Here is a 44,887-nt window from a genome sequence, read left to right as displayed (position 1 = left end):
GCGCTATATGCTGTTGATGCGGCTTTTTGTCTTCACTCCCAGGCTGGGGCGGTAGTGTTGCCCTTAAGCATAGGCGATTTCCTCTTTGGCGCACCTGCACGCCGATATTTGCCGCTTTGAGTTCGGCGTTGATCTCTGCCAATCGATCCTTCTGTGCCACTTAAGTGTCCTAAAGTTGATCTAATTCTGTAGGGCTATTAGGGCTTGATTAAAGTCCTATAGAGTTGCGAAAAACATAGAATTATTCTACCCAAAGGCTTAAGGAGCGGGGGTTGGAAAGATCTAAAAGAAGGGCGAACGATGGGACTCGAACCCACGAATGGTGGAACCACAAAGGTGAACTCGCTGTCTCAATGCCCTTGTATGTAGGCTCTTTCAATTTTGAAGCCAATTTTTTCCCTAAATTTGACCTAATTTCTCACCGGGACAACTAAGGTAAAAAATTGTTACAAGTGCAAGCTCTATGGTCGCGGTCAAGCTGCTGCCTTCACAGCGTTTAGTGGTTGGTACATCGCACCCAAGAACGGGCGCTCCTCCTGCGGCATCTGTACTGTCATGTGGCAGAGCAAGCGGAACTGGAGTGGTGCAGGAGGCATATTGATGCGCTCAACTTCCACATCCATTAAAGAGGGAGATTGACCCGACACCTCAAAGCCAACATCGGACAAATACCGGGGACAATAGCCTACTAAATCATCATCTTCAGTACACAACATCAAGGCACGGCGGTCATACGGATTTTCAGGGTCGCCAACTATACGCAACAACTCGCCCATCTGTAAGCGGCTAATTCGACTAGCACTTAATGGTGGCAAATTAAGCAGTTCTTGAGCAAAGAAGTGGAAGTGGTAGAATCCATTCTCATCTAGCTCTGGACAGGGGAAGACAAACAAGGTGTCTGTAGCCCGTTGCCCTCCGCTTTTCGCTAGCATTGCCATTGGGTCGTCTCGATCGGTTGGGATGTTCAACCACCGCAAGAAATCTGCGTAGTCGGGTCGGCTGCGACGCAAGAGACGATTGGCGAATAATGGAAACAGTTCTGGCGATTGATAAACTAAGTCTAATTCTGGGAACGACGGCAACGACCTGAAGCCGTATTGCTGTTGTGCTGCTAGTATGCCTTGGATATAAAGGAATTGATAGGTAGTGCCGTCAAAGGTTAACCGCCCAATCGGAAACCAAGTGCGATCCAGTGGGTTTTGCCAAGCTAGAAATATTGTCTTCATGGTAGTTCTTTTTGCAGGTCAAGCAGTCGTTGTTGGTTGATTTCTAAGATTTTTTGAGCAAAGGCGATCGCTACTTCTGAAATGAACTCGTTGGGAATTCGGTTAAACAGCGCCTGTGTGTCTCTCATAGATACGCCAGCTAGGTGTTCTAGCCATACCCTAGCAGCAAGAGGATAACGTTGTGCAGCTAATCGAAAGGCATCCAAAGGTTTGAGGGCATTTCTGTCTCCTACTTGAATATATAGTGCGGATCTGCATTTTTCTGCGTAGGCTAAGACGGAACGATTGTTAAGCTTTTCTTGCCGCTTGACATCCAACAATTCCCGCCCCAAGCTGGAGGCGTGGTCGTAGGTGGGGGCTAAATTTAGCGTTGCTGGCGATGTGGATGAGGTTATAGGGGTTTCAATAAATGCCCAGTTTTCATGATGGCGATCGCTATTACCAATCCAAGCATCCAATAGTAAGTAACCGACGAAGGTTTCCACTGCTGTTGTGATGCCCTGTGGAGGTATCCAGGAAAGGGGCAGTTGCACCACCTTATTGCTGATGGCTGTTAGCACGATATCGAGGGTATGTTGCGACACATTAAAGGTTTGGAATTGTGGGTAGTCTGGCACCATTGGGCCAAGAATCTCATTTCCCTGAATCAGAGTGCCAGCATCGGGTACAAAGGAAGGGGAAACCGTGCCGCGATTGTGATTCCAGGTGGCTAGTTCAATTCGGGCATGAGGCAGTCCGAGTAACTCGCACAACTGGGAAGCTATCTTTTCTGCCCAATCTTCCCCGGTGTTTGGTCGGGCTTGTTTGTATAGGCAATAGCCCAATTCCGGGTGGTGGAACCAGAATTTGAATTTGGTTCCCATCGCCTCGGTGGCAACGGCTGCATCTGTTGGAACTACGATAATCGGAAAAGGTGGACTCATGAGGTCATCTGTTCGCTGAAAGCTTGCGCTCCCCTGCTACAACGTTAAAAAATTCAATCTGCCTGTGTCAGTCGATGGTTAAAAATCCGCCTTGTCAGGCGGATTTTTGCACAAACTTTTCCTACTTCGCTGCCACAAGAGCCAATGCAGTGTGTCGTTTTTAATTCACCAGCTGGCGATCGCGACGAAATACAAACAGATTCCCTGTTGCTCCTCGCCCAATTCTAATTTCTGCATCCAAGTAGGAAGTTGTCCACAAAGCTTCTTTTCGGAGGAATTCCAATACTGGGATTTTTAATGACGGTAAATTCCAGCTAGAGGAACCAAAAGGTTTGGTGGCTCGGATTGAAAATGTGCCAAAAGTCACCTTTGCCACCTGCTCATCTTGTCCCCAATCCCAAGTTCCGTAAGCCTGCAACTGCCACTCACCTAGCAAGGGTAAGTTAAGAAAAGCACCGTTAGCAGCTGAAATTTTCCCAGTATTACCTGCAACCAACTTTTGCCACACCCGTTCGAGTTGGATTCCTCCCCAAATATTTGGCATCGATGCGATCGTTCGCGTGACGACCGTTCCCCTGGAGGCGTAGACTAATTGCCAGTCACCAAGTAGAGAAGGGAGATGGTTAGGACTTAGCGGGCGTGGAATGGGATTAAGACTCTCTAACTGTTGGACAATTTGATCGATTGGCGGTGCTGGTGATGGAAATAGGGCATGATTTGTGCCTAATGCTTCCACTCGTTGCAACAGTTCAGTTTTCAAGGCTAATCTGGTTGTTTCATCCCCGATCGTGTTTTGCTTTTCCACTTGTATGCTTTGAAATGACTAAATCTGTTTGTCAACAGCAGGAACCGACATGTTTTGACATACTCCCCGGCGTGAACGCACGGGGATTCTAAGCTCAAACAGCAATTGCAGGCGGAGCCTGTCTTACATCGCCTAACTTAGCGGTTGATGCCCCAACCGCACAAATATTTTTAGCTGCGTTCTCGTCTCTACCGTTCACGGTCTGACACGACGGACAACGCCACTCACGCACCGATAGATCAAGGCTTTCTAGCACATGACCACAATGCGAACAGGTTTTAGAGGACGGATACCACCGATCAATAAAAACGACTTGCTTGCCTTTCTTGGTGGCAACCCATTCGAGAATTTGCAAAAATTCCCCAAACGCCAGATCTGAGATCTTACGTCCCCATAATCGCTGCATTCCTTTCAGGTTCAGCGTCTCAAAACAAAGCACATCGAATCGATTTGTCAACTCATGCGCGAGTTTCCAGAACCAATCTGAGCGACGATTCACCACGTCCTCATGCTGGCGAACCAAATTCTTTCTGGCTCGTTCCCGATTGACTGAACCTTTCTTTTTCTTGGAATGGGTGCGACTAGCTTTCTTGATGGCATTGATGGAGTGTTTCAGGAATTGCGGCGATTCAATTTTCGTTCCGTCTGAGCAAGTGAGAAACGTCTTGAGTCCAAAATCAAATCCAGCGATTTTACCCGTCTCGAATTTGGTTTCTCTTTCTTCAACAATGTCAACAACTACAACCATAAACAACTCTCCTAGTGGAGTCCGCTTAACGGTTAATGTCTTGACCGTTCCCTCTACTTCTCTGGAATTCCAATACTGATAAACGCGACTTCCAATCTTGATCCGATTGCCAAAGAGAAACTTATATCCTGCTTGCTTCAGGGTGAACGATTTGTAAGCTCTAACTTTCTTGAATGATGGCGGTCTAACTCCTTTTTTGTGATGCTTGAAGAAAAATTGATAGGCTTTCTCGATGCGTTGACAGATATCCTGTACTGCCTGAGAGCCAACCTGTTGCCAGAATGGTTTACGTTTTCGCAGCTTGGCAATATGACTCTGAAGCTGGTTGCAATTCAAATGCTTTCCCCACATCCGGTAGTACCGTTTGTGGAGTGCGATGCAATGGTTATAAATCACCCCGGCAGCATTGATAGACCGCTTGAGGTGCTTATTGCGATGCGATTCGTATAGCTTGAACTTCAGAGTTTTCATGGCACAAGTATATCATTCCGATATACTTGTGCCATGAAAAAAAGTGTATTTTTTAGGCTAACCGATGAAGAATTTCAGCAGCTAGAAACGTATTGCGAATTTACCGGAAGATCGCGCATCAGATGTTTTAAGGGAACTCATTAGAAGCCTTAAGATAAAGAAAAAGCCGTCCTAGAAGGACGGGGCTTTATACCCATTTCTTTGGTAATCTATAATCGACGCTGCCAACAAGCTGGGAGAGCATCAAATGCCAATTCCCAACCTCAACGAAGCCACGATTCGCCACCACGCCACAAGCCAATCCTTTGAGCGCGGTGAAGCTTACTACCGCTCCCATGCTGTTGCCACCCTAACTCAGCGCGGCAACACATTACAAGCTGAAGTAGAAGGCAGCGAAGTTCACCCCTATCGCGTCACCTTCCAATTCGACAGTGCAGGATTCACCTTCGCTGACTGCACCTGCGCCTACAATTATGGAGGATGGTGCAAGCATATTGTCGCTGCCGCACTCGTCTGTCTGCATCAGCCAGAAAAAATCGAGCAGCGTCTTCCTCTAGAAAGGTTGTTAGATCGTCTAGATCATCTGCAAACTCAACGGTTAGTGCAAAATTTAGTAGAGGATTACCCAGAACTAATTGAAACTATCGAGCGCTACGTTAACCTAATTGCAACTCCTACCCCTTCAAAAGGGCCTTCCCCATCGTCCAATCGCACAACGATCGATCCAACTCCCTTCCGACGCCAAGTGCAGCAGATTTTACGGGATAGCGTGCGTCGTTTAGAGGAAGGATGGGAAGAAGACCCAATTACAGATGATATTTTGCCATTAATCCAGCAAGCAGAAGAATTGATCGAACGGGGAGATAGTTATAATGCCTTGGTGGTGTTACAAGCGATCGCATCTAGTTGTGTGGATTCTTGGGATGAGGTTGCAGATTATGGTGCGGACAATGATGCGATCGCACAAGAATTAGATGCCGCCATTACCGAAGCCATTCTCTGTGCAGATTTAACACCCCAAGAACAGGTTGACCTCCAAATAAATCTAGAAGCATTGCAGGATGAGTGGAATGTAGATTTTGGCATGAGTTTGGAGGCATTGCGCCAAGGTTGGGATGACCCGCAACTTCAGCGCATTCTCCAGGGAGAGACACAGTTGGAGTTATGGGAAAATTATCCACCCATCTATGCCGATGATTTAATTTTGACGCGCCTGTTTATTCTCGCTCGTCAAGAGCGCTATCAGGAATATTTGTACCTCGCGCAAGCCACCGGACAAACGCAACCCTATATAACCATGTTGGCTCGCTTGGGTCGCATTTCAGAAGCGATGGATGCTGCCCAAAATCAAATGGAGACAAAGGAGGAAGCCTTTGCTTTAGCCCAAATGTTGAGGCAACAAGAGGCCATTCAGGAAGCTCTAGAAATTGCTCAAAACGGGCTGGATTTACCGGGTAATTGTCAGTACGATCTGGCAAATTGGACGAGCGAATTAGCACAAAGTTTGGGCGATCGCGAAACTACATTTAATACCAGAATCCTCGCCTTTCAAGCCAGACCTTCCTTTGAAGATTACACCAAAGTGGAAGAATTGGCTCTTCAAGCTTGGTCAAATATCAAGACAGATTTATTAAACCATCTGCGGAGTCAGACTGGATGGGCAACTCAGAGGGCGAAGGTGGATATCTTTTTGCATGAAGGGTTGATTGATGAAGCGATCGCTACCGTCAACGAGGCTTATTTTGACCATAAATTGGTTCATCGGGTTATGAAGGCAGCCGTTGCTCAACGTCCGGATTGGGTCATAAAAAATGCTCGCGATCGCGCTGAGGAAATTATAGAGAGAGGCAAGGCAGATGCTTATCATTATGCAGTAGAGTGGCTTCAGTATGTCCGTGCTGCCTACATGCAATCGGGACGCCAATCTGAGTGGTCGGTTTATAAGAATCAGTTAATGCAAATTCACGCTCGTAAATACAAACTAATAGGATTGCTCAAAGTGAGGGATTTGGAATAAGGAAACTTCAATTTTTTCATTCTTTCAGGCAAAATGTTCTAAATGGTAGAGAAGAGAATCACTCCCTGTACAGTCCAGAATTATGTCAAACGGCTGCAAATAAGACTTCTGTTCTTCTCCAATCCAAGCGAATTCACAGCTGTAGGTATTTGGGAGGAATACTTGATGAGTTACCCAATACAGCTATCTTGGTAAAATAATTTAATCGATTGTTGCCAAAGATAGCTCAGTTATTAGATTTGGGGTAACTAATTTCAGTCTTCAGCTTCCGAGTTTTTGGTTGATTGATACCGCCTCATGCACGATATTCATCCACTCTTGTTCGACTTGCCTGCGTTCTTCTAACTCCTGAAGTTCAGTTCACACTTGGGTTTGGTTAAACTCTTGTCTTAACTGATTTCGCAGTCCCTCAATACTGTTATAAAGGTCTTCCATAAAAAAGACAGATTATGCACTTGTCGTCTAGTTTGCTATTTACTTCTGCTTATGTCCCATAGTTCCGTAGACTCTTGGAAAATTAGAGGGTATGGTGGTATAATAATACCTTTTCTAATTAATCGACGTGGTATCGGCCCTGCTATTATTGGCTCTTGATTAGGAATTTGGGCGCGTTGGAATATGTAAGACATCCACGCTGTTTTATGGGTAAGTATCAACAAATTAAAAGGTCGCAAATCGTCATTTTTTAGCCATAAAATTCCGGCTTTCTTAACTCGTTTATGAAATTCATCAACATCGCTCAAATCTTGAGGTAACAATAAAGGTGATTGCCAGATGTAATGCTTGGGTAGAGAGTAGTTTGCTGATACATCTGCCATATATAATTCATTTGCTAGAGTTTTCGATAGTAATTCACTCATTTACTAACTCCGGTTAATTCAGCTATTTTAGCAATGTCTTGAGCCATTTTATGACTAATTTTGTGATGTTCTCTTTCATAACAAATACTTTGAACATCTAAACAAGCGATCGCATTTGTAATATCGAATAATGTCTGTGCTGATATATCGTCACCATGACTATCTCGATAATAATTGAAATCCGAATTATACTCATAGCCACCGACATGACAGCGTAGTTCAGGCACCCCTTTTAATAAATCTATCCAATCTGTTAAACCTGTAAATTCATTGTATTCTGCAACTCTCGCATTAGAAATATCAAATAAAACTCCGCATCCTGTCTTAGTCAACATCGTCTGGAAAAATTCTATTTGTTTGTAACCCTCAGATGTCATCGAAGCAAAGTTTTCTAAAAGAACTTGTCTGCCTATAGAATTTTGATAACGCTCGATTCTGCGCCAAACTTCTTCTTGATTTTCATAGTTAAATTCTAAGGCTGATTTGACATATACGTTTCCTTGATGGAAAGTACAGACGCGATCCGAGACATAGAGAGGTTGAACTTCATCAACATGAAATTTCAGTCTTTGCAGAAATTCAGTAAATTCGTCGTCAGTGCGATCGAGAAATCTTGACCACATGATATGAAAAGCAATGCGAGCGCTAAAACTAGATAAATATTCTACTAATTTATCTGGAGATAAGTGACAATAATTATCCCAGAGTATTTCGACAAAAGGTAATTTACCTTGATGTCGAATAGCCTGACTAGCCTCCTCATATATAGAAAACTCTGTAAGATTATTAACGCTTAAACTCAGTTCAATAGCCATTGGCGAAACCCTGATTTTTAATATTCACATTAGCACTCATTACCCAGTCATCCAAAAGCCCCGATTTCTTAAAGAAACCGGGGAGTTTATTAGGGACTGCAACCATTGGTACTGTAGCTGCAAGTATTAAAAGAGCCATCACAGGTTCCAGAGTTGGGGTCCCAGAAAAGTACCTTGGGTTCACCCTGTTCGTTAAACAGACTCCAATCATAGGTTCCATCTTCTTTCAGATAGTATCCACCTAGTAAACGGGGAGGATACTCCTCTCCAGCAAATACATAATCTTTCATAAATTCATACTTTTCTGGGTTGTAAAACTGGAGCTTTTCGGGATCGCCAATGTAGGTCATATAAGTATCAGCAAAATCCTCATACTGGTTTGTGCGTGCGTATTCTGTGACAAACCCAAAACCATCTTGCTGATAGGTTGCTAAACTTTCTTGGTGTAAATTTGACCACTTCTCGGCAAGTTCGGGATTGTTAGCGATAATATTTTCATGCACAGGCCGACTTCGTGAGTCAGAGTTGCAATGAGTTCTTGGGGGCCAGCAAATTGTTCACCCCAAATACAAATTTGATGGGGATCTCGTTCAAAAGTGCCTTTAGCATTCGGATAGAGTTCGTTAGGTACGGGTTCATAACGAATAGCTGGACAGTTTTCTAAATGAGATAAGGGTATAGTTTCGCTAATATAGTCAGCGATGTCTTCAGTCGCTGCTATATTACTCAGTTCAAATTTACTAATCTCTGTCTGATTAATGATTTCAGGTGAAATTACTTCGCCTGTCTCAAGCTTTTGAGAAAAAGATTCTAAGTTACTCATGGTTATTAGCTCCTCGCGTTAATTTTTTAGAAACTTTTAGTAGTCTCTAGGGAGAATTCATAAATTATCCCTACCTAAGCTATTTAGTTTGGCTGAATTAAACCAAAAACTCTCTGAACCCCAAATTTTAATTGTCCGATCGCTTGCGACAAAGCTTCCAAAAACATTTCATGATCTGGGCCAATGGTGATTTGTTCATCTACCATTAAATTGGCTTGAGGTTGACCACCTTGACGGTAGGGAATACCCCTTTGTTTAGCTTGAACCAGAAGTGCATTGAGATCGGTTTCACTTTTAGGGTCAAAGACTTCAACGGTCAACTGGTTAGGAGATTCCCAACCAATCGAGGCGATCGCTTGTTTTTGAGAATTAACAATTTTTAGTGTTTTCATGGTTTTTTCTCCTAATCTTTCACTTGTATCCAAGCAGCAGCATCGTCTAAGTCACCATAAGCGATCGCTTGTCCCGGCCTTAATCTATTAATCATCGCAGACTGTTCGGGATTTAACCCCATACAATCCCCCATTGTTTGCCGATCGTCGGCTGCTACCAAGCGATGCACTATTTTCAAATTCGTATTTTTAATCGCATCAGGTATCAGCCGAGATGGAACTTGATCGACCACTAATAAACCTTGTCCATAAGCTCTAATTTCTGAGAGAATATTAGAAAACATTTCAGCGACTTTAGCTTGAGGATTAGCTTGTTCCATTGTCGCTTGACCTGTACGCAACATGATTCTATGTGCTTCCTCAATAATCAGTAAATGAGATAGCGCTCCTGCTGATGTTTTCGGAACTCTGGGAGAATCTCGTTGTGCTTGCCGATATTCATACAGAAATTGCAGAATTAAAGCCATTATAAACGATTTATCTGCATCATCCCCTAGATAGGAAATGTTGATTACCGCCGGAGGATCGAATAAATTTGACCAAGGAGTTGATTGAGATTGGTCAAATAACTTTTTCTTCCACCCCTGACGCAAACTTTGAATTCGCGTGGTTAAAGCCGCGATTAAATTATCGGCAATTTTTTCTTCATAACCTTTTCCCTTAATTACAGGTCTAATTTTATCCAACATCTGCGTCAGAGTGGGGCGGGGGGTACTAAAATCCGGTAAAGGATCGCCAAGCCAATCAAAGGGTTTTCTATAAGTAGCAAACAGAACTTCCTCCAATAACACTGGTAAAACCTCCTGCATGGGGAAGGAAGCATTAAATATGGATTTTAATCGATCTATATGAGCTAAAACTTGAGGGATTTCTTCCGTACCCAACCAGATGATATCAAAAGGATTGAGAATTAGTGGATCTAATTCTTTCATTCTCTGAGCAGAATGTTCACCAGGCATATAGATGGCGATTCTGTCAGGACTTTCTGGAGGTAATTTTTGATTGTGCGCGAGCGCCCACTCTACATACTCAGTCTTAGCAGGTTCAATCACTAAAAAAGGTATATTCAATCTTAGCATTTCGCGGATAATTTTTAAACAAGTAGTAGATTTACCACTTCCGTTAATACCCGTCACCAAAGTATGCTTTGTCAAGGTTTTCAAAGATAACTTGTATTTTAAAGGTGTCGGTTCTCCTCCATCTAATAAATCTCCTAATTGAATTTCTGCCGCATCTGAAGTAACAGGAGGATTGAGGCTAAAACTAGCTGTTGGCATTACCCGCACTCCGGGTATTTCTTGACGGGGGAGATTCACTAACAATGCTAATTCTTCCGTATTTAAAGGAGTTGTCAAGCCATTAAATAAATTTCCCAAAGGATGTTGTACATCTTTTCCCTGTTGGAGATTAACCACAGATATTTCTATCTCTGATTGTCTCAAGTCGCTGAGAGCAACTTGTACACCATTTGCCCAAACTGGATTAAGGTCATGCAGTCGCATTGGCTCAAAGCAACTTTTTTCACCATTCAAGAGAGATGTTAATTGAGTTGCTCCTTGTTGGGCTGTTATTGGGTCTTGAGCTAGTAAGTAAACACCTACATTCCAGCAGCCCATATTTCCCGACTGTTCAAAACGAGTTGTATATCTTTGTAATTGAGCTTCTACTGCTTGAGCGTGGGCGTTAATATACTCTTTGCCGATTGTGCGGGACAGACTAAAATTTTTACTAAAGCTATTGCCCCAATTAATATTTTCACTGTCCGATTGTGTTTGTTGCCAGCCTAATTTAGAGCTTAAAAAAGGTAAACCCACTGACGCAAAAGCTGCTAATAATCCAGCCGGAGGAAAGATATCAGCTAATCCGTTGGCTCCCAGCAATAAGCTGGTAGTAAAATCTGTATTGATGCCACTGATACTTTTACCTTTACTGCCACCAGAATTAGTACTTTCACTGGTTCCCTCTGTCTCTGCTAAGGAAAGGTTCATTTTAGTCAGAGAATGTACCAAACTCAATAAATTGCGGCATTGATAAATTACCCCATCAACTTCGGTTCTCTTAACAGGTTCAGCAATGACAACATAGGCATATTTTTTGCCTCTCATTCCCCGCATTAGACGATCTAAAGTTTGTGGGTAGCCTTGTCCATCGCCAGGTTTGAGAGAAGGTACACCTGTGAGCGCAACAGCATAATCCATATTATGCAAACTGGTAACAAGTGGTGATTCTTGATTATTACACCGTTTCAGCCTAGTTCCTGACCAGTTTCCTTGGATAAAATTTCCCAGGTTTTCTACAAATTGATAGGAATTGTTAATGGAACTATGACCGCGAACCCCAAAATATATGCGATTTTGCACGCCGTCACTGGTGACAATAAAAATTAGGGAATATTGTTTAGGTGCATGACAAGCTGATAAAGCAGTTTGCAAGGCTGTTAACGGTTGTTGGGTGGCAATAGCTACAGGATTACCTACCTGTTCCAACAACAGAAAGTGTGGTGTTTCTAAGAGGGTTGTTGGTGTATTGATATTCCAGATCGGATTACTTTTATCAAAAGGAATATCTAAGTAATAGCGTCCTAAACTAAACAGCAATGACAGAGACATAACATCGGCTTGTTGAATAGCCTCTGACACGGGGTGAGTGTTGTGTAATTCTATAGAATTGGGATATAGCATCGGTTTATTGAATTATTTTCGATTGTTTATGTGAGAGTTAATTAAAGATTCTAGAGCTTCTATTCTGGGTGGTTGCCTAATTCCTCTAGCGAGGGGTGCTGAAGCTCCAAATACTACTTTGTGAGAGGGTATCCATTGGCTGACTTGGTTTCTAATTAAATTAGCTTCCTGCTGAATAGTTTTGCTATCCATAGTAAATTGCTTGACATCTTCCCTATTCACATAAAGTGCTAATTGGCGATGTCCAATTGTCTCAGAATCTTTATCCCACTGGATCTGACTTTCGCGGATGCGTTGGACAATTTCTAATTCTTGCCGATAAAGTTGACCATCTCCGGTTACATAGATGACTAATTCACTATCTTGGATAGCTTCCCAAACAACTCCATTGAAGTTAGTATCATCCATTAACCCCGGTGTATCTCTGAGCGAATAACCTCTGATGTAATCTTTTTGGTTGACTTGTGTTGTTGTCCCATGTTCAGCGCCAACAGAGAAAGCTTCATAACCTAATAAAGCATTAGCTGTGCTAGATTTACCTGCGCTTGTAGCTCCTACTAAAGTAATGATTTACTTAGGGGGTTTAATTTCGACAATTTCAATTGTCTGGGTTTTAAATGTAACTGTGGAAGTTGGGGAAAACTGGGCATCTTTATTTTCGTAATAGCTAATAATTGCCTCTCCTAATGCTTTGATGATGCCACCTGCGATCGCGCCTTTAGCAGCCCATCCCGCCCAAGGTACTAAGGTTAATGCTTCCAAGGCGACGATTTGACCTGCTACGGCTGCTAAACCGACACTTGCAGCGATCGCGCCTGCTTCTTTCATCGAAAAGTCATCACCGCGATAAATTCTGCCGATGTGAAAGCACATTGTCGCTTCTATCGCCATCAAAGCAACCGAAGTAGATCCAGGAACAATTGCTGCAACGACTATTCCTGTTCCTGTTATCGCATAGTTATTGACCCATTCTCTGGCGCGCTCTTGTTTAGACATCATCAGTACCTCATCACTAATTGAATCGAGCGTGTGATTACTTATTTTTCTTTTGAATACTGAAGTAATGCTGTGAAGCAATTTCTTTACAACGTCGGATTGTGGCTCCCTTATCACCCACCCATTGGAAGTCATTACGAGCATATTCAATGGCAACTTCACCTAGAATCACAGAGCGACGATAGTGAAAAGCTGACTAGAATTAATTCGTGCTTGTTGACTCAGATTCTCCTTAAACTTGCGACCATAATAGCGTAATTGTCTATCTAATGATAGTTGTTGCGAGCTATCTAAATTTAACCTCTCAGCGATAGAGTCTGCAATTACCCGATCGAAATGATTCCCCCCATAAGCTGCACCGAAATAGCGAATATCCTGCAAACCTTCAGCCGTCAAATTTCCCGCTACCAGATCGGTAGTGCCACCACCAATATCAACAATCAGAGTATATCCTGTTGCTAATTCTTGTAATTGGTTAGTCTGAAATAAACTAATCAAAGCTGCCTCTGGTTCCGCTACAAAATGGATATTGTCGTGCAATCTAGCGGGAAAATAAGCTCTAATTGTTACAGCAAAATCATTGAGGATTTCTCCTTCAATTTCACCATTACTTTTTGTTTTACCCCAATGTACGGGGTGAGTAAAAATAAACTGGTTATTAGTTGCTAAACAGTTGGGTTTTTCCTCTTGGAGTCGCTCTACTACTTTTGAGAGCAGTTTTCCTGTATAGCTTAATGCTTCTTGGTGAGTGTAACGTCTATTCGGGTCAGATGCTACAACCGTTTGAGTGTTACCCAAACATAATTTAAAAGCATCTAGCAAATTTACGCCTATAGACGATTCATGGTGAGCTATTTCTTCATAGGCTCTTTCTCCACAAGCTAAAATTTTGCTACCTTTATCCAGCAATAAAGCAGCAGATAAGTAATGTCGGGCTGGATCGCAAATTGTTAGAGATAAAGGTTGTGGAGCTTGAGATTTGTCTGACGCATTGAACTGGAAAAAGCGCCAGTGAGTTGTACCCAAATCAATACCATAATTATTGCGATAATTCAAGAGGTTACCTCACTTTGAATTAGGTTTTTTACAGAACTAATTTGAGATAGAGAAATCCTTCAGCCAAAGCACTTAAAGTAAAATGCTTAGTGCGTTGGCTCTTAGTGGATTGTCTCTCTCAGCTTTCCTGCTACTCCTATATCGGGCTAGGTTTGGAGAAATATGCAGGACAGCTAAAAAAATTTTTCGTTAGGCCGCAAAATCTTCTGTATGGCTAGCATTCCCCGCAGCGACTTTGACACTGAAGCGCTCTTCGGCGAATTAGATCCTTGAGTCGGCATAAGTTTGTATTTCTCCTGTATTTCAAACTAAAGTTGGCACAGGAAGCTAATTTCTGTATGTATCCTGACTTTCCCACAGAAGTAGTCGTGTCTATCAGCTTGCCTGTTATCTATGTATCGGATCGGGTTTGGAGAAATATGCAGCCTCAATCAAAAAAATTTTTGGCCTTAACTCACAAAGTCCTCTGTGTAGCTAGCGTCCCCTAACGCAACTTTGACACTGAAGCGATCGCCAACTTCGACGCTAAACTCTAATTAAATCCAGTTATCAGCACTTCTAGCCTGTGCGCGATCAAAAACTTCTCCTGATTCATCCAGTTATCTTGCTCCGGGCGTAAAAAGTCGAGTAAAGGAAGAATAGCTATTGATTTGTTAAAAACATGCGGGATGATTCAACAGCCTAAATAATGGCTCGATTTTATCATAAAATGCTCGAAGAAAAATTGCCACCCGCAGCAGCGCTGAGAGCGGCACAAATATCGATGTGGCAGGAGAAACGCCAAGCTTATTCTTGGGTGGCTTTTATTCTTCAGGGCGAGTAGAAATACGAGGGTTTTTCAAATTACTACTACGTCCTGATTGCAATATCTACACTCGTCTGACACTGGTTACTGCTGCTGATTGGCCTGTGCGTTCATTGATGATAGTAATCCACTTATCGTCTTTGTCGATAATTACAGTTACCGTGTCACCAACTTCCGCACCAATACGACCTGCATAGTAAACATCATAGACATTGCCCGTAGCAGAACTCTTGATGTAAATTGAGTCACTCCAAGTTTTTGTGACAGTGAAGGATCGGCGGGATTGGGCAATTAGGAATGTAGGTGTATTTTGCCGGAAGGCTTCTGTTGTGCGATCGCGAGAAATTTCACCGTAATTAGCCAGTGCAGGCAAAGTAACTAAAGAAGTAGAAACGCTGGTTGCCAACAGAGCAGAAATAGCCACAAATTTGGTGTTTAACATGGGATAATTTACTCCTTTTTGGAGTGCAATCAAGTTGTTTCTACTTTTTTATCGGGATAGGTTGAATAGATTATGCAGTATATAGGAAAATTTTTATCCTATAGCTGTTCTGCACAGCCCAGAATCGGAAATAGCGCATCTATGACAGCTAGAGATGCGCTCAATCCAATATTTATCCGGCAGCAAGTCAGTTTTGCAAATCCACGCCGACACCCACCGCCAGCGGGCACAAAAACGAAGCCCACGAAGGCGGGCTAAAGCTTTTAAAGCCTGCGAAGGCAGGCTTTGTCTGTGTAGCGACACCCTTTAGGGTGTCCGCTACTCTATGAGACAATGTTCATGAGTTTCTCAACCAGGTGCTTCTGCAAGTTTGAGAAAGTCTCGAAATCCCTCTCCAGTTGCTTAATTCTGAGTTCCCTTATCTTATCGTTCGATATTGTCGCTGCTGCCTCCAATTTTTTTCGCACAATAGTTTCAATCAAATCCTCAAAGGTTCTGTCAATTTGCTCTTGCGCTGCTTTTGCTCTGCTCATCTTGGATTCTAGAGCTTTTGTATCTCTATCCTCCTTCGATCTCTGGCGATAATTCTCACAGTAGTCAGCAAGATCCTGAAGTTGCGTTTTTCTGACAAGAGTTAATGCCGATCTGAGGAAGTCGAGTTCAACTTGTACAGAATTGGCATCCCCGATAGCGATCGCACGTTTCACAGACGCAGGAAGTGACATATTTCCGTAGCTTAAAGAGCCACTTCTACGAGGTATAATCTGGCTGGCATACTCTACAGCCCTGTCAACTGCGGATGAGTTGTTTGCGTTTAAGTCGCGGATTATGCTTGAGTTTTCCCGATCTAAATTGTTGTCGTTCATGGTTATATTTCTCCATTAAATTAATCAATACTTAAAACATTGAATTGAATTGACTGAAGTCTAGGAGACTTCATGTTCTTTTATTCCAAATTTACCATTTTCCGGCTTTTCCTCCTGTTTAAAATCATTAACCTGCTGGGTGAAGTCATCAATACCTTTGCGTACATCTTCAAATTGTGCGTCAGTTCTAGAATTCCTAAGCTGATCGGACAAAATTTCATCTTGTATGCCCTCTTGAAATTGCTTAATTTTTTCTTGTATCTCTCGACCTGAAATACTTATCTCATGAGAGTAGTTAGACAATACATTCTCAATTTGTTTCTCGACTCGAGCGAGGACTTTTTCCCTAATAGACTTCAAGCTTTCGCTTTTCTCCGACAAAAGTTCTTGTAACATCAGGTTAAACCGATCCAAAATAATCTGGGTGACCTGTCCGCGCATTTCTAGGTATACAATCTTTTTCTTCTCAGCTTCAAAGTCTTTGATTTCCTTCATGATGCGGAAATTAGCCTCAACTTCATAGTCAATCAATTCCAAATCTTTCTCAGTGGATTTCCCATAACGGTGAATCGAACTTTTTTCATGACTTTCCATTGCTGCATCATAAATCCCATAGGGAGACATGATTTTGACAAGGATTGGCGAAGTCTCAATCATTAGGAAAATCAAGGTTACAAAGAGGTTAATGTTAGCAATGTTTGGGTCTTTTTTACCGAGACTTTCAAGAGTCTTGAGTCGCATCAATAGGCCATCCGATTTTTGTTGTTTCGCTGCAATTTCTGCTAGGTTTTTCTGGATATCTTGCTCAACTTTATCGATCTCAGCTTGGATATCTGCCACCTCTTTATCAAGCTTTGCATTCTCAGCCGAAATTTCTGTTTCAATTTTGTATAAGTTTCTTTCTAGCCCTTGTGCAATGGCACCAATTCCCTGCTTTCCTGAAGTTCCAAGTTGCTGACACTTTTGTGAAGAACTACCGGAAATTTCACAGTTATAGGCTTGACGAGCTTGTGCAATTCGTTCGTTATTCCGCTCTTTTTCTTGATTTTTCCGCTCTAGGGCAGCGTGGAGTTCTGCTAGCCGCGAATTCTTGCCAATTTCTCTCTCCTTTTCTCCAAAAATTAAGGCATTGTTATTGGCAATTTCTGAATCAATTTCTTTCTCAAAAAACTTTATTTACAGAGGCTTAGTAATCACTAGGGCTAGTATTATAGCAAGACCTAAGCGAGGTACAGCAGTTGTTAGGATATCTACCAAGCCCAGGATATTCCTCCAGCCTTTTCGTTGTTTCTTTTTAAGATTGATGATGAAAAGCCGATCGAGGTTACCGATTATTCCTAAACCCCAAAACGCACCAAACATTGCTGAAAACAACAAAGAACGAAACACTGTAAAGAAGGCATAGCCGCCTGAAAAAGATGCTAAAATTGCGGTGAATAATACTGTCAAACCAAATGAAGCATTGATAACGGCGTTTTGACTTCCGCAGAAGTGCAGATACCGATTTATCGTTTACCCAGGCAGCAAGGGGTTTTGCAGGTTATCCCATTTATTGATTTCGGCATGGCTTGGAATAGTTCCGGCAGACAGAATCCAGACTCCAACACCCTGCTGGGTGTCGGACTTGGGGTACAGTGGCGACAGAGCGATCGCTTTATTGCCCGATTTGAGTATGGCATTCCTCTAATTGAAGTTGATTCAAGCGACAGAACGTTGCAAGAAAAAGGTTTATATTTCTCCGTACAATACAGTCCCTTTTGAGGCCAGAGGTAAGATGCGACAACTACTAGGTAGCGGACAGGGGGGCAACATTGATATTAAGGCGCGATCGCTCTCAGTCACCAATGGTGCTTTTTTAGGCACTAGCACTGTGGGAAAAGGAGACGCAGGAGATATCACGATTCAGACTGAAGATAAAGTATCTTTTGATGGATTAGTATTTATTAATGACATACCTGCTGTTAGTGGAGCATTTACTGAAGTTGAGAGAAGTAGCGGTTTAGCAGAGGAATTAGTCGGTACTGGTAAAGGAGGTGATATCAGAATTACGGTTACGGCTGGTTCACTTTCACTTACCAATGGCGCTCAATTAGCGACCGCTACAGCCGGAAAAATAGGTGAACGAGGGTCAGCTGATGCTGGAAATATTGATATTGATGTTTCAGATACTCTGTTAGTTAGCGATGGCTCAGTGCTGCGCTCTAATACTACGGGAGAAGGAAGAGCAGGAAGAATAACCATTCAAGCCGAAAAAGGTGTAAACATTTTTGGTGTAGGTATGACTGAACTGCCTAGAATCGGTGCAACAAACGGAGTTTCCAGCGGTCTATACACAACTACCGAAGCCGATGCTATTGGTCAGGGTGGTGAAATTAAAGTGACTACAAATACATTTCGCCTTGCTGATGCAGCCGTTTTGAGCGCACGCACCAGAAGTTCTTTTAGAGGCGGTGATATTACAGTTAATGCCAATAACCTTGAGCTAACAGGTGGCGGACAAATTTTGGCAACTACTTTCAGTAGTGGAGATGCAGGGAGCATCAACCTCAATGTTGACGATAACATAACAATTGCTGGCAGCGATCCTAGCTTCTCTCAAAGAATAGAAACATTCGGTCAGCAAATAGTTGCCAATGATAGCTCAGCTAGTGGCTTGTTTGTTCGTTCTCAACTCAACATGCAAGCGCAAAAGCCAGGAAATGCAGGTCAAATCAATGTTACAGTTCCTTCTTTAAATTTAGAAAACCAAGGAATTATTTCCGCTGCCACTGCATCAGGCCAAGGTGGGAATATCAACTTGCAAGTACAAGACATATTGGTATTGCGTCGTGGTAGTCAAATAACTACCACCGCAGGCACCGCACAAGCAGGTGGAGATGGCGGTAATATTACTATCAACACAGATGTTTTAGTTGGACTTAATAATAGCGATATTACAGCCAATGCCTTCGGTGGGTTAGGAGGTAAAATAGAAATCACAGCTCAAGGCATTTTTGGAATACAACAACGTACAAGAGAAGAATTACAAACTCAATTAGGGATCGACGACCCTGTAAAATTAGACCCCACTCAGCTGTCTAGCAGCGACATCACTGCTATTTCGCAAACCAATCCTGCACTCAACGGTCAGATTATCTTCAATACCCCCGATGTTGACCCCAGTTCTGGATTAATCGAATTACCACAAACCATTGTAGACCCAGATGCTCTCATCGCCCAAAACCCCTGTACCTTGGGCAGAGGCAGTGAATTTATTGTCACAGGTCGCGGCGGACTTCCCCCCAGTCCTGGCGAAGCTCTTTCCAGTAGAACCGTGAGGGTAAGTTTAGTCGAACCAACTCAACCTAGCACAACTGGCTCAAACATAGACATGACCGTGCGATCGCCCCGTTCTGCTTCTCTCCCCATCGTCCCTGCACAAGGTTGGATACTGAACGAGAAAGGTCAAGTAGTTTTCACAGCTTACGATCCAACCGGCACCGCAAGCAACCGAATGAGACAAAATCCTCCTACCTGTCCGGCACGTTGAATCAGAACAAATTAACGACATTTTTCCGATTTTTTTTAACAGGAGGAAGAGCAAGTGAAAAATAATCACCCTGACCTTGATAGGAAATTAAAAAATAATAAACCAACAGGTTGGCTGAAGGCTGTCAAAAGATTATACAGACGGCGATCGCTAATTATAGCAGCATTATTATTTGTTCTTTCACTTGGTTTACCATCTGTTGTTGCCCAAGTTTCTGCACAAATACCAATAGTCGAAACTCAGCCATCGGGATTACAACTGGTACAACAGGCTAAACGCAGCTACGAAACAAAAAACTTTGCCGAAGCAGCGCGTATTTGGCAGCAGGCAGCTTCTACTTTTGCCGCAGCAGGCGATGTGTTGAACCAGGCAATGGCATTAAGCAATTTATCTTTAACATATCAGCAACTAGCAGAATGGGATAAAGCAGAGCAAGCGATCGCCCAAAGCCTTAACCTCCTGCAAACACAACAAACGACACCAGAAAAATTAAGAATCCTTGCTCAATCCCTCGATATTCAAGGACAATTACAACTAACAACCGGACAGACAGAAACAGCCCTAGAAACTTGGCAACAAGCTGCTAACACTTATGAGCAAGTTAACGACGAAGGCAGAATGGCGCAAAGCTTACTCAACCTTGCCCAAGCTCAACAAGACTTAGGTCTTTACCCTCGTTCTTGCAAAACTTTAATACAAGCTTTAGCGGTTGAAAATATAGCCTGCGAAACCTTGTCTAAAGCTACCAAATCCACCCCAGAAAAACCAGATTCTTTACTCTCCACTTTTGAAGCCTTACCAGATTCACCTATAAAAGCAACAGGGTTACGTTTACTAGGTGATTTTCTGCGCGTATCTGGTAATTTAGACCGCTCTCAAAAAGTATTACAGCTAAGTTTAGAGGTAGCACAAAGATTGCCATCTCCTATTGATGAGAATGAAGCACATATAAGTTTAGGAAATACTGCCCGCGCCCAGCGAAATACCGAGCAGGCATTAACACATTATAAACGGGCAGCTACCTCTACCTTTCCTATAATTAAAGTTCAAGCACAGCTGAATGAACTGAGTTGGCGAATTGAGAACAGAGAGCAGTTATCTGAAGCACAAGCTTTGTGGCCTCAAATCGAATCCGAACTTACTAAATTACCTGCTAGTAGAGAAGCTATCTATGCGCGAATCAACTTGGCTCAAAGTCTAATTTGCCTACAACAGCAAGCAGTTGAAAACGAAACTACAGAATCGTCATCTCCCATTATTCAGCAGTGTAATTCATTGCATAAACAAGTCCAAAAAACCAAATAATTGCCGCTATCAAATACTCCTTCAAGGTCAAAAATTGATGAAATTTTAGATAAAATTTTAATTGATGCCTTTGAACAGGCTCAAAATTTAAAAGATCGACGCGCTTCTGCTTATGCTCTTGGATATCGCGGTGCGGTATACCAACAGAGAGGAGATTTGCCTAAAGCTGAAGAATTCACAAGACAAGCTTTGAGCCTAACTTCGTCAATTAAAGCCCCTGACATTGCCTATCGCTGGCAATGGCAGTTAGGACGCCTCCGTAGAACTGAGGGAGACCCAAATGGTGCGATCGCTGCTTACACTTCAGCCTTTAAAAACCTTCAGTCATTACGAGGAGATTTAGTTAGCATTAATCCAGAAGTCCAATTTAATTTTAGGGATGGTGTGGAACCCGTTTACCGTGAGTTAGTCGATCTACTACTACAAGGTGAGGAACCTAGTCAAATTAACCTCAAGCAAGCTCGTGAGACAATTGAAGCACTCCAGTTAGCTGAATTAGATAACTTTTTCCGTGAAGCTTGCGTAAATGCAAAACCACAACAAATCGATTTATTAGTTGACTCATCACAACCTTTAACAGCTGTTTTTTATGCCATTTTTTTGAAAAACCGTTTAGAGATAATTGTTAAGTTACCTGGCAAAGATAAACCACTACAGCACTATACCACTTTTGTTAGTCAAGAAAAAGCCGAAAGCATTCTGCGAGAATTGCAGCAAGCACTCCCACAAGTTGATCGAGCTAAAGATGTTCGTAATTTATCGCAACAAGTTTACCAATGGTTAATTCAACCTGCCGAAGCAGAACTCGCGAAAAGTAACGTAAAAACCTTAGTATTTGTGCTGGATGGCTTGTTACGAAATATTCCAATGGCTGTTCTCTATAATGGGAAACAGTATCTCATTGAAAAATATGCAGTAGCACTTACTCCTGGGTTGCAGCTATTAACCCCTCGGTCTTTAGCACAAATTAAGTTAAATGCTTTGACGGCTGGAATTAGTGAAGAACTTGAAATTGAAGGAAAGGAATTTAGTAAACTGGAAAACGTCGAGTCAGAGTTAAAAGGGGTTCAGTCATCAGTATCTAGTAGTGATGAACTTGTAAATCAAAAATTTACGAACTCAGAATTCCAAAATAAACTCAACGAAGCTACTTTCTCTATAGTTCACTTGGCTACGCATGGGCAATTTAGTTCTAACCCAGAAGAAACTTTTATTCTCCTCTGGGATAGACTTCTCAAAGTTAGGGATTTAGATAACTTAGTCCGGATTAGCAACCAAAGCGGACGTCGAAATATCGAATTACTCGTACTTAGTGCTTGCCAAACTGCTGAGGGAGATAATCGAGCAGTTTTGGGACTAGCAGGAGTGGCTGTCCGTGCAGGGGCGCGCAGTACCTTGGCAACTTTATGGCCGGTGGACGATCCTTTTACTACCTTTTTTATGAGTCAATTCTACCAACAGTTAACCAAGCCAAATGTCACTAAAGCTGAAGCACTTCAAAGGGCACAGATATCTCTTTTAGCAAAGGAAAAACGACCTTATTTCTGGGCACCTTACACTTTGGTGGGAAACTGGCTTTAGTAGTATCTATTGTGAGTTGTCAGGTGTACAACAGGACAACAATGGCTCTTCGACAAGCTTTTCTAAGCCAACCTCTTTCAATAAATTAGTCCAGTCCTCCCTTAAATTAGCATTCTCAGGAGCAGTCCGACGCCGAGCGGCTAAATTGGTCAGTAAATCGTACCAAATACTATTAGCAGCGTAAGCATTTTCTGGAACCCGTTCTATTTGCCCTTCAACAAAAAAATACAAATATGTATTCTTAGGTAGGCAATAAATTTTGAAGTACCAACGATACCTTTCGCCAATTTTTAGAGATATTGGTTGGATTGAAGGCAGACTAACCTTAATAATACCCGATGTTTCAGGAAGAGTAAAACTGGTTTTATATATATCGCTCTCGCTACTATCCTGCAATATAAATTCCGCAGAGCGTGCGTTTTCTGGCAGCGCAGGAACATGAAACCAAAAAGTAGGGTAGTTAGATACAGTTAACCCCAAGTTATTGCCAGGTACTAAGGCAATCAGAGGCTTATCCGTATTAATTATAGGACAACCGCTGCGGCTTGCTGCTCCTTTACGCCGCCCGCTGGGTGCCCCTCGGTCTGGTAATTGTGGCGGAACGAAGCGTACTGGTGTCTGAGCTATAGTGTTCTCGGAATTAGGGGACTGCGATCCTAATGTGGGGTGTAAAGCTGCTAAGCTTACAAGTATCAACGCTAATGTTAAGATAATTCCTGATTGCTGATATAGCCACTTCATAGCGATCGTTCCCCCATTCGGCTGTTTATGATTGTTGCTTGTTTTGTGCTGCCATGTAAGCTAGTATGACACCGCCTGTTCCCACTAAAGCTAGTGCAGCTGGTACTAACGGTATCCACCCAGCTTGTGTAAAAATGGACCAGCAAATTAGGAGTAATGTCCCTAGTGCCGCACCCCCACCCAGTGCTTGATATCGGAGGAGTAGACGGCTCGAACTTACAATTCCTCCTACCAGTGACCATCCCCATATCCATAGAGATTCGCCCCACAAAGGCCATACCCATATCAGTGACCTATTATCCAAAGCTGCACTAATAATTTGACTTACCATCTGTGCTTGAATGATTACACCGGGTATTTTCTGGTTAGGTTTAGCACCATAGGGTGTAGACCAATAGTCACCAGCGTTGGTGGTAGTAACACCAATCACAACGATTCGATCTTTAACAGCATTTGGGTCAATTCCATTAGTCAAAAATTCTCTGAGACTGATTTGGGGAGCTATGTTTTGAGGAGAGCGGTAAGAGCGGTAGTTAAGCAGTACTTGATAACCCCAAGCATCCACTCTTTTGTAACCCCCTGTGCGAGTTTCCAACGGTTTAAAAGAGATTTTACCAAATTGCAAATAACCTTCTGGAGTGACTTGGGGCTGAATACCTTGCTTGGCGAGATAGTGCATAGCTAACTGAAGACTCAGGGCATATTTTGTACGACAAGGAGATGCGGGGTCTGGAGTCAAATGTAAAAGTTGGCGGCGGAGAACATCATCATCATCAACTACCACATCGCTAAAACCTAGACGCTCTTCTGAAACTTCATGAGGAGGTCTAATACCAGGAGCGTTGGCTTCAGGGTCGCTGTGCTTGCAAACAGCAATAAAGTTATTATTCTGCCGTAACTGCTTTGCTAACTCTACCTGCTCGCGTCTTACAGGAAAATCCCGATAGATATCTAAACCAATAACTCGTGGTTGATAGACTTCTAGTTTCTTCAATAGTTGATTAAGTGCTGCATCAGCTAGCGACCACCGCTTTTCCATCCCCATCCGATCCTGATATTGCAGGTCGGCTTCATCAATTGTGATAACCAAAAGGCGACGGTCTGGCCCTTCATCTGGTCGCAGTCTCATCATCCGGTCATAAGCCTTTAACTCCAGTGGTTGCAACCATCCCAATTGTCGCACCCCCAGCACTAAGGCTGTAATTGCTACACTAGCAACCAAGGCGGGATGTGTGAGAATTCTTGTTACTGGGTGGGGTTTTGGGGGGTCGCTTTCTATATTGATTGGTGGAATAGTGCGATCGCTTTCTATCCCATCGCGCAACTGTTGCCAAGTTGGAGGCACAGAGGCAGGATGCTGACAAATAATTGGCAACCAACTAGCAGCAGGAAAGTCATCTTCTAACCCTTGTAGTCTTTCCCGTGCCGCTCTCACTGCCAAATATAAAGGCTTACCATCAGCAAATTCTTGCAAGAAATACTTCAAAAATTCTTGTGCCACTAAATCCGGTACAGGCTCTCGCATGACAATAATTTGGGGAATATGCAAATCTGCCAAAGCGCGTGCTAACCCCAACCCATCACAAGAGTTAAAAATTGCCAGTTTCAAACCCCGCTTAACTGCTTTTTGGAGCGCATACTTTAACTCTTGAATCGTTAAACTATCAGTCTGGTTGATCTCAATTCGACCCGTTTCACCCTCAGTTTGACTATGCCCAGCAAAGAATAAGATATCCCAGCTTTTTTCCCACAGATGGTCATTTAACGACTTGCGTTGCGGCTCCACGAGAAATTCTGATTTTGCTCCCTGTAAATTTTCCAGCATTTCTCTGTCTTTTTGAACATCAATTCCTTTACTATTTCCCAAAATCGCCAAAATGTTTATTTGACCCTCACTCCTATATTGCCGAGGAATGACACGATACTCCGAGCTACTTAAAGCTATTTCTGCCTTCGAGTAATCTTTAAAAAAATTCCACAAATGCCAGGGAAGCCGCTGCGTTAAATCATCATCCACTTGAATCAAAAACCTAATTTTTGATCCTGTATTTAATTCCCTGCCTAATTCGCGGTCGATCTGCTGAAATTCTTCCGATTTTAACCAACTATTCAGCAATTTCTCTAATTGCTCACATAAATTTTAAAAATCCTTGTCAGAAACATTAGTTACACCCTCTTCTTCAATTTCCAGCGCCGAACGACTCCTCAAACGTTGAGAAAGTCCTTCATAGAGTAACTTCCATTTCTCATAAGTCTTAAGCAGTTCTGGTGCAGCACGTAAACTGCCTTTAAATTGACCCACAACAGAGGTGTTAGTTCTCCATATCTGGGCAATTACTGACGGAAAACCAACATTCAGATCGCCATTCCCCAGATTTAAGACAACTAACACACTCATTGCTATTCCTCGCAGAGAAAGTTAAATTTCAAACTCTTCCGTCAGACTAACATCACCGAGAGCTACTTGAACGCTAAATGATGTTCCGGGTATGCCTTTAAACCGCTTGAGTTGAATGAAGTTATCTAGGTTTCTCGATTGCACTTCCTGGCGAATTTCTCCTGATTCAAGTAAAGCTAGTCTGACATAGGATGGTAAATGCTTTTCACCTTCCGGCGGATGCACTTGTACCCGGATACCTACTTTATCATCCGCATCGGCTGTAAGAGCAACCAGCATTACAAGAGATTTATTTCCTAATTGTACGCCCAAATCGATTAGTTTAGCCTGCCTTACAGTATTTTCTTCCGTAACAGAACTACTCCTGTATCTCAAAGCTAACTTCTGTTGTTCGGGTGCTAATAAAGCTTCAATTGTTTGCCACCCAGCTTGAACTGTGTTGACAAAGTTGTTTTGTAACCAGTTGCTTAATTTCACAACCTTTTTGTTACGTAAATTGTACAACTGTTGCCTAGATTTAGGCTCTGACAATATTGCAGCCCATTGTTCAAAGTTTATTTTTAAACGAGGAGAACAAGGAGAGGGACGACTAAGTTGCTGCACAAGTTTTTCCGCTTCCTTCGTTGACAAAATAGGGAGAGACTTTACCAAGGCTTTTTCATCCGCGCCCAGTTCCAACGCTATCCATAACACTTCCAAATCAGCAATTAAATCCTGCCCTTCTAGACAATAGGTGCGAGCAAGCCTATCGTAATTTTCCGGCTGTTTTAACTGTTGATGAGTAGCATATCCCCACACCCGCAACCAACCGTCATCTGGGTGAATTTGTACGGCTAAATAATAGTCTGCTGCCCAACTAGGAATATCTACCCATTCTTGAGTAACGCAGAACTCTTCTGTATTATTAGCTTCACTGGGAATCAAAACAATTCTCTTTTCTCCAATATTTATGGCTGTACCATTGACAAATTCCCAAAAATTTGGTAACGCTTTATCACTGGGAAATACTTTTACTTCTGCTTCCGTATTTTCTGGGAACCAATGAATTAGTTTACTCAAGCAAAGTTGATTTAGATAAGCATTCCACCTAGCTGAATCATTAGAGTATTCGTTCTCAGAAGGCCATGCTTTATCCTGGTCTTGGCTAGAAAATTCTAGACAAAGTTGATCTGAATAAATTAGGTTTAATTCTGTTAGACTGAATTTCATGACTATACCCCCGCTTTGTCTTTGGTCAACCATTCTTCAACAAATTTAGCGATATCTTGATTTTCTTCATCTAAAAATTCAGCCTTAGCTCGAACAACTGAAGTCATAAACTCAGCTAGTCTTTGATTGACTAAATCTACAGCCAATGTTTTCGCTAAATTTAGCGTACTCAAGGCTTCATACAGAATTTGATCCACCTCTGCTGTTAATTGACTGCCCACATAGTCTGTCAATCGATATCCCAGATGTTCCTTAAGTTTCTCAAGTCTTTGACTGACTTCAGTTTCGGGGATTTTTAGGTAATTAGCTCCAGCCTTCAGATCAAACTTACCCTTGTTATAGCACTTTTGTACCAGTTGTACATCGCCATTGAGTTCGTTATTAAGGGTATTGGATAAAAAATATACGAACTGATCTCTGCAATAATCCTCCAACCACAAATCCATCTTTTTTGACTTCTGATTAATTTCTTGAGCAGTCATTGACTGACCCAAATATTTGATCAAATACCGTAATAACGAGCTACGCCAAGCTTTGATTTTGTTAGCAATTTGATTCCGTTCAATTCCAAACAACTCCCCAACATCACGCTGATTAAATCCTAAGCCATGCCAAAGTCTCAACATGATTTGAGCCTCTTTTGGTAGGGCGGTAAAGGCATTTGATAGGCATTCTCCGATCTCTGCATTCTCAAGCACCTCAATTCCTGCCTCAGTTTCAAAAATCGTTTCTCGATCGGGAATCGAACTAAACTCGTCTAGCTCAGATATCTGAATTTCGCTACTATTTCGTAAGGCTCTAACGCAGGTTTTCAGCAATCCATCAATGCTTTGAGCAGTCATTGACGGGGTCAGTTTATGCTGTATTGCTTTCTGATTGTATTCATCAGCAATGTTGTTCAGATGCTCGGCATTAGGCCACAATAGTTTCTTCCTGCCTCTAGGTGTAGTAGGAGTATAAACTTTATAAAAGCTTTTCCAAGCTAGGAGACAGCGTGCTAGTTGGGTTTCATTAACACCAGCCCTTAGTAATAATTCCTCATTCAGCGAACTAATCCCCTCTTGTTGCAAAGCTTGTTCCATCGAAGTTTCAGTCTGCCGTCTCAGCAATCCAGCATCAGAATAGGTCTTTTCACCTGTGATTTCTGAGATAGCTGTTGTGAGTTTTAACTGACTCCAGTTTTTGATGCTTTTGAGGCTATTACTACGGCTAGAGTCGTAGCCTTGCAAAATATTTTCTGGTTTAGCAGCTATGACTCTCGCCATTTGAAAGTATTCCTGAAACAAATAGGAATAGGATGATTTACCCGCTCGCTTTAGGGCTAATTTGTGGGCAACCCAAAAGCAACTTTCTTCAAAATAAGCTGCTAAATGCAATCTAGCTAGTGAATTAGGCTGTTTTTGGGATTCATTCATCCAGTATTCAGCCAAATTTCGCTCGTTAGCTGTCGGGGTTAACTGAATAATTATCCTAGCATTATGTTGTAATTATCGGTGCGATCGCCAAGGAGCATCTGGAACAACGAGATGATTATTCGCCCATTTAAGTTGGAGATAAGCCGAAAACATTTTCTCCTCATTTTCTCGTTCAATTTTCATCGCCTTTCTTATCCTCACAACGATTGGTATTAACCCAAAAGTAAATCCATCTAACCATCAACTAATTCCTCTTTGCTTGCGGGCGGCGATCGCTTGTTCCAACAAACCCAGCGCTCCATTTGGTAAAATCTCTTGTAGATTCAACAATAATCTTTCCCCCAACTCTTTTTCACCCGGATCTTCGCCTATTTCCAACACTGTTTTGAGTCGTGGCATAGCCAGTTCATCCACCAAGCGAATCAAACTATCTAAACATCTGTCAAACTGTCTTTGCGTCAGTATACCATCCTCCAAAGGAAAATCAATTGATGCGCGAACTTCCCCATCCACTAAGTCATACTCCCACCGCACCATCTTAGTATCCCAAGAGAGTGCTAGTAGAGTTTGAAACAACACACCTTTATATATGTGGTCTTTTATCCCCGTCAGTAGTTCGGGCGCTACCATCTGGAAATACTCGCCGTTCTCTTTTAAGTTAATGAAAATCCAAAAATCTTCGACGTTTTCAGCTTTTACGCCTGTAATAATGCGCTCATTCTCTTCATCGAGTTTGTATTTCCAGGCACGTTCATCGAGATACTGTGCAATCTGTGGTAAAGTCGTTCCCATAATCACCTCTTGTCTTAACCCCGTTACTTTCTGTCTGTATATCGGGAGAGGTTTAGAGAAATATGTAACCCCTTTCTCATTTCGCTTCGCCAATGAGGGTAAAAGCTGCCCAGTCCTTGGGGTTGGAGTGTGTTTTGATGGTGGTAAGCATCGCCTGACACAGTGCTTGTGCTTTACCAGGACTCCTCTGCATCTGGCGATAGAATTCGGTCATCAAGGATACTGTCGGTGCATGAACTTGTAATTATCCACAGTATTCCCCAAATTGCTGACCTTGCTCGCAAAAAACCTGCATATTCTCCTCACGCTATCCCGATAAATAAACAGCAAAGCTTCCCCGCCGACTAGATTTGGTCTCCAAAACAGTGGTGTAGAAGTGCTGAAAGGCTTTCATCGTAAGGAGTAGCGACTATGAATTCTCTAAAATTAACCTATCATGCGATCGCCTTAGCTGGTGCTGGGGCATCTTTGTTTTTCACCACCCCTGTGCTAGCACAACAGCCTGGGATAAGTCCTACTCGCATTCATCCTACCATTGAACAGTCCCCATCAGGCTCTATCTCCCTGCCCCAACAGATAGCACAACAGTTCATCCCAGCCATAAGTTGCCCTAACATGGTTCGCTACGTTTTCGCCGAAACCAGAAACTTTTTGGTTTACATTTGCGGCAGAAATTGTAGACCCTTAATGTACGTTGCAGTTGACAAAAATGGTAGAATCGGAGGCATTATTTTACCTCTCAGAAGTTACAACGGTTCCCAATTTGTCGCAGCTAACGGAAATGTCCATTACATCCTTACAGCCCAAGAGCTAATTGTTATAGAAGGTCGCCGAATCATCCTCAGAGAAAGAATTTGACCAAGGGGGCTTTGGAAACATGGATTGAGAAAAATCAGTTACCATTGAAACCAGCGGTTAGGATGAGTCTGCGTCGTCGTCTTTATAAGTTGGAGGATGATGATCAACCTTTTAAATTGCCTTTTTATTGGGCGGCATTTTGTGCAGGAGAGGAACAATGAACGAAGAACGTCTTGAAGCTTATTTAAGTTTAATTGATTGTCTAATAAACTGTGATGATGGAGAAGAAATGCAAATTTTAGAAAATCATAAAAATTTGTTGGATTATGATTTTATCAAATTTATTAAAAAATATTCATAATTGTTTGAACAAAATGGAGGTGAAGATGTAGCTTATTATCTCAATAATCTCACATCTGCATTGGAAGATGCTATTGAAAATGCTGCCAATAGTTATACGAAAGAAATAGAAGCAAGGCAACTGTTTAATCAAGGAATGGAAAAATACAAAGCCAATTTATTTGAAGATGCAATTCTTTTATGGGAACAAGCTATAGTCAAGTATCAAGAACTTGATAACTCCAAAGCAGAAGGAGCGACTCTGGGGAATTTAGGTTTTACATATTTCAGTTTGGGAAAATATCAAGAAGCTATTGAATACCACAAACGACAGTTAGCTATTGCTCAAAAGATAGATAATGATGGACTTAAATCTAATGCGTTAAATGGTTTAGGTAACAGCTACTATTCTTTAGGAAAATTTGAGCTAGCAATTGAAAAATATAAACAAGAGTTAGCAATAGCTGAAAAGTACAGCAATCGCCATCGGGAAGGTCGCGCCTTAAATAACCTTGGTAATGTTTTTGAATCACTAGGAGAATATCAGCAAGCCATTGAGTATTACCAACAATCTCTGCTGATTAGACGGGAACTTAACGATTTAGAAGGAGAAGCCTCTGCTTTAGGAAATTTGGGGGTTGTATATTACTCTTTAGGAGAATACCAAGAATCAATTGATTATCATCAACAGTCTTTATGCATCAAACAGAAAATTGGCGCTCGCCAAGGAGAGGCTAATAGTCTTGGTAATTTAAGTTTGGTATTTGATGCTTTAGGAAAGTTTCCGGAAGCGATCGCATACAACCAAGAATGCCAAAAAATTATGGCGGAGGTAAACAATCGGGTAGGTGAGTCTCAAGCACTAGCTAATTTAGGTAATATTTTCTATACTTTGGGGCAGTATCAAAAAGCGGTGGATTATTTTACAAAATTTTTGGATATTGCCAGAGAGATAGGCGATCGCTATGGAGAAGCTGCATTTTTAGGTAATTTAGGTAACGCATTTGATTCACTTTCAGAATATGAAGAAGCTGTCAAATATTATGAAATGTCGCTACTGCATAAAGAAATAGGTAATCGTTCAGGTGAAGCTGATGTTTTAGGTAATTTAGGTAATACATATTGTGCTTTAGGTGAATATAATAAAGCTATTAAGTATTATGAGCAATCAGTGGCACTTCGCAAACTATTAGGGAACATTCATAAAGAAGCAAATACAATTGCTGGATTGGGAACAGTATTTTATTTTATGGGTCAGTATCAACTGGCTATTAATAATTTTCAAAAACAGTTAAATATTGCACGAGAGATAGGAGAAGCAGATGGAGAAGGAACAGCCCTAAATAATATTGGAGCCGCTTTACTAAAATCCAATACTTTGCCTGACAAAAATCAACTGTTAGAAGTTGAAAGTATTCTACGTAGCGCTGTAGAAGTATGGGACAATTTCCGAATAAACCTGGAAGATGCAGATAAAATTTCTCTCTTTGAAGAACACGCTCGTACTTATAGACTATTGCAAGAAGTTTTGATTAACCAGAATAAAAAAGAAGAGGGTTTAGAAATTGCAGAAAGGGGTAGAACTCGCGCTTTCGTTGATTTATTACTTAAGCAAATATCTAGTAAACAGGGAAAAAACATCTCCTTTTATCTAGCTATATACAAATAGAACAAATTATCGAAATTTGTAATAAAAACAACTTAACTATAGTTGAGTATTCAATTATTTATGATGAATTTATTATTCAAGGGCGGAAGCAAACAAAGGAATCTAATTTATTAATTTGGGTTGTTAAACCTCAAAAACAAATTAAATTTCATAAAATCAGCCTGGAAAGCTTACACATCAGCAATATTTCACTAGCTAAATTAATTATTGAAGCCCGTAGGAGTTTAGGTGTAGAGGAAACTGAAACTAAGGCGAGTGAATCTGCGAGATCTAACTCCTTAATCGACAAGAATAAAAAAAATAAAGAATTACAACAACTTTATCAAATACTAATTCAACCTATCACTAAGTATTTACCACCTGACCCCAACTCTACGGTTGTTTTTATTCCTCAAGAAAGCTTATTTTTAACACCTTTTCCGGCGCTGCAAGACCATGAGTGTAAATTCCTGATCGAAAAACACACTATTATTACCGCACCTTCCATTCAGGTACTAGAGCTAACTCAAAAACGAAATACTAAAGAACAAGAAACTTCCCTAGAAGGGCTGGTTGTGGGAAATCCGAAAATGCCAACAATTCCCTTAACTGAACCACCTGTGCAGTTGCAGGATTTAGCCTGGGCAAAAACTGAAGCAAATGCAATAGCTCCCCTTCTCAACACGCAAGCCATCACGGGTGCAGATGCAACCAAAGCATATATTACACAACTTCTTCCCAAAGCACGATTGATACACATCGCAACCCACGGTTTATTAGATGATATCCGACAATTGGGCATACCAGGAGCGATCGCTCTTGCTCCCAGCGACGAAGATAATGGCTTTCTTACTGCTGGCGAAATCTACGACATGAAACTAAACGCCGAACTGGTTGTGCTGAGTGCTTGCAGTACCGGACAGGGTAAAATCACCGGAGATGGAGTAGTGGGGCTATCTCGTTGTTTGATAGCTGCTGGGGTCAAAAGTGTAATTGTCTCTCTCTGGTCAGTAGGTGATTTGTCCACCGCCTTGTTAATGGTGAAGTTCTACCAAATTTTTCAGCAGGGAGTGGCGGCTGCGATCGCGCTTAATGAAGCCCAGCGCTGGTTACTGGGTATTAACAAGACAGAATTGGCAGCTTGGGTGAAAACAAATGAAAGATTTTTCGATGCCACTCTGAAAATGAATCTACGCCACAGGTTACATCAGTTAGATGATAACGCCAAACCATTTGAAAATCCTCGGCATTGGGCTGCGTTTTGTGCGATCGGGCAGTAATGAAACAATATCAATAGAAGCGCAAACCCGATATGACCAGTCCAAGCTGCCCAAATCATGAGCGAAATTCCCCAGACGATGGGACTGCATAGCCCCAGCCTTACCCTCTATGCGTTCCATCTTCGCAACAGCATCAATCAGGGACTACAGCCAACCGTAGCAGCAGCCCCCCGGTTGTGGGAACAGTTAGTCGATTTGGGAAATACACTCAACATTCCGGAACTACAAACTCTACGACAAAAACTGATATGTTATGAAGGCGATCGCTATTTCCCAGAAGCCGAAGATTTTTTGGGAACTGAATACTTAACCTTATTACAAAATAACGAACCCAGTCTACACTTCCAAGTCCCTCCTCAACCGGGCGGATTGGAAATTCAGGGATTGCTTTGTCCTTTTCGCTTGCACGATACTTATGCGATCGATCTGACCCTATTTTCTCAAGATACTCCGACCCTACCGCAATTAAACGATCTCAACCCTAACAACCTGATATCACAAAATATTCAGGCTTCTTTGGGACAAACACTATTGCTGTTTGGTCAACCATCTTTAGAAATACAAGAAGATAGCGAGCGAGTTTTAGCAGATGCTTGCGTCGCCCAATTATTTCCAGGGAAACATTCAATCGATTTAGTCGATCCCGGAAGTTTGTTGGGCAATCCAATTTTTGAGTATGAAAGTAGACTATCCAATCCCGGCAATAAACTTCATATCCTAATCTGGCTCAAATGTCAGGAGATGAAACCCCATCACATGGATAGAGTATCTGAAATCCTCCTTCATCTGCTGTGGTGTCGCCATAAAATTCTCTATGTTTATCAACAATCGCGCGGGTGTGTCGATCGGGCTAAGAAACTTTACGGTAGTTTGGAACAGTATACAAGCAATTTTCGTCAAATTTCTGAAACACCAAATCGGCGATCGCATCTGATAGACTTGTTAGCCAAATTACGTCAAATGGAGCTGGACTATGCTAACTACCTAGATGATTTGACAGAACAGGAAAAGACGATCGCCATTAACGAAATCAATTACAAAACTTACTTGGAAAAGCTGGAGAATTTTCCAGGCACTAAGTTGAGTTTTTGTCAAGAGTTTTTGCGGTACGTCGGCAAAAAATTGCAAGGGCAAATTCGAGCGGATCGAGAGTATTTGGGGATAGGGGGCGATCGCCTGCAACGTCTAAAAGCTACAGTTCAGGAAAGTATTGCTACTGAACCCGTTGCTAGCGAACCTCCGTCTGCTAAGCAGTCTGGGGAGCCGGAGCGTAAATCGGGACTTGCTTTGCCAAAAACGCGACATTATCATGGGAATAATGCCTTAAAAAGTAATATGTCTGGGATTCCTCCTGAAATCTACGATCGATTGTATGAAGCGTTGTTAGATTGCGACCAGTTTGACGACGCTGGAACATTGCGGAAATTCTTTAAGGGGAACGCTCCACTCAACCCTTGGCGAAACCATTGGCAGCAAGGCAGCCCATCTAAACTGGTTGAAGAGGCGATCGGCTACCTATGTGATAAACATCGCGATGATACTAAGGAAAATGCGCTAGTTATCTTGGTACGTCTACTAGCAAATCGAATAGACTCAGCAGATAGTCGTCATCAAATATTAGATAAACTAGCACAGGAACTTAATAGTGTTCTTTCAGGTTCTAATAACAACTCCAAAATTGTACCTTTTACAAAGAAACCTGATATTGCCCATTCTGAAAGTTCACCGACAGATCGCTTGGCACAAGAAGCTAATCCCCAAGGTGAGTCAATGGTTTTTATTTCATAATATGAAAAAATCTTAACTTGTGCTGCTTCAGTTGCCCGGATCAGCGTGCCGAAAATTATTAATGGATGCATAGATAAAGTTCCTACAGTTCCTACAGGTACAGCTTGGTTAGTAACTCCTGAATTAGCCTTTACCTGTTGGCACGTTATCGAAGCCAGAAGTTACAGAGAAGATTGGATTAGCGAGTCCGATATTCAAGCACAACTTGCCAATACCTTGCTATTTTTTGACAATATATTACCCGGTCAAGGAACTGAATATGGCGTAAAAAAGTTGGAACATTACAATCGAGATTTGGACTATGCTTTGCTGCGATTAAAGGATGAAGATTCCTCTTTAGAGTCAAGAGGCTTTTTGAACTTAGAAACGAATCAAAATGCTCCGCTTACAGTTCAAACCCAACTATTTGTTATTCAACATCCAAAAGGTGAGCCTAAGCAGGGAAGTAGTGGATATTTTGTAAAGATTGCTCCAGATACTAACTGCATTCTCTATAATGCTCCTACTGATAAAGGAACTTCTGGATCGCCCGTGCTAAAAATCAACAACTGGCAGGTAATAGCGCTGCATAATGGGGAAAAGAAAAATGAAGCTCTGCGGGAGGCTACTCTAATAAGTCATATATTATCCGATCTGAAACAGAATCGTCTTCAATTGTACGAAGAAATCATGAAAGCACAAAAATCCGACAAGGAGTGAATTATGGCAACAGGTGCTAGTCAGCTTTTTTACCCAAACCAACCTATTCCTTTATTCAACCTAGAAAGAGAAAACAGTTACTTTTTGGTCAAGCTGCACGATACCCAGGCATTCTTTCAAACTAATTGGCTGGGTAAAGCTGGTTTATTGACCTTAAGTTCCTCAGTTACTAGCTCATTGAAGCAAAACTCTCCCACCCAAAGTCTACATAAAATTTCTACGATCCAAAAAAACACTCCTTGCCGCTTGGGTATCGGTACTAATTTAACAGATTGGTTGCCTGCCAGTCCTGCTAATTCATTGCGGATTGACATTAAGTACACAGTATTTCAAGAGCAACCTATACGGAATTTTATAACTCACATGGAACAGGCAGATTTGGTTGCCAAGTTATCTTTACGACCTGATTGGGCTGTGGCTCTCAAGGTGAGTAATGTGGTTGGCAAGTTGTTGAGTTATTTGGTGCAGGAAGGGAGTCAACATGAAATCTTTTCATTGACAATCGATCTTAACGTAGCGGATTTAAAGACGGGTTACTATGTTGCTATTGGCTCTCATAGTGATGAGGTTTGGACTCCACCTAAATTTTTACAAATTGATGACAATGGACGCTTAATAGATAAAACGGCGGAAAGTTCACTTTCTTGCCTTTCTTATGCTGTTATTCAAGTTTTGGGAATTAAGCGATTGCAGGAACAAATGTTCCGCGATGAACCTTGGTGGGATTTATTGCAAACTGTCAAAGATGATATATTAGACTCGGACATACCTAATGCCGAACAGCGTCAAAAACTACTAGGTAAATGGCGGTTTGCTCTGGAACAAGTCAAGCGATTAACTCGCAACCGTTCAGAGTATTTGTTGCCAGAAATAAGAGAGATTATTGCAGCATATCAAGATGAGGTAGATCAAAAATTACTACCGCAAGTTACAAAAGAATCCTTTGGTCTTGATGAGGAATTACCTGCTGATATTCAAGAAATATTGGAGGTTAAAACTGAGGGAGAATTGCGCCAGTTAGCCAACAATTATCGAGCCGCAGTAAAAAATTCTAAGTATTTGCTTGAACAGTATCAACTGTCTGGAGATTGATTGACTGTGGAAGGATTACCTTATGAACTGTGCGACCTATGCGAGGAGGTCTTTTTGATCTGCGACGAATTTGAGAGTTACGACAGCCTCCGTTCATTTTGTAGAGTGCGAGAAGAGTTTCATTTTTTGACTTTTAAACTAAAAGGCAAAGACGCTAGTCCATCATCTTTATTTAACCTCAATTTACCGCTTTTACTTGAAAGTAAACATCAACGATATGGCTGGATATTACCTATTTTTGTGAAAGCTTTGGCATCCCGTTATAAAGATGACGATCGTCAAAGCAGACTGAATGACTTATATTCTAAGATACAGTCATGTAGCAATCAGCCTCAAGTACAGTATTCCCAAACATATCGGCGTGACCAAAGACTCTTTAACTCCATTCTCGAAATTGACTTTGAAGAACAGCAAGAAGAGGTAACAAACGCTCTAAAATTACAACAATCGCTCAAGAGAGCAGCCGCATTTCTGATTCATGGTGAGGAAAAGTTTGGACAAGAAACTTTAGTTCATCGGCTTTCTCAATTATCAGAGTTGCGGAACGGTCGGCGCATCAAGATTAAACTGGCTGGTATGGGTGATGTTTCCGATTTATGGAAGGCAGTTGCTGCTTCATTTAAGGGTTTCAACCAGGTAAGTTACTTGTCGCCAGACCAAGTGATGGCTTTAATTCTTGAATGTTTGCAAACTCAGCACTTAATTTTTATCTTTACTGAAGTTCACCGTACTTGTATTGGGTTTCTGCCTGAATTAATTGAACAATTTTGGCAACCTCTTGTAGAGAAAGTAAGTTTAAAAGAGACATATTTAGTCATGTTTCTAGTTGATAGTGAGGGAAAAGTCTGTAAATCAGGAATACCTTTAGCTTGGCAAGCTGGTCAGCAGGAATACCCCAAAATTCCCCTGCACTTGCCTCCCACAAATAGATTTTTGCATAAGAAAATCGATGAATGGTTGGACCGACCAACAGTGGCAGAATTCGTACCAGAAAGTTTATCATCCGAAACATTGCTGCAAGAGTCTCAAGGTGGTGTTCCAGAACTTGTTTATCAAAGGATTTGTTATCACTGTGGTTGTAGTTGGGAAGGAGGATTAGCACAATGGTTGATTCAGTGATTCCTCGCGTCTATACGGGTACAAAGCAACCGTCTCCAGAAGAGCGGGAACTTTATGGAATTCAGCCTTACTACCCTTCAGAAGAATTAATTGAAGCGGTCAACCTGACTATCTTTTTACAGAAACGTCCTCTATTGCTGAAAGGCGAACCTGGATGCGGTAAAACTCGACTAGCAGAGGCAGTTGCTCGCGAGTTAGGCTTACCTTATGAAGCTTGGTATATCAAGTCTACAACTAGGGCAAAAGATGGACTCTACACTTACGATGCAGTTGGTCGCCTTCACGATGCTCAACTAGCAAGATTTGATGGCGAACAAAGCTCTAAAGTAAAAAAGATCGGTGAGTACATTAAATCAGGTCCTTTGGGTCGTGCTTTTCAAAACGATCGACGAACCGTGCTACTAATTGATGAGATTGATAAAGCCGATATTGACTTTCCCAACGACTTACTACAGGAATTAGATGAAGGACGGTTTATCATCCAGGAAACAGGAGAGGAAATTAAGGCCAAGCAGCCGCCTATTATCTTTATCACCAGTAACGACGAAAAAGATTTACCGGATGCCTTTTTACGCCGTTGCTTGTTCCACTATATTGAATTTCCTTCTGAATCACAATTGGTTAAGATTCTTCAGGCTCACTTTCCCGATTCATCATCAGAAGTCATCCAAAAAGCAGTTTCCCGCTTTAAAATACTCCGAGGACATATGGAAAGAGACTATAGCGGAACAGGTAAAAAGGTGAGTACCAGTGAGTTAATTGATTGGTTTACTATCCTGCGCCAATATCCTGAAGACCAAGCCTTAGCTAAACTCAATGGAGAACTGCCTTTTGCTGGCGCTTTGCTGAAGTCTTGGAAAGATTATCGGAACTACTTACGCAAGCCAGGGGAGGAGAAAACATGAATCCCGCTGAAGTGCGTTTACTGAATGTTTTGCTGAGTCTTTTTAAGGAGTTGCGAAAGTGGGGTCTTCCTCTAGGTGTGGAAGAGTATATGTTGGCGCTGCGATCGCTCCAAGCTGGTTTTGGTATCGGCGATCGCAACTCCCTAGAACGACTTTGCTGTACGCTGTGGACTAAATCTGAAACAGAAGCTCGTTTGTTAAAACGACTGCTAGATGAAGTCATAAAGCAACCTGTGAAAATTCCTCAATCCACCCCTACTGAATCGCCACAAACATTTCCAGAAACATCTCAGCAATCTCAACCTCAAACCCCATCAAAGGAACCTGAAAAATCTGCAACTTCTTCCACACCTTCACCCGTTTCAGAAATATCAGAACCATCCTCATCTGAAGCTTTATTAGAAGAACCAGAACAAACTGTATCTCAACCCACTTCGCCTGCTGAAATTCCCCTAGACATAGACGAACCAGAACAGGTCATTCAAGCGATTCGGCAAAATTGGGATAACAGCTTAGAAATGAGCTACTACCGCCAAAATTCCGTTGATGAATACTTGCCTGTTACCCCCCGACAGATAAAGCAAAGTTGGCGTTTTCTCCGCCGTCGAGTGCGGGAAGGTTCGCTAGCAGAATTGGATGTGGAAGGTACGGTAGAAAAAATTTGTCAGCAAGGGGTTTTATTAGAACCCGTGATGATGCCAAGCTATAAAAACCGAGCCGAACTCGTGTTACTCGTTGACCAAGGCGGTTCGATGGTGCCTTTTCATCATTTGTCCCGTCAATTAATAGATAAAGCGCAGCAGGGTGGAAATCTTACACAAATCGGCGTTTACTACTTTTATAACTATCCTGAAAAATATCTATATACTGACCCCAATCGGCTCAAATATCAGCTAGTTACAAGCATTTTAGAATCAATCGATAGCAGGACAGGGGTATTGATAGTCAGCGATGCAGGAGCGGCACGGGGAAATTTGAATGAAGTACGAGTGGAGTATACGGTAAAATTTTTAAAACAGCTCGAACAGTCAGTCCGTTATTATGCCTGGTTGAATCCCATGCCGAACGATAGCTGGCAGGATACTACTGCTGGCGAAATTGCCCGTTTCGTACCAATGTTTGAAATGAGCCGCGAGGGATTGAATGCGGCTATTAATACTTTGCGAGGACGCTATGTTTATTGGGAGCGTCCTTATCAGGGGACGGTGTATTAATGATGAGTGAAGCGAGTACAACAGATTATGAAATTGCTGTCGAGCGAGTTGTAGGGTTTCTGCAACAATTCGATCGCGCGCATTTCGACTTAGCTTGTCATGCCGCATTTCCACTGGTAATCACGCCCGACTTACTTTACCAAATATGGCTGCGCTTCGTACCAAAAGCACCTTGGACAGCAGTTGCTCGCATACTTTTATCTCGTTTATGTCGTGAGGTAGGGTATGAGCTTTACGAGATGGATATTTCTGTCCGCAATTTGTTGTTAACAGAACTCAAGGATAATGAGGAGTTTAATCAAAACAAGCCCAGATTAGAAGAATTGGCAGATTTTTTGACCAGCTATGTAACACAACAGTTTGTTGGGGACAATCCCCATACAAAAAATTTAGCACAGGGACAGTATTGGACAGCACTTGCTTATACAAAACCAGAGCGACTTAGCCGCGAACTATTAGAAGCAATTAACTTTAGGTTGCAAGATAAAAACTATAAAGAATTATTTCGCCTATCCTCATTAGTAGAAACTTTTGCCGAACCACTGGCTAAATTCGCTCCACTATTGATTACTTACGCTCGTGGAATAGAAAGGTTAACTTGTGGCGACCAAATCATTGCTGAAGAATTATTCAGAAGATTGCCAAAGCCGAAGCGATACATTGAGATTCATGGAGTCAATGTCCCACTTTTAGAGCGAGTTTATATTTCTAGTTTTGGACAAGGTAATTCCAGTCTTACCCTCTATGCGTTCCATCTTCGCAATAGCATCAATCAGGGACTACAGCCAACCGTACCAGCAGCACCTCGGTTGTGGGAACAGTTAGTCGATTTGGGAAATGCCCTCCATATTCCGGAATTACAAAATCTACGACAAAAACTGATATGTTATGAAGGCGATCGCTATTTTCCAGAAGCTGAAGATACTTTGGGAGCCGAATACTTAACTTTATTACAAAATCACGAACCCAGCCTAAACTTCCAAGTTCCTTCTCAACCGGGCGGATTGGAACTTCAGGGATTGCTCTGTCCTTTTCGCTTGCACGATACTTATGCGATCGATTTAACTTTGTTTTCTCAAGATACTTTGAATATCCCACAATTAAGTTATCTCAATCCTCAAAATCTTATATTACAAAATATTCAGCCTTCTTTGGGAAAAACACTATTGCTATTTGGTCAACCATCAGAAACACAAGAAGATAACTATCAAGCTTTAGCAGATGCTTGTGTTGCTCAATTACTCCCAGAAGCAGCAGATATAACTAAATTAGTTGGGACGGGTAGTTTATTAGGAAATCCGATTTTTGAGTATGAAAACAACCAGTCTGATTCAGCTCAAAAACTTCACATACTGGTTTGGTTCAAATGCCAGGATATGAATCCAACTCACATGGATAGAGTAGCTGAAATCTTGTTTCATCTGCTGTGGTGTCGCCATAAAATTCTCTATGTCTATCAACAGTCGCGCTGGTGTGTAAATCAAGCTAAGAAACTTTACGGTAGTTTAGAACAGTATACAAGCAATTTTAGTCAAATTAATGAAACACCAAATCGGCGATCGCATATAATAAACTTGCACGCTAAGTTACAGAAGATTGATCTGGATTATACGAACTACCTAAATGATTTGGTCGAACACGAAAAGACGATCGCTATCAACTAAACCAATTACAAAACCTACTTGGAAAAGCTAGAGAATTTCCCATTCACTAAATTGAGCTTTTGTCAATAGTTTTTGCGGCACGTCAGCAAAAAATTGCAAGGGCAAATTCGAGCGGATCTAGAGTATTTGGGGATAGGAGGCGATCGCCTGCAACGTCTAAAGGCTACAGTCGGAGAAAGTATTGCTACTGAACCCGTTGCCAGCGAACCTCCGTCTGAAATCTATCCCCGACTGCGAGAAGCTTTGTCAGATTGCGATCAATTTAAGAGTCATGGCAGACTATTAGATTTCTTTGATGCCAATGAGCCGCTAAAACCGTGGTGCGATGATTTGCCGGAAGTTGATAATCGAACTGAGAGAGCAGAAAGAGTTATTGGCTTGCTAGTTAATCAATTCCGGAGCGATACTCAAGAGAATGTGTTACTAATACTGCTAGGTTTATTAAAAGACCAGATAAACCCGATTAAACCGCTCCATCAAACTTTATCCGGTTTATTACAAGAACTTGCTCCCCTGCTTTCAGGTTCTCAGAGCAACTCGAGATTGTACCTTAATAGGAGTGAAAAAATGGCACTGTCCCCTTACGAAGAAACTATCCTAGATTTTATCTATATCGCCCAAAAGCAACCCGAATTATTCACAGCAGAAGACCGTGCCGATTTTGCCAAATTGGTGGCAACACTCCCAAAGGATGTAGAAGCAATTTCCAATGCGATCGCGCTTTGGTGCGACACCCGTCCCCACATCCTAGATGCCATTTTTGCCCTACCCGTTGAAGAATTAGCCAGTGTTCGAGCAGCAGGGGGTCGCGGTACTCCCCTCACGGGTAAAGAGGCTAAGGATGCGATCGAAAATACAGTTCGGGAGAGCATTCCACCAGAGAAATCACCACCCCCTCTACCCAAGAAATGAAGCAACAGTGCCTTAACCATCTATACAGTATCCGAAAAACTCCAGGAACTGAGATCTCATACTAAATCCGCTTTCATTACCCCCGTGGAAGCCGAACGACTAAAGTCGCGGCTACACAAACAAAGACCGCCTGCGCGGTCTGTAAGAATAACAGGGGTCGTTAACCCGGATTTGGTATCAAAGAAAAACAATAACTCAAGCCGATGACTCTGAAATATTGAATTAAGATTTTGCGATCGCTTTATATGATAACTACCCAATAAAGCTGGGAAAGCTGACTGTGCCATATCTGCGTCAAAACCACTGTCAAGACAATGACAAACAGCATAAAAAATTATTCAGTAGAGCTATAGCAATGGCGTGGTAATATAACAAAAACAACTTCGAGCGCAACGTGGCAGTCATCATCGGCATCGATCGCTACAACAGCGATCGCATTCATAACCTGAGTACACATAATTTACCAAATTTTTGCCATCTGCAAGACGAATCCTGGTAGCACTGGATCGCCGCTCACTATTTCGGGATTATCCAAAATTTCAGGTTCTCGATTGGGACGATAGATGTAGACTTTTCTGTTCTTGCGATCGATTAATAAGCCTAGTAATGCACCGTTGTCAATATATTCCTGCATCTTGTCTTGCAATCCCCTGAGAGTATCCCTAGAAGACCGTAATTCAATTACGAAGTCTGGACAAATCGGTGCAAATGAGGCTTTTTGTTCTTCAGTTAAGGCATTCCAGCGTTCTAGTTTAATCCATGAGGCATCGGGGGAGCGGATTGCTCCATTTGGCAGGGTAAAGCCTGCACTGGAGTCAAAAGTTTCACCTGTGCCATCTTGTTCTGCCCAGTTCCCCAGTTGTACAGCAATCTTGAAGTTGCGATTGCCTGTATCTGAAAAGACTGGTGACATAATAATAACTTCCCCACTGGCAGTACGCTCAATTCTCAAATCGCGATTGGCTAGACAGAATTCATAGAACTGTTCAACAGTCATCGATTTGAGCGCAGGAAGATTAACCGTCAGTGGGACGCTTTCGGTTTGAATTAATAGCGTCGTCATTGTTTGTCTCTCGTTTTGTTGAAGAGTGGAGCAAGCACAGGCTACCTTGAGTTTATACGCTTTAAACGATACTTGTACGTGGTTTGTACTTAGCTTGAAAATCCGCCTGAGCAGGCGGATTTTTGCAAAAACACCTCTTCGGGATAACTGCCTACCTGATAGACTTCGCCTAACCCATAAAACTGGACTTACGCAACGAGACAGGCGCTTACGCGCCTGTGAATAACAAAGGGTTTGAGTCGATAGACATCCGCGCCTCTCCTTAAACAGCCTAATAGAGGCAATAACAAAGATAGAAAAAAAAACCTATCAAAGCGGATTCAACTGAGTTAACCTTAATTAACCCAAGCCGGGATTCAAGCAATGAACAACTGGCAACCCACAGCGTGCATCTTATGTTCGCGCAATTGCGGTCTACTCGTTCAGGTAAAAGATGGTCATCTAGCAAAAATCCGTGGCGACCAACGCCACCCAGTTAGCGCCGGATATCTCTGCCAAAAAGCAACACAACTCGATTACTACCAAAACCACGCTGACCGCCTGCGGACTCCACTGCGCCGCAAAGCCGATGGCAGCTTTGAACCAGTCTCCTGGGATAGAGCAATTGCAGAGATTGCTGAGAGCCTGCTCAAGCTGCGCGACGCCCACAGCAGCGACTGTCTGGCTTACTACGGCGGTGGCGGACAAGGCAATCATTTAGGAGCCATGTACAGCAGTGCGTTTCGCGACGCAATGGGAATTCGTTACTACTACTCCGCCCTCGCCCAAGAAAAAACTGGGGACTTCTGGGTTAACGGTCAGCTGTTTGGCAAACAGAACTGTCACATCAGTGAAGATGTCGAACATGCTGATTGCGTCATGTTCATCGGTACGAATCCCTGGCAAGCTCATGGAATTCGCAATGCTCGCCGCACCTTAAAGCAAATCGCCCAAAACTCCAACCGTACCCTAATCGTAATAGACCCGCGCCGCACTGAAACGGCTCAGCTAGCTGATATTCATCTCCAGTTGCGTCCCGGTACCGATGCGTTTCTGCTTTCGGCTATGCTAGCGATCGCTATCCGCCAGGGATGGGAAGACCAATCGTTTCTCCAGCAGCATACAGTCGGTTTTGAGCAACTGCGTGAGGTGCTGTTGCAGGTTCCCATCGACGACTACATCCATCGAGCGGGTGTCGATAGTCACCAGGTATATGAAGCAGTCCGGCGCTTTGCCACAGCCCCAAGAGCTGCCGTGCGGGTTGACCTGGGTCTACAACAAAGTCGCAACAGCACGCTCAATTCCTATTTAGCTATTCGGCGGGAAGCCCCGCGCTCTACCTGTACTCAGGTGAGCGTCGGGATGAGAGCCTTCTTCAGTGATGAATTGTGCCCTTGAACGATGTGAAGCGTAGCTGAACAAGAGATTGGGCACTTCGGAAGAACTGCCAATCTCCTATAAACGAAGCGAACACAAGTACCTATACTGTGT

43 protein-coding genes and 3 pseudogenes are annotated in these 44,887 nt (G+C 42.3%); 20 read left to right on the top strand and 26 right to left on the bottom strand.

Translation table 11 applies throughout. The features are described 5' to 3' along the window. The 5 genes and pseudogenes from MiSe_RS54465 to MiSe_RS24425 form a co-directional block, all read right to left on the bottom strand. Window positions 1–160 (bottom strand): annotated as a pseudogene (locus MiSe_RS54465) (site-specific integrase); the annotation flags it as partial. A 313-nt stretch (window positions 161–473) separates the two neighbouring features. Beyond that, window positions 474–1,226: an HIRAN domain-containing protein gene (locus MiSe_RS24440; protein ID WP_226585720.1), complete on the bottom strand. Its 753-nt coding sequence runs from the start codon at window positions 1,224–1,226 to the stop codon at window positions 474–476. Beyond that, entirely contained in the window at window positions 1,223–2,149 is a 927-nt protein-coding gene (locus MiSe_RS24435; protein WP_226585718.1) for a HipA domain-containing protein, read from the bottom strand. Before MiSe_RS24435 ends, MiSe_RS24440 begins: the two co-directional genes overlap by 4 nt. A gap of 160 nt (window positions 2,150–2,309) precedes the next feature. After that, complete coding sequence (locus tag MiSe_RS24430) at window positions 2,310–2,954, bottom strand: PAP/fibrillin family protein (protein WP_226585716.1); 645 nt, start codon at window positions 2,952–2,954, stop codon at window positions 2,310–2,312. A gap of 94 nt (window positions 2,955–3,048) precedes the next feature. Then, complete coding sequence (locus tag MiSe_RS24425; RefSeq protein ID WP_226585714.1) at window positions 3,049–4,173, bottom strand: RNA-guided endonuclease InsQ/TnpB family protein; 1,125 nt, start codon at window positions 4,171–4,173, stop codon at window positions 3,049–3,051. A 247-nt stretch (window positions 4,174–4,420) separates the two neighbouring features. On the opposite strand from MiSe_RS24425, the gene MiSe_RS24420 reads away from it, so the two are divergent. Beyond that, a complete protein-coding gene (locus MiSe_RS24420) occupies window positions 4,421–6,190 on the top strand; it encodes an SWIM zinc finger family protein (protein WP_226585711.1) in 1,770 nt (589 codons plus the stop codon). 470 nt (window positions 6,191–6,660) lie between these two features. Here the strand turns inward: MiSe_RS24420 and MiSe_RS24415 are convergent, their stop codons facing one another. From MiSe_RS24415 to MiSe_RS24375, 9 genes are all read right to left on the bottom strand, one after another. Further along, window positions 6,661–7,050 (bottom strand): hypothetical protein, encoded by a 390-nt coding sequence (locus tag MiSe_RS24415; RefSeq protein ID WP_226585709.1) that lies wholly within the window; start codon window positions 7,048–7,050, stop codon window positions 6,661–6,663. Further along, the gene (locus MiSe_RS24410) at window positions 7,047–7,865 is read right to left on the bottom strand and encodes a multinuclear nonheme iron-dependent oxidase (RefSeq protein WP_226585707.1); all 819 of its coding nucleotides are present in this window, start codon (window positions 7,863–7,865) and stop codon (window positions 7,047–7,049) included. The genes MiSe_RS24415 and MiSe_RS24410 overlap by 4 nt, the downstream gene beginning before the upstream one ends. An 89-nt stretch (window positions 7,866–7,954) precedes the next feature. After that, the gene (locus MiSe_RS24405) at window positions 7,955–8,368 is read right to left on the bottom strand and encodes a hypothetical protein (protein WP_226585705.1); all 414 of its coding nucleotides are present in this window, start codon (window positions 8,366–8,368) and stop codon (window positions 7,955–7,957) included. After that, on the bottom strand, window positions 8,296–8,688 hold the full coding sequence (locus MiSe_RS24400) for a hypothetical protein (protein ID WP_226585704.1): 393 nt from the start codon (window positions 8,686–8,688) through the stop codon (window positions 8,296–8,298). Before MiSe_RS24400 ends, MiSe_RS24405 begins: the two co-directional genes overlap by 73 nt. An 83-nt stretch (window positions 8,689–8,771) precedes the next feature. Next, window positions 8,772–9,080 (bottom strand): hypothetical protein, encoded by a 309-nt coding sequence (locus MiSe_RS24395; protein WP_226585702.1) that lies wholly within the window; start codon window positions 9,078–9,080, stop codon window positions 8,772–8,774. Window positions 9,081–9,091: 11 nt separating this feature from the next. Then, entirely contained in the window at window positions 9,092–11,761 is a 2,670-nt protein-coding gene (locus tag MiSe_RS24390; protein ID WP_226585700.1) for an ATP-binding protein, read from the bottom strand. A gap of 12 nt (window positions 11,762–11,773) precedes the next feature. Continuing rightward, window positions 11,774–12,328 (bottom strand): GTPase, encoded by a 555-nt coding sequence (locus MiSe_RS24385; RefSeq protein ID WP_226585724.1) that lies wholly within the window; start codon window positions 12,326–12,328, stop codon window positions 11,774–11,776. A gap of 3 nt (window positions 12,329–12,331) precedes the next feature. Beyond that, window positions 12,332–12,760, bottom strand: a complete 429-nt coding sequence (locus tag MiSe_RS24380; protein WP_226585698.1) for a hypothetical protein — start codon at window positions 12,758–12,760, stop codon at window positions 12,332–12,334. A gap of 165 nt (window positions 12,761–12,925) precedes the next feature. Further along, window positions 12,926–13,813 (bottom strand): Hsp70 family protein, encoded by an 888-nt coding sequence (locus tag MiSe_RS24375; RefSeq protein ID WP_226585696.1) that lies wholly within the window; start codon window positions 13,811–13,813, stop codon window positions 12,926–12,928. Between the two features lie 688 nt (window positions 13,814–14,501). Here MiSe_RS24375 and MiSe_RS24370 point away from each other — a divergent pair. Further along, window positions 14,502–14,636 (top strand): CHAT domain-containing protein, encoded by a 135-nt coding sequence (locus tag MiSe_RS24370; RefSeq protein ID WP_226585695.1) that lies wholly within the window; start codon window positions 14,502–14,504, stop codon window positions 14,634–14,636. A 46-nt stretch (window positions 14,637–14,682) separates the two neighbouring features. On the opposite strand, the gene MiSe_RS24365 is transcribed toward MiSe_RS24370, so the two are convergent. The 3 genes and pseudogenes from MiSe_RS24365 to MiSe_RS24355 all read right to left on the bottom strand — a co-directional run bounded on the left by MiSe_RS24365 (window position 14,683) and on the right by MiSe_RS24355 (window position 17,375). After that, on the bottom strand, window positions 14,683–15,060 hold the full coding sequence (locus tag MiSe_RS24365; RefSeq protein ID WP_226585694.1) for a hypothetical protein: 378 nt from the start codon (window positions 15,058–15,060) through the stop codon (window positions 14,683–14,685). Between the two features lie 323 nt (window positions 15,061–15,383). Beyond that, complete coding sequence (locus MiSe_RS24360; RefSeq protein WP_226585693.1) at window positions 15,384–15,926, bottom strand: hypothetical protein; 543 nt, start codon at window positions 15,924–15,926, stop codon at window positions 15,384–15,386. Between the two features lie 60 nt (window positions 15,927–15,986). After that, window positions 15,987–17,375: pseudogene (locus tag MiSe_RS24355) on the bottom strand (DUF4407 domain-containing protein). 27 nt (window positions 17,376–17,402) lie between these two features. On the opposite strand from MiSe_RS24355, the gene MiSe_RS24350 reads away from it, so the two are divergent. Genes MiSe_RS24350 through MiSe_RS24335 form a run of 4 tightly spaced genes read left to right on the top strand, consistent with a single transcriptional unit; the run spans window position 17,403 to window position 22,341 of the window. Next, entirely contained in the window at window positions 17,403–17,687 is a 285-nt protein-coding gene (locus tag MiSe_RS24350) for a BamA/TamA family outer membrane protein (RefSeq protein WP_226585692.1), read from the top strand. 13 nt (window positions 17,688–17,700) lie between these two features. Next, complete coding sequence (locus MiSe_RS24345; RefSeq protein ID WP_226585691.1) at window positions 17,701–19,455, top strand: beta strand repeat-containing protein; 1,755 nt, start codon at window positions 17,701–17,703, stop codon at window positions 19,453–19,455. Window positions 19,456–19,509: 54 nt separating this feature from the next. Beyond that, window positions 19,510–20,760, top strand: coding sequence for a tetratricopeptide repeat protein (locus MiSe_RS24340; protein WP_226585689.1), 1,251 nt, complete (start codon window positions 19,510–19,512; stop codon window positions 20,758–20,760). Further along, on the top strand, window positions 20,761–22,341 hold the full coding sequence (locus MiSe_RS24335) for a CHAT domain-containing protein (protein ID WP_226585687.1): 1,581 nt from the start codon (window positions 20,761–20,763) through the stop codon (window positions 22,339–22,341). A 6-nt stretch (window positions 22,342–22,347) separates the two neighbouring features. On the opposite strand, the gene MiSe_RS24330 is transcribed toward MiSe_RS24335, so the two are convergent. From MiSe_RS24330 to MiSe_RS24300, 7 genes and pseudogenes are all read right to left on the bottom strand, one after another. Then, window positions 22,348–23,082: a DUF928 domain-containing protein gene (locus tag MiSe_RS24330; RefSeq protein ID WP_226585685.1), complete on the bottom strand. Its 735-nt coding sequence runs from the start codon at window positions 23,080–23,082 to the stop codon at window positions 22,348–22,350. 25 nt (window positions 23,083–23,107) lie between these two features. After that, window positions 23,108–25,198, bottom strand: coding sequence for a CHASE2 domain-containing protein (locus MiSe_RS24325; protein ID WP_226585684.1), 2,091 nt, complete (start codon window positions 25,196–25,198; stop codon window positions 23,108–23,110). Window positions 25,199–25,222: 24 nt separating this feature from the next. Beyond that, window positions 25,223–25,480: a hypothetical protein gene (locus MiSe_RS24320; protein ID WP_226585683.1), complete on the bottom strand. Its 258-nt coding sequence runs from the start codon at window positions 25,478–25,480 to the stop codon at window positions 25,223–25,225. 21 nt (window positions 25,481–25,501) lie between these two features. Continuing rightward, complete coding sequence (locus MiSe_RS24315; RefSeq protein ID WP_226585682.1) at window positions 25,502–26,689, bottom strand: DUF1822 family protein; 1,188 nt, start codon at window positions 26,687–26,689, stop codon at window positions 25,502–25,504. Window positions 26,690–26,691: 2 nt separating this feature from the next. Next, window positions 26,692–28,104, bottom strand: coding sequence for a sigma-70 RNA polymerase sigma factor region 4 domain-containing protein (locus MiSe_RS24310; RefSeq protein ID WP_226585681.1), 1,413 nt, complete (start codon window positions 28,102–28,104; stop codon window positions 26,692–26,694). A 240-nt stretch (window positions 28,105–28,344) separates the two neighbouring features. Next, the gene (locus MiSe_RS24305) at window positions 28,345–28,896 is read right to left on the bottom strand and encodes a type III secretion system chaperone family protein (protein WP_226585680.1); all 552 of its coding nucleotides are present in this window, start codon (window positions 28,894–28,896) and stop codon (window positions 28,345–28,347) included. A gap of 76 nt (window positions 28,897–28,972) precedes the next feature. Then, window positions 28,973–29,128 (bottom strand): annotated as a pseudogene (locus MiSe_RS24300) (CHAT domain-containing protein); the annotation flags it as partial. A gap of 179 nt (window positions 29,129–29,307) precedes the next feature. On the opposite strand from MiSe_RS24300, the gene MiSe_RS24295 reads away from it, so the two are divergent. The 13 genes from MiSe_RS24295 (at window position 29,308) to MiSe_RS24235 (ending at window position 42,354) form a co-directional block, all read left to right on the top strand. Continuing rightward, entirely contained in the window at window positions 29,308–29,754 is a 447-nt protein-coding gene (locus tag MiSe_RS24295; RefSeq protein ID WP_226585678.1) for a hypothetical protein, read from the top strand. Beyond that, the gene (locus tag MiSe_RS24290; RefSeq protein ID WP_226585676.1) at window positions 29,751–29,915 is read left to right on the top strand and encodes a hypothetical protein; all 165 of its coding nucleotides are present in this window, start codon (window positions 29,751–29,753) and stop codon (window positions 29,913–29,915) included. Before MiSe_RS24295 ends, MiSe_RS24290 begins: the two co-directional genes overlap by 4 nt. Next, the gene (locus MiSe_RS24285) at window positions 29,912–30,055 is read left to right on the top strand and encodes a hypothetical protein (protein WP_226585674.1); all 144 of its coding nucleotides are present in this window, start codon (window positions 29,912–29,914) and stop codon (window positions 30,053–30,055) included. Before MiSe_RS24290 ends, MiSe_RS24285 begins: the two co-directional genes overlap by 4 nt. Next, window positions 30,056–31,702, top strand: coding sequence for a tetratricopeptide repeat protein (locus MiSe_RS24280; RefSeq protein ID WP_226585672.1), 1,647 nt, complete (start codon window positions 30,056–30,058; stop codon window positions 31,700–31,702). After that, a complete protein-coding gene (locus MiSe_RS24275) occupies window positions 31,693–32,961 on the top strand; it encodes a CHAT domain-containing protein (protein ID WP_307731522.1) in 1,269 nt (422 codons plus the stop codon). Before MiSe_RS24280 ends, MiSe_RS24275 begins: the two co-directional genes overlap by 10 nt. A 57-nt stretch (window positions 32,962–33,018) precedes the next feature. Next, on the top strand, window positions 33,019–34,749 hold the full coding sequence (locus MiSe_RS24270) for a hypothetical protein (protein ID WP_226585670.1): 1,731 nt from the start codon (window positions 33,019–33,021) through the stop codon (window positions 34,747–34,749). 45 nt (window positions 34,750–34,794) lie between these two features. Continuing rightward, window positions 34,795–35,448: a trypsin-like serine peptidase gene (locus MiSe_RS24265; RefSeq protein ID WP_226585669.1), complete on the top strand. Its 654-nt coding sequence runs from the start codon at window positions 34,795–34,797 to the stop codon at window positions 35,446–35,448. Window positions 35,449–35,451: 3 nt separating this feature from the next. After that, a complete protein-coding gene (locus tag MiSe_RS24260; RefSeq protein WP_226585668.1) occupies window positions 35,452–36,540 on the top strand; it encodes a hypothetical protein in 1,089 nt (362 codons plus the stop codon). Window positions 36,541–36,666: 126 nt separating this feature from the next. Next, the gene (locus tag MiSe_RS24255) at window positions 36,667–37,659 is read left to right on the top strand and encodes a hypothetical protein (RefSeq protein ID WP_226585667.1); all 993 of its coding nucleotides are present in this window, start codon (window positions 36,667–36,669) and stop codon (window positions 37,657–37,659) included. Then, window positions 37,644–38,564, top strand: coding sequence for an AAA family ATPase (locus tag MiSe_RS24250; protein WP_226585666.1), 921 nt, complete (start codon window positions 37,644–37,646; stop codon window positions 38,562–38,564). The genes MiSe_RS24255 and MiSe_RS24250 overlap by 16 nt, the downstream gene beginning before the upstream one ends. Next, window positions 38,561–39,778, top strand: coding sequence for a hypothetical protein (locus MiSe_RS24245; RefSeq protein ID WP_226585665.1), 1,218 nt, complete (start codon window positions 38,561–38,563; stop codon window positions 39,776–39,778). The genes MiSe_RS24250 and MiSe_RS24245 overlap by 4 nt, the downstream gene beginning before the upstream one ends. After that, window positions 39,778–41,442: a hypothetical protein gene (locus tag MiSe_RS24240; RefSeq protein WP_226585664.1), complete on the top strand. Its 1,665-nt coding sequence runs from the start codon at window positions 39,778–39,780 to the stop codon at window positions 41,440–41,442. The genes MiSe_RS24245 and MiSe_RS24240 overlap by 1 nt, the downstream gene beginning before the upstream one ends. A 93-nt stretch (window positions 41,443–41,535) precedes the next feature. Further along, window positions 41,536–42,354 (top strand): hypothetical protein, encoded by an 819-nt coding sequence (locus MiSe_RS24235; protein ID WP_226585663.1) that lies wholly within the window; start codon window positions 41,536–41,538, stop codon window positions 42,352–42,354. 334 nt (window positions 42,355–42,688) lie between these two features. Here the strand turns inward: MiSe_RS24235 and MiSe_RS51150 are convergent, their stop codons facing one another. Beyond that, a complete protein-coding gene (locus MiSe_RS51150; protein WP_264196679.1) occupies window positions 42,689–42,811 on the bottom strand; it encodes a hypothetical protein in 123 nt (40 codons plus the stop codon). Window positions 42,812–42,814: 3 nt separating this feature from the next. Then, window positions 42,815–43,417, bottom strand: coding sequence for a Uma2 family endonuclease (locus MiSe_RS24230; protein WP_226585661.1), 603 nt, complete (start codon window positions 43,415–43,417; stop codon window positions 42,815–42,817). 363 nt (window positions 43,418–43,780) lie between these two features. Between MiSe_RS24230 and MiSe_RS24225 the strand changes: the two genes are divergently transcribed. Continuing rightward, on the top strand, window positions 43,781–44,794 hold the full coding sequence (locus MiSe_RS24225; protein WP_226585659.1) for a molybdopterin-dependent oxidoreductase: 1,014 nt from the start codon (window positions 43,781–43,783) through the stop codon (window positions 44,792–44,794). Window positions 44,795–44,887 lie beyond the last annotated feature (93 nt).

The sequence above is a fragment of the Microseira wollei NIES-4236 genome, from assembly GCF_020521235.1.
Classification (GTDB): Bacteria; Cyanobacteriota; Cyanobacteriia; order Cyanobacteriales; family Aerosakkonemataceae; genus Microseira; species Microseira wollei.
Note: the sequence above shows the minus strand (reverse complement) of the source record. Positions and strands in the feature narration are given on the sequence as shown.

What these genes read in the sequence shown, in the direction of transcription:
- MiSe_RS24380 (WP_226585698.1), bottom strand. Translation starts at nt 12,760, where the DNA reads ATGATGTCTAAACAAGAGCGCGCCAGAGAATGGGTCAATAACTATGCG.
- MiSe_RS24410 (WP_226585707.1), bottom strand. Translation starts at nt 7,865, where the DNA reads ATGGCTATTGAACTGAGTTTAAGCGTTAATAATCTTACAGAGTTTTCT.
- MiSe_RS24305 (WP_226585680.1), bottom strand. Translation starts at nt 28,896, where the DNA reads ATGGGAACGACTTTACCACAGATTGCACAGTATCTCGATGAACGTGCC.
- MiSe_RS24250 (WP_226585666.1), top strand. Translation starts at nt 37,644, where the DNA reads ATGGTTGATTCAGTGATTCCTCGCGTCTATACGGGTACAAAGCAACCG.
- MiSe_RS24225 (WP_226585659.1), top strand. Translation starts at nt 43,781, where the DNA reads ATGAACAACTGGCAACCCACAGCGTGCATCTTATGTTCGCGCAATTGC.
- MiSe_RS24400 (WP_226585704.1), bottom strand. Translation starts at nt 8,688, where the DNA reads ATGAGTAACTTAGAATCTTTTTCTCAAAAGCTTGAGACAGGCGAAGTA.
- MiSe_RS24260 (WP_226585668.1), top strand. Translation starts at nt 35,452, where the DNA reads ATGGCAACAGGTGCTAGTCAGCTTTTTTACCCAAACCAACCTATTCCT.
- MiSe_RS24230 (WP_226585661.1), bottom strand. Translation starts at nt 43,417, where the DNA reads ATGACGACGCTATTAATTCAAACCGAAAGCGTCCCACTGACGGTTAAT.
- MiSe_RS24310 (WP_226585681.1), bottom strand. Translation starts at nt 28,104, where the DNA reads ATGAATGAATCCCAAAAACAGCCTAATTCACTAGCTAGATTGCATTTA.
- MiSe_RS24425 (WP_226585714.1), bottom strand. Translation starts at nt 4,173, where the DNA reads ATGAAAACTCTGAAGTTCAAGCTATACGAATCGCATCGCAATAAGCAC.
- MiSe_RS24360 (WP_226585693.1), bottom strand. Translation starts at nt 15,926, where the DNA reads ATGAACGACAACAATTTAGATCGGGAAAACTCAAGCATAATCCGCGAC.
- MiSe_RS24440 (WP_226585720.1), bottom strand. Translation starts at nt 1,226, where the DNA reads ATGAAGACAATATTTCTAGCTTGGCAAAACCCACTGGATCGCACTTGG.
- MiSe_RS24390 (WP_226585700.1), bottom strand. Translation starts at nt 11,761, where the DNA reads ATGCTATATCCCAATTCTATAGAATTACACAACACTCACCCCGTGTCA.
- MiSe_RS51150 (WP_264196679.1), bottom strand. Translation starts at nt 42,811, where the DNA reads ATGTGTACTCAGGTTATGAATGCGATCGCTGTTGTAGCGATCGATGCC.
- MiSe_RS24245 (WP_226585665.1), top strand. Translation starts at nt 38,561, where the DNA reads ATGAATCCCGCTGAAGTGCGTTTACTGAATGTTTTGCTGAGTCTTTTT.
- MiSe_RS24370 (WP_226585695.1), top strand. Translation starts at nt 14,502, where the DNA reads ATGGCTCGATTTTATCATAAAATGCTCGAAGAAAAATTGCCACCCGCA.
- MiSe_RS24365 (WP_226585694.1), bottom strand. Translation starts at nt 15,060, where the DNA reads ATGTTAAACACCAAATTTGTGGCTATTTCTGCTCTGTTGGCAACCAGC.
- MiSe_RS24270 (WP_226585670.1), top strand. Translation starts at nt 33,019, where the DNA reads ATGAGCGAAATTCCCCAGACGATGGGACTGCATAGCCCCAGCCTTACC.
- MiSe_RS24395 (WP_226585702.1), bottom strand. Translation starts at nt 9,080, where the DNA reads ATGAAAACACTAAAAATTGTTAATTCTCAAAAACAAGCGATCGCCTCG.
- MiSe_RS24435 (WP_226585718.1), bottom strand. Translation starts at nt 2,149, where the DNA reads ATGAGTCCACCTTTTCCGATTATCGTAGTTCCAACAGATGCAGCCGTT.
- MiSe_RS24415 (WP_226585709.1), bottom strand. Translation starts at nt 7,050, where the DNA reads ATGAGTGAATTACTATCGAAAACTCTAGCAAATGAATTATATATGGCA.
- MiSe_RS24330 (WP_226585685.1), bottom strand. Translation starts at nt 23,082, where the DNA reads ATGAAGTGGCTATATCAGCAATCAGGAATTATCTTAACATTAGCGTTG.
- MiSe_RS24240 (WP_226585664.1), top strand. Translation starts at nt 39,778, where the DNA reads ATGATGAGTGAAGCGAGTACAACAGATTATGAAATTGCTGTCGAGCGA.
- MiSe_RS24285 (WP_226585674.1), top strand. Translation starts at nt 29,912, where the DNA reads ATGAACGAAGAACGTCTTGAAGCTTATTTAAGTTTAATTGATTGTCTA.
- MiSe_RS24345 (WP_226585691.1), top strand. Translation starts at nt 17,701, where the DNA reads ATGCGACAACTACTAGGTAGCGGACAGGGGGGCAACATTGATATTAAG.
- MiSe_RS24320 (WP_226585683.1), bottom strand. Translation starts at nt 25,480, where the DNA reads ATGAGTGTGTTAGTTGTCTTAAATCTGGGGAATGGCGATCTGAATGTT.
- MiSe_RS24295 (WP_226585678.1), top strand. Translation starts at nt 29,308, where the DNA reads ATGAATTCTCTAAAATTAACCTATCATGCGATCGCCTTAGCTGGTGCT.
- MiSe_RS24420 (WP_226585711.1), top strand. Translation starts at nt 4,421, where the DNA reads ATGCCAATTCCCAACCTCAACGAAGCCACGATTCGCCACCACGCCACA.
- MiSe_RS24315 (WP_226585682.1), bottom strand. Translation starts at nt 26,689, where the DNA reads ATGAAATTCAGTCTAACAGAATTAAACCTAATTTATTCAGATCAACTT.